The following is a 57,671-nucleotide window of genomic DNA, read 5'->3' as shown; positions in this document are numbered from 1 at the left end:
CGCGTCAACCAGCTCATCCACAGAGAGTCGGTTCTTGTCAGGATCGAGCGCGAAAGGATAGTCATCTCGCCACTCACCGACCAATTTTTCAAAGGCCGCAACCAGCATGTCATTACGTGTTGGGAACTGGTGGGTGAGCGCGCCCCGAGACACTTCCGCCCGTTGGGCGATAAGGGGAGTCGAGATCTGCGCATAGCCAACGTCTACTAATGCCTGAAGCGTGGCCTCGCAAACCTTACTGCGGGTTTCTTGAGATCGCTCTGCTTGCGTACGCCGCGTCTGTGCGGAGGGGAGTGACGTGGTATCGGCGCTCATATTCTGTCCCCAGTCGTAAAGATACAAACGACCCTACCTGTTTTTATGCTCCTTGCAAAGGATCGAACCATAGTTGTCCTGGATCGATAAGTTTTGTGACCATTAAAGATGTGCTCTAAGCGCTGCGGTTATGCGCACTCATGTCCAATTAGGTCAGTTGGTGGGACACCGTAAAGTTAACCGGCCATGCACAAAAAATGGACGGGCTTCGGTGTTCATGCGGCTTCGAGTTGAGCGATGTCGCGCCACGCAACCATGGCGGCGGCGCGGAGTTCGCGAAGTCTTCGGATGTTATTTCGTGGCGTGGCAGATGAAACAAGTTGGCAATCGGGGCATGGATTGAAACGAAGCGCTGCAATTGCCGAGGCGAATTGTAGCGTTTCATGATGCGCTCACGCCTTCGGATAGGTTGGTGTGAATTTTCAGCGCGGTTATTCAAGTCTTTGTGCGAGCGATGCTCGATCCCCGGCATGATCTCGAGTTTTGCCGCCGAATATGAACGAAGTTTGTAAGTGATCAAACCCGCAAGAGGCGGTTGTGCCGTGACAATAGCTACCGCATCAGCCGAAGGGCAGCCTGCCGGTCGCGGCGGGCTTGAACCAGAACATCCAGTACGAACCCCTCCTGATCGACAGCCCGCCAACGCCAGTGCTTGCGGCCGCCGATCGAGAGAGCAACATCACCCAGATGCCACTTATTGTCGAGTTTGCCAGCCAATCGGCGACGGATGGTTTTCGAGAATTCCCGCCCGAATTTTTCGGCCGACGTGCGCACCGTATGGTGCGACGCGATGAAGCCGCGCTCTGGTAGGAGGTCTTCAACCATCCGCAGGCTCAGGGGAAACCGGAAATACAGCCAGACGGTATGGGCAATCACATCGGCCGGAAAACGGTGGCGGCGATAAAGGGTAGCGTCGATCATACCGCCATATCGCATTTTATGCGAGCGGCCGCATTAAGTTTACAGTGCCAACCTAGACGCTCAATTCCTGCTTTGCCAACCAATTCATGATCAGCTCTGCGACCTTATCTGAGGTGCGATCCATCATCAGCATGTGGCTGTTTCCCTCCAATCCGTGTTCGGGAAGTTGCAGCAGTTCTGCATGATCATTGCACGAAACAAATCTGGTGATGTCGCGCTGCATCTTCATCCACCGTTTGCTGCGCTCGATGAAGTCGCCCAGCATCACCAGCATGGGCAGATCGGCGGCTATGAAGGACGCAGGTAACTCCGGTATTGCTGCTGGTTCGAGAAGGACGAGAGCAGCCACGAGATCGGGGCGCCGTGCAGCTGCTTCGAGCGCAAAGACGCAACCTTGCGAATGCGCCAAGATGACCGCCGGACCGGTGGCCTCGAGTTCTTCAAGGTATGCGTCCAAGATGTAACCGTTGGTATTGGTCCAGCGTGGCACCATCTGCGCGGCGAAGCGGTCCAGGGCTTCGACCGGAAAAGCGGTGCCGGGGTAAACATGCTGGCTCGCCCGGGCGAGTTCACCTTTCGGCAGATAAGCACCGATACGGAAGCGTTCGAACACAGTTTCGATGGTTTGCGAAATCGGCGGCCCCCACACATCGGGCACCGGGGCGAAGCCGGAGCGGCCGCGCTCGACCGCATCGCTCACGAAAACATCCCAGCCGCCGGCGAGAAAAATATCACGAAATCCGGGCCGCCCGTCGGGCGTGGTTTCCCAGCAGGCGCCAGTGAGCCCGCCGCCGTGCCACATCAGCAGCGGCAGGTTGTGCTGGTGCGGATCGGGCAGAAAGTACTGCACATACATTTGGCCGATCATATAAGTGCCATTGGGGTCAAACAACGCCGGATGCCCGGTTTGGGTGAGCTGCACCATGCGCGGTTCACCGTGGGTGATGCTGTGCCGATATCCGCCGACATGGAATGACCCCATGCCGCGCAGCCGCATCCCGATGTCGTTTCGGGGGAGGGGTCGCTGGGCGTGCATCTGTTTGGCAAGACTGGTAATCGTCTGCATATCACCCACAGCTCAGTAGGCGCCAGCACCGAGGAAGAGCACGGCAATGAGCGCCGTGGAGAAGGCGACTCCGCCCACCCAGGGCCACAGGCCATAGGGTTGATGAAAGGTTATCTTGCCGGCTGCGCTCATGGTGCGTTCCTTGTCTTGCATGGGTTAGTTTGTGATGAGATTCGGCAGCCAGAGCACAAATTTGGGCTTGGCAATGAACAGGCAAAGCACCGCAATTTGGATGCCGATGAAAGGCAGGACCGCGACGAAGATTTCCTGAAGGGTCACTTCTTTTGGGGCCACCGACTTGAGCCAAAAGCAGGCCGGTCCAAAGGGAGGTGAGAGAAAATAGATCTGGATGTTAAGCACGAAGAGGATGCCGAACCAGAGTTTTGCATCCGCCGGCGTCATACCCAGTTCTGGCGCGAGGGCGACCACCACCGGCGCAAAAACCGGGACTGTTATCAGCACTATGGCGATCCACTCCATAAATGTGCCGAGCACAAGCAGTACGCCCATCATCGCAATGACAATGCCGATAGCGGGCAAGCCGAGATCAAGGAATAGCTCGCGCAGATAGTTGCCGCCGCCCACGAGGTTGAAGATCCCGACAAAGGAGATTGCCCCGAGAATGAGCCACATGATCGTGCCAACCATCGACATGGTTGAAATCATAGTTGTGCTCAGCAGATCGCCGCACAGGAGGCGCCCGCGTACCAATGCGATGATGAGCGCCCCTACCACGCCGACCGCTGCGCTCTCCGTCACCGAAGCCACGCCGCCATATATAGAACCCATGACACAGAAGATAAGGCCGACTGCCATGCTGACAGAGAGCAGCTTTGCCCTGTCGAGTCGCACCGTCGTGGACCGGCCCGCCTCGGCGGCTTCACGGGCAGTAGGCGCGAGGGTGGGATTGAGGTTTACACGTAGCAGAACATAGCCAGCATAGCAGAAAGCCAGCAGCGTGCCGGGGACGATCCCGCCGATGAAGAGTTGGCCTATACCGACCTCGGCGGAGAGGCCATAGACGATCATGATGATCGAGGGCGGAATCAGCGTGGCGAGCGCGCCAGAGGCACAGATCAGCCCGATCGAGAGCTTGCGATCATAGCCTAGCCGCATCATCTGCGGCAGCGCGACGAGGCCGAGCATAACGATTTCGCCACCCATGACGCCGGACATGGCTGCGAGGATCACGGCCACGACCACGGTTTGCACCGCCACGCCGCCGCGCAGGTTGCCGGCCAGCACCGACATTGCATCGAACAGGTCTTCGGCCACCCCGGCGCGCTCCAAGATCGCGGCCATCAGCACGAAGAACGGCACGGCGACTAGGGTGTAATGCTCGAGCAGCCCCGCGGCATTAGCGGAGACTAGATAAAGCCCGCGAGGACCGAAGAAGGCGATGGCGACGATAACCGACACGGAGAGCGTAACGATGCCGAGCGGCATGCCGGTCATCATTAAGCCAATCAACATCAGTACCATAATAATTGAGAGCGTTCCGAGATCAATCTGGCGCAGGACCAAGGTCTTGGAGGGATCGAGGGCTTGGCTAATCTGACTTGCCATCTGCATGATTGAGCCAAAGACGCTAGCTTCACCAAAGATGGCGGCGCCAAGACCGGCGCAAAAATAAAGTGTGATTGTTACCGACGCAGCCAGGACGAGCACGCGGGCGGCGCGCGAGGACACCGAATTGTACAAGTTCACCAGCAATTGCGCAAGATATAGCGCGGCTCCAGCCGCGAGAAAGGCCCGCGTGAGGGAGGGCAGGGGAGAATTGAAGGCGCTGCCAGTGCGTTCGAGATGCGCGATCCCAGCATAGGCGCGGACCGAGGCGTCGCTGAGCAGTAAAAACAGGGCGATGATGCCGACGATAATGCCGAACAACTCCAACCCATGGCGCACCTGTGGCGGCGCAATATCGCTCAGCACCGTAATGCTGATGTGGCCTTTATTCAGCGTAATGTAGCCAGCCGAGAACATCCATGATGCTGCGATCAGCATCATAACTACTTCGAAGGCCCACTCGGTCGGCGCGTTAAACGCATAACGCGACACTACCTCCCAGACCGTGGCGAAGGCGGCTAGCAGGATGGGCACGGAGAAGGCGATGCCGAGAAAGCGGCTCAAATGGCTGACCGGATCTTTTAGATGTCGGGGCGCATTATTATCGTCATACGCGGTGGGTGCATCAAAGGGGGTTCCTGCGAAGGAAACATTGGTGTCGCTCATAACGGAAGTATCCTGCGGTCAGGGGAAGGCGTTAATTGGGCGGGGGCACGGTGCAGCATCCCTGCGCCATGCCTTACCGGATCACTCATCGGCCAGCAGGCCGATGCTTTTCAAGAAAGCGACATGGGTATCGTACGCTTCTCGGGCCAGCTCGGAGCCCTGAGAAAATTTTTCCCACTCGCCTATAGCGATTTCGCGGAAGGCGTCGCGGTCCTCCTGCGTCCAGTCGATCACCTCGATGTCGTCGCCCGCACGGTCAGCGGCCACAAGCTCGCGGTCTTGCTTGTCAACGGCGCGGCGCAGATCGTTGGTAGCAGCTTCATACCAGACGGTCAGGATCTGTTGATCGGCTTCGGACAGCGCGTTCCAGACTGATTTCGATACGGTGAATTGCTGGAACGGGGTCGAGTGGATCCCTGGGAAGATCGGGTATTTGGCGATGTCGTGCATGCCATTCGCCTTGTCGTTGGAATAAGCTGAGTTGTCCGCCGCGTCGATGACGCCCTTTTCTAGCGACGTGTAGACTTCCGAGCCGGGGATCGCGACGGGGGTGGCTCCGGCGGCCTTGAACACGGCAGAGGCAAGGCCTTCGGGCGCGCGAATCTTCCTGCCTTTCAGGTCTTCGACGCCGCGAATAGGCTCCTTGGAGACAAAAGCCTCGCGTGAATAGGCGCCGCAGCCAATGACATGCACATCAAGGTTCTTTGCGTCATAGATCTTTTGCAGCATTTCGCGCCCACCGCCGATCGAGCAGAAGGCCTGCGTCTGATCTGCAGTGTCATATCCAGCTGTGAGATCGCCCATCAAGGCAAAGGCGGGATCGCGCCCGGCGAAATACATTACCGAAGTATAATCGCCATCGAGAATGCCCATCGAAACGGTGTCCGGAGTCTCGCGGTGCGGAACCACGGCACTGTTGGGCAATAATTCAATAGTGATCCTACCACCTGTCATGGATTCGAGCTTAGGCACCCAGGTTTCGCTGAGGTAACGCAGGCTGAAGTGGCTGGCGGTTGAGGCTGACTGTACCTTGAGATTCAGGGTTTCCTGTGCCTGCGTGACACCGGGTGTAAAGAGCAGAACCGCGGCGGCAAGGCCGGCTGCGGTGGTTGTTAAACTGATGGTCATTTTTCCTCCCATGGGATGGAGAGGCCAGAGCCTCGTCATCCGCGTCCCTATAAATATCTCTTGTGCATGGACACTCGCAGTCCGGGCCTGGTATAGCGAATAAATATTCCAAATACAGTCTATACCAAAATTGATATTTTAGGGCTCATGAGTACTTATCTTTTATCGTTTCTACGCCGGATGGACCTGAACCTTCTGGTTACTTTCGATGCCTTAATGCGTACAAGATCCGCTACTGACTCTGCGCGCATTCTTAACAAGACCCAGCCCGGCGTGAGCCGCGATCTAGCGCGGATGCGTCAGGTAGTGAGCGATCCTCTACTGGTTTGGACACGCGGCGGCTTTCAACCAACCGAACGCGCTCTGGAGCTACATGCCACGGTTCAGGAGGCACTTGGTTCGCTGGAGGCGGCCTTTCGCGAGCCGGAAAGATTTGAGCCCTTGCAAGCGACCGGGGTCCTCAACATCGGCCTTGGCGCCCATCTTGAAACTGTAATTGGCGGGCCTCTGTTGCGAGAACTAGCGCAGACGGCGCCCGAAGTGGTTCCGCGGCTACATCCTGTTCACGGCGCCTTCGATTCCGAGCAGATCGACAACAGCCAGCTTGATATCGCCATCGGCCTGTTCCGTGAGGTGCCTAAGCGGATGAATTCAGAAAAGCTGTTCGACGATACGAGGGTTGCTGTTATGGGCAGAAACAATTCGCTCGCCTGGCGTGAGCAGATCGATCTTGAGCATCTAATTGAATACCGTTTCTTCGCCTTTTCCAATATGTTCCAGAAACAAACAAATTTTGATGTGGAACTGAAACGAACCGGCTATCAGTTACCTTTTGACGCTTATCTATCGGGCTTTGGGATCACCGGCTTCGCGCTGGAACAAAGTGACTACGTTACGACGATGCCGCGCTGCGCTGCCGATGCCCACGCCCGCCATTTCGATCTTGTATGCAGGCAGTTGCCGACTGAGTTAAACCAGGTGACATTCTACATGGTCTGGCCCAAGCGGATGGAAAGCGATCCCTTGATCAACTGGACTCTGAACCTTCTACGCCACATCATTTCCACGATACCGCAAAAAATGTGACAGGGTAACGCCGATGCTAACGTGGCAGTTGTGTCACTTTGGCATGCAGATTCACAACCTGATCAAGAAGAGTTCACAAAATCTCCACTCCTGGGCACCTAAAACCATGGCGCCACGACGCCAGGCATCAAGATATCGACGCACTGTCATCCCGCCCTCTCTCCAGCATATATGTAACGAGCGAGGCACCGGCGCGTGGGGGCCTCAGCCAAACCAGAGCTTGGCTTTCATTTTAGGCAAAATGGACAGCGCCTTGTAAATCCCGAGGATAGCAAAAACCCGCAGCAGTGTATCAAGAGGCAGAGTCAGGGAGTGGCACTCACTGGCTCTTTTCATCCATCGATAATTGTAGATCGGCTCCCCAAGGACCGCGATGCGTTCAGCCTCACAGAGGCCAAATCGATCAGCAATTGACCAAAGGCTAGCTGGCCTGCCGCTTGTTCGCTCCCGGTTTTATTGGGATATTGCATGACAAATCTTAGCATTCAACAATTCTTCTATCGTGCGCCGTTCACGCAGGTTAAGCTCTGTATGGACCATCTTTCATTCTCCTTGCTTTCCAGCAAGATAGGGGAAATTTCGCAACCCACGTGTGGATGCCCCGGTTTATGTGGGTGATTGTTTCGACGTTTAGATAGCATGATCGGGTGCAGTCACGTGTCCGGCCTGTTTGTGCAGCACACTTGGCTGCTGGCCCTTATGGAGATGCGCGATCTTGGCTCCAAATCAGTTTATCGGGCTCGAAGCCGCGAAGGGTTGCACTGGTTTTTCCATGTTCGTTCTCGTCGATCCGCATTCCTTAGTCGATCCTTTCGTCCTCACATACCTGCCGGTATCCGTGGGTCTGCCGCTAAGCGACGGCCCCGCGAATGCGATAAATCTGGCCCGTCATCAACATGGCCCAAAGCCTCCGAGCCATGCGGTTTGCCAAAGCAACAGCAACAACCATCCGGGGGCGTGTTTCAAGCATACGCGCTAACCATGGTTCGGCACAACGCTTCCATCGTTCGATGGAATTGATGACGGACATTGCACCGATGATCAGCAACCGCCTGACATCTTTCTGGCCCATTTTTGTGATGCGCCCCAACCGTTCCTTACCACCTGTCGAATGCTGTCGAGGTACAACACCAAGCCATGCTGCAAAATCCCGCCCCGTGCGAAAGTTTTTGGCGGGAGGACAGAAGGCCGAAATTGCGATCGCGGACATCGGGCCGACGCCAGGCATCGTTTGCATAAGCCGCGTTTCCTCTGACGTTTTGGCACGCACCTCGATGGAATGATCCAGACCTTCGACTTCTGCGCTGATAGTCTCGATCGGCGCTAGGAGCCGTTCCGCCAAGCCTTTGGCCTCGTTGGGCAGTTTATGTGCCTGTTCCTCTACTTCTCGTTTGAGAATATCAGCGTTCCGAATGCGTAGCCGCAGCACAATCCCAAACTCCGCCAAGTATCCGCGAAGCGAATTGATAAGCTGGGTGCGCTGCCGCACGAACAATTCCCGCGTCCGAAACAACATCGCCTGTGCTTGCTGTTCCGGGGCTTTCACTGGGACGAAGCGCATTGAGGGACGCATCGCGGCTTCTGTAATGGCCTCTGCATCGACAACATCACTCTTGTGGCGTTTGACAAACGGTTTCACATATCGCGCCGGTACCAATCGAACCTCGTGACCTGCAGCAAGCGCTTCACGCCCCCAATGATGGGCGGACGCGCACGCTTCCATCGCAAAAATGCAATTTGGGTGCTCATTTAGAAACTTATTGAACTGAGGCCGGCTCAGCTTTCTACGGTATAAAATTTTACCTGCGGCATCAGCGCCGTGTATTTGAAAAACGCGCTTCGCCAGGTCGATACCGATGATAAATACTTCTGACATTTGTTCCTCCTGCAAGACGTCCGCACCACCATGGCTCGGACGATTCTATAATGAACCAGCAGGAGGGGCATCCAATCCATCAGTTTAGAATGTGCCGCGGCTACAACCGCTGTAAACACCATTCAGAAATGTCACCGAGGAGGTGCGGACAAAAACTTGGACTGTTTTTAAGGCATAAGGCCGAGGCTTTTACGGTACTCGATTGGGCTTCTGCCACCAAGGGACATCTTGATGCGTGTTTCGTTATACCAACAGATGTAGGCGTCAACCTCGTCAATAAATTGGGCCACGGTGAAGGCTCGCCAATCGCGAGGATAGAAGAACTCAGTCTTCAGGCGTCCGAAGAAGCCTTCACATGCGGCATTGTCCTGCGAACTCGCCTTTCGCGACATCGAACGAACGAGCTTTGCTGCATCGATACGTTCCAGCCAGGCCAGCGATAGTGGCCTCCGCGATCGCTGTGGACTACCTGTTGGGCCTTCATCGGCGCCAAGTCGCGGCTGATCCTTTTCGGCCTCTATCCGCCGGAATACCAGTGGCGCGCCACGATCGTAGTCTTTCTGATCATCGGGACGGTTCTCGCATCGCTTTCCCCGCGCATGTGGGGCGGTCGGCTGGCACTGTTGTGGGGCGGATGCATCGTGGTCGTGTTGTGGCTGATGGGCGGCGGCGCCTTGGGCCTTGATCCCGTGCCGACATCAAAATGGGGCGGGCTTCCCGTCATGCTAATGCTTGCGGTCCTCTTCCTTGGCATAGGCTTTCCGATTGCGATTCTCCTTGCCCTCGGGCGGCGCGGATCCTTGCCGGTTGCCCGCGCGATCTGCACCTTCATTATTGAACTGGTACGCGGGCTTCCCCTTGTGGGCCTGCTGTTCGTCGCAGCCATCCTTCTGCCCTTGTTCCTCCCGCCGGACTGGACAATCGACAAGCTTTTCAGAACGCTTGTCGCCCTGACGATCTTCTCCTCGGCTTATCTGGCGGAAGTTGTGCGTGGGGGCCTGCAAGGTCTGGATAAAGGCCAAGGCGAAGCCGCCCGCGCCCTTGGCATTCCCTATTGGAAAATGGTCGGGCACATCATCCTGCCACAGGCGATCCAGAACGTGATCCCCCCGCTGACGAACACCGCGATCGTCATGGTCAAGAATACCTCGCTGGTGCTGATTGTGGGGATATTCGACATGCTGAGTGCCGCGCGCGGCGCCGCGACTGACCCGACGTGGCCCGCGCCCTCGACGGAAGGCTACCTTTTTGTCGCAGCACTGTACTTTGCCATTTGTTTTTCAATCTCGATCTACGCACGCCACCTCGAAAATGGCGTCCGCGCTAGGAGCCACTCATGACCGATACACAAAACGCGATTACCGTAAACGCACTGAATAAATTCTACGGCGATTTTCATGCGCTCAAGGATATAGATTTTCATGTTTCGAAAGGGGAGCGCGTCGTCATCTGCGGCCCCTCGGGGTCTGGGAAATCCACGCTGATCCGCTGCTTGAACCGACTTCAAGAACATCAGGGTGGTCAGGTGATAGTCCAGGGCATCGAGCTTGGCGACAACATTCGCAAACTCAACGCGGTGCGCCGCGAGGCGGGAATGGTGTTTCAACACTTCAACCTGTTCCCGCATATATCCGTGTTGGAAAACTGCGTGATGCCGCAAATATTGTCGCGCGGCACCAAGCGTCCAGAGGCCGAAGCCAAGGCGCGTGAACTCCTTGATCGTGTGCGTATCCTCAATCAGGCGGATAAATATCCTGGTCAGCTGTCAGGCGGTCAGCAACAACGGGTCGCCATCGCCCGCGCGCTGTGCATGGAGCCGAAGATCATGCTGTTCGATGAGCCTACTTCGGCCTTGGACCCTGAGATGATCAGAGAGGTTCTCGACACCATGGTGGATCTTGCCAACGGCGGCATGACGATGGTCGTCGTGACCCATGAAATGGGCTTTGCCAAAGAAGTCGCTGACCGGGTTGTATACATAGAGGCGGGCGAAATCGTGGAGATGGCCCCTCCGGAAATCTTTTTCACGACCCAGAAAGATGAACGCATAAAGCGGTTCCTGTCTCGGATTTTGACTTAAAGCCGCTGTTCTGGACCTGACATTCCTGTGACCCTGAACGACGCTCTCTGGTTTGCCGAGTGCGTCGGATACGACCAATCAACATCATCCATCGCTCCGCCGAACTACGATGAAATCCCGACCGTGAGCGTCAGAGCCCACAAACCAACCCGATCCCACAGAAGGAATTTCTGTCATGCACGCGATCGCGGCAACGCTAGCCAAGATCGAAGCGGCGCATATGATCCGCAAGGGTCAGCTTGCTCAAAAAGGCAGTCCGGCATTTAAGCAGTTTGCTGATCTCGCAGCATAGGTGCGTCCAGCGAAGGCCGTTCTTCAACCAAATGGAAACTTTGCGACAGAACCCTATGCAGACGGTCAGTTCAGGGAGGATACAATCCTTGATCACGCCGGATTTGTGCTGCTCCGCGAAGATTAATCAGCATTCAGGGAATGCACGTGCGGGGTCTGCCAGTGTTGCGTGGTGAAAGTCGGCTCGCCTGCGCGTTTGCGGAGTGAGCGCAAAAAAGGTTGGTTCCCGCCCGCTACAATCGTGTTCAAAACCCGAGCAAATGTTGAAGGTTTCCCCTCCGCCTGCCAGAGCAGCCATTCGAACGCCACGCAGCATCAGTAAAAGTAGGCTCGGACCCGACCTTCGCTGCGTCATGAACGAGGCTCCGCTTCATCTACGGAAAACCGATTTCTGGGTATCATTCACCAGTCATTTGCCAAGAATCTCCGATATCCGTTCCCGCGCATGTCGCGGCACTGCATCCGGTAGCGGCGCTTCATCATCGACGTCCCCTACGTCGATGATCATCACCATGCCCATGGCGTAATGCGGTGAGCACTTGATGCCGTTGCGCCCCTCGATCTCGAAGTTGACTGAGATCTGTTCGTCGATTTTTCCAATGAAGCGTTCGGCACCTTCGGGCAACATCTCGGGAATGGACGCAGCGTTGTGGCCGCGCTGCGTGGCCAGGAAGCGGACCGTGTCACCGGGGCGATCTTCAGGTGGGCGGGCTCGTAGATCTTCGCCCCGGTGTCTCCGCGCGTGAGCATTTTCACATCATGGGTTTCGGCGTATCCGATGGAAGGTAGCAGGGCGATCAGTGCGGTCAGAAGGCGCATGGGCGATCCTTTAAAGGGCATGAGAAAAGTGGAGGCGTGGCGAGCCGTCCGGAGCGGCATGGCGCATGGCCGCCACGCCGAAAACTTCGGCAAGCAGCGGCTCGCTCAAAACCTCGGTCGGAGTGCCGGTGGCGAAAAGGCGACCACCGCTGAGCACCCCGATACGGTCGCAGGCCGTGGCCTGGTTCAGATCGTGCAGCGCGACGACGCGGGTTATCGGCAGGCTCCCGACCAGATCCAAGAGCGAAAGCTGATGGCGGATGTCGAGGTGGTTGGTGGGCTCGTCGAGTAGGAGGAGATCGGGTGTCTGCGCAAGCGCGCGGGCTATGTGGACGCGCTGCCGTTCGCCGCCCGAGAGGGTATGCCAGAGACGATCGGCGAACGTGGTCATCTCCACCGCGCCAAGGGCGTCCGACACCGCAGCATCGTCGACCCCGCTCCACCCGCGCAGAGGCGAGAGGTAGGGCGTCCGCCCCAGTTCAACTGCTTCGCGGACAGTCAGGCGATCCGTTGTGTCGGCCTGCTGCTCAACGAAGGCGATGCGCTGCGCGCGCGTTCGCGTCGGTATTTTCACAAGATCGGCACCTTCAGCCAGCACGCGCCCGACAGAAGCCCGTTGCAACCCGGCGAGACAGCGCATCAGCGTCGATTTGCCCGATCCGTTGGGGCCGATCAGGCCGAACATCTCACCAGGCTCGATCCGGAGAGTGATATCTTGAAGGAGCGGCGTGCGGTGCACGCGCGCTGACAGGGCCTGCACCTCGATCCTCATCGCCGCGCACCTCTAACGAGGATCAGCGCAAAGGCCGGCGCGCCGACGAGCGCGGTCACCACTCCGATGGGCAGGACCTGACCCGGGACTATGACGCGGCTGATCACATCGGCTGCGACAAGGAACACTGCCCCGGCAAGGGCAGATGCGGGCACCAGGCGATCGTGGCGCGTGCCTACGAGAAAACGCATGGCATGGGGGACGACCAGCCCGACAAAGCCTATAGCCCCCACCTTCGAGACGAGAACGCCGACCATGATCGCGGTCGCGGTGAACAGGCTACCGCGCAGGGCTGGCACGTTGATCCCGAGCGACGCCGCGCCGTCCGCCCCGAAGGTGAAGGCATCAAGCCCGCGCCGGTGCCAGAGGCAAAGGCCCACCCCAGCAAAGGAGACCAGCGTGCAGGCTGTGACATCTTCCCATCGAATGCCAGAGAGGTTGCCCATCAACCAAAACATGATGCCGCGCGCCTGCTCTGCGTTGGCCGAGCGGGCAATGGTGAAGGCCGTCAGCGCATTGAACATCTGCGATCCGGCAATGCCCGCAAGGATGATCGCGGCCGCAGCCTGTGTGGCGCGGCCGCCACCGGCGCCTCCGCTCACGGCATGGGCCAGGACCACGACGCACCCGAATGCCAGAAGCGCCCCGGTCAGTGCCCCCAACGACATGGAAATCACGCCGCCGCCGACGCCCGCAACCGTTACCAGAACCGCGCCGGTCGAGGCTCCCGCCGAAAGGCCCATAAGGTAGGGGTCGGCCAGCGGGTTTCGCAGGAGCGCCTGAAGCACAACGCCTGTCAGCGCCAGCCCCGCCCCGCAACAGGCGGCGACTATGGCCCGAGGGAGGCGATAACTCCAGATGATCCCCGCCTCAATTCCGTCCACGGGATAGCTTGCGCCCCAAAGGTGGTTCGCCAGCGTTTGAAGGACGGTGACGAACGACAGCCGTGTCTCGCCGATAGCCGTCCCGGCGAGAATGGTGAGACCGAGGATCAGGGGCGCCGCCCACAGGCCGCGCCCCGGCGCGACCCGTGGCGGCGCGGCCACCATCGTCATTCGAACGACATCTCCGAGAGCGCCTCGGACAGCGTCTCCAGCCCGTAGATCGAGCGCATCGTCGCGCTCATCGCATGGGCGTCGATCTGCACGATCCGCCCCTCCTGAACAGCCGTCATTTGGCTTGCCACTGGATCGTTGCGTAGGAACTCCAGCTTTTTCTCGACATCATCGGCCGGAAAGCGGCGGCGATCCATATAGGCGATGACGATGATGTCCGGATTAGCGCGGGCGATGCTCTCCCAGCCGACCGTCGGCCACTCCTCGTCCGAGTCGATAACGTTCGTGATGCCGAGAGCGCCCATCATGTAGCCCGGCGCGCCGAGCTGACCGGCGACATAGGGATCGATCTCCAGATCGGCCGAGGAAAACCAGAATACCGCCGACAGTTCGTCCGGCAAATCGGCCCCTTCGGCCCGGGCGATCGCTTCGGCCTCGACGGCCTCGAGCTCTGCGACCCGCGTTTTGCCCGCGTCCTGCACGTCAAAGATCGCCGACAACTCTCGGATGCCTTTGTAGACGGACGCCGTCTCGAAGGCGCCCGTCCGCGTGCCGTCCCCGCCGGTGGAATTGTCCTTGGTGTCACAATCGGCCGGCATGATGTAGGTGGGGATGCCGATGTCGTGGAACATCTCGCGCGTTCCCACGATCCCGCTTTCGCCGACGTGCCATTCGTATTGCACGGCGATCAGACCGGGTTCCTTCGCGACTACGCTTTCAAAGCTGGGATCGTTGTCCACCAGCCGCTCAATCTCCGCGTTCACTTTGGCGAATTCAGGCAGAACCGGGTTGAACCAGACTGAAGTGCCCGCGACCTTTGGCGCGAGGCCAAGAGAATAGAAGATCTCCGTCGCAGACTGGCCAATGGTCACGGCACTGTCTGGAGCGGCATCGAAGGATATTTCGACACCACAATTCGTGAGATTGAGGGGGTAGTTTGTTTCCTGCGCTTGCAGGGGAAGTGCAGCGCTGGCCACCAAGGTGGCTGCAATCAAGGTCTGTCTCATCCGATCCGTCCCGTCAGATAGGGCCGTCAGGGGCAAGACGTGAAACAGAATAGGCCAAGACGACCACGTCGAGTTTCCCGCCCCGGCACACCCCGTCCGGTCGTGGTTTCATGTCCGTCGGCAGGTCTCCTGACTGGCGGGTTACGGCACCTCTCGCCTTCCCGGGATATTCCCAGTGGCATTCGAGAGGCACTCGCCGCCTACAGTTGCGGGGGCAGTTCCGTTTACCGGCCTAGGCCGGAACGGATTCCCTTTCAATTCCCGAAGGAAACCGACGCCGAGATCAGTTGCAGAATCTCCGGCCCGCCGCAAGCGCATTATGAGTGGGCCTGCTGCCAGTCGTATGTTGATCGCCATAGCTGCCGTTCGGCCTTTCCGCAGCATATGGAAATACGGGCTCAATCCTGACCTTAGCTGCGCAATACCCCAAGATCGGCTTAAGACTGGTAGAAGCCTAAGCGTTCCAACTCAGTGTCGGCCGCAGCATTTCTTGTATTTGCGCCCCGACCCACAGGCGCATGGATCGTTCTGCCTTGGCCGGGGGCCTGCCTTGAACGGCATACCGAGACCCATTTTGGAATCCAGAGGTGAAAGCTCAGGGCGAGATTGATGGAGTATTGTAGCGACGCAGTTTGGGATCAGATCTGGTGCCTCCAGGTCGATCTCGTCGATCTCCTCATTGGTGAACTTACTTTGGCCGGTATAGATATCTTGAAGCGCCATCAGGAAGATCATCGTCTCCCGCGTCTCTTCGTCGGCTTGATCGAGAAGTTGGTTCCAAGCTTCCGGCCGTAGCCGCATGGCGGGGACTGTTGCATTGTTTACGTGAGGCCGGGTTGGGGCGATGTAGGTTTCCCGGATCATGCGTCGGCAAACAACTGGCTGATGAATTTTATCTTCCCTTGAACGCCTGGTTGCTTGTGATGGATGTTGTCGCGTTTGATAGTTCTGATCGTCTCATTCCCGCTCAGGGTCGCTTTGGCTGATCGCAAGGATCGAAAGCTTTGTCGGTAGCCGAGAAGCCGTTTCATGGCTGCGTGATCGCTCTCGATGAGATTGTTGCACCACTTTCTGTCAATGTGTCGGATGCTGTCAAAATGTGGATCATAGCGATGATTGATTTCGCGAATGACGCGTCGATAGGTCTGCGCTTTGTCGGTCACGATTGTCACAGGCCGGTGCGGGACTGTCCTGAATTTTGTGCTCTGGCGTGGTAACTGCTCTATACGGAGACCCACGTATGAGCATCGACAAAGAACTATTAGACCAACTGATGGAAGGCCGGTCATCTGGCGACCTATTCGGCAAGGAGGGCATTCTTGCTGAGTTGACCAAAGCATTGGCAGAACGCGCTTTAACGGCTGAGATGGAGGAACATCTTGGGGAAGAACGCGCCGAAGGTGTCGCGGAGGGTCAGAACCATCCGCCCAATCGTTGTAATGGCAGCAGTCAGAAGACTGTGACCACCGACAGTGGGAAAGTCATCTTGGACATTCCGCGCGACCGCAACGGCACCTTTGATCCGCTGTTGTTCGCCAAGTATCAGCGTCGTTTTCCCGAGTTCGACCGCAAGATCGTCAGCATGTATGCACGCGGTATGACGACCCGTGAGTTCCAAGGGCACATCGAGGAGATTTACGGCTTTGAGGCATCACCCAGCTTGATATCGGCGATCACTGAGGCCGTGATGGACGAGGTCACCGCCTGGCAGAGCCGGCCACTGGAACCCTGCTATCCCGTGGTGTTCATGCCCTCTCGGCAGCATCCTGCGGATGCGCCTGCCGGGTAATAGACGCGATCCGCGTCAACATCCGCAGTGATGGAGCGGTCTCAAACAAGGCGGTCTTCGTGGCCTTGGCGATCCGTCCAGACGGCACCCGGGACGTTCTGGGGCTGTGGTTCCAGGCCAACGAGGGTGCCAAATTCTGGGCAAAGGTTCTGAATGATCTACGCCACAGGGGCGTTCAGGACATTCTGATTGCCGTCGTCGACTGCCTCAAAGGCTTCCCCCAGGCCATTGAGGCGGCTTTCCCGGAAGCCCAGGTTCAAACGTGCATCGTTCATTTGCTGCGCCACTCTATGAGCTTTGCCAGCTACAAGGACCGAAAGGCCGCGGCGACAGGCCTGAAGGCGGTCTACACCGCCTTGGACGTCGAAGCAGCAGAGGCTGCGCTGGCCGAGTTCGAGGAGAGTGATCTGGCCAAGCGCTATCCGGCCATTGCACCGAGCTGGCGCAGAGCCTGGAACGAGGTGATCCCGCTTCTCGACTACCCGCCCGAAGTGCGCCGACTGATTTACACGACGAATGCCATAGAAGCCCTGAACTCGAAAATCCGGCGTGCGGTGCGAACCCGCGGCCACTTCCCGAGCGATGAGGCGGCGGCGAAGTTGATCTACTCGGCCCTCAATGCTACTTCCGTCGAGTGGAAGCGATCTGTGCGTGAATGGCACCGCGTTAAAAGCCAACTCGCCATTATGTTCGAAGAACGCTTTCCCATGGCGTAACTAAAGGCGCCAGGGCACAAAATTACGCACACTCCCCTCACCGCTCGCAGAAACGCCAACGCAGCAAGGGCATTCATGCGCCAGGCAAGTGAAACAGCGCGGTGCTACTATCCCATGACAATAGTCACGGACAAGGCGCACAGCTATGCAAAAGTGATTGAGGAAATGAACTTCGGTAACGGGCCGGATGAAAGGATCCGGCACGTTGACCGGAAATACCTCAATAACCGGATCGAAGCTGATCATGCCGCGCTGAAACAGCTCCTGAGGCCGAAACGGAGCTTTAGAAAACTCACCGCCGCCGAGAACACGCTGAAAGGCATCGAAACCCATCGCGCAATCAAGAAAGGTCATTTTGCGAACAATGAGCCTGGCATCTTGAACGAGATCGCCTTCGTTGCAAACCTGTTTGATGCGGCAGCTTGATAGGCGGCCGGTTCAAATTTCTTGCACAACGCGGACTAATGCAACAGAGCCCTTAGGGTGCATTTGCAAACGGGCTGGCAGGGAAACCAAGTCCCAAGTGGAGTGTCCACGACCTCCTAAACAAATCCGTCTCCGTAATCAAACCCGCAATACATTACATAAGTATGATTATAAGTTTACATATTGTAGCCGGGTGGATTCACAAATGAAGTGCGAATTTTGTATTGAAACAAAACCTTGCATGGAGTTGACCAATGGGACGCTGCTACCCTCGCCTGAAACTTGAAAAACACCTCAGCTGGCCAAATGGCTTGAGGCGAAGATGCCTGTTGAAGAGATCGCTGACAATCTGCCATGCGCACCCTCGACAATCTATCGCGAGTTCAGACGAAATTACTTTTCTGATACCGAGCTTCCTTAGTTGAATGGCTATCACGCGGTGAATGCTGCCATAGCCTGAATGGCATCCACGCTTCTGCCTGATCGATTGCCGCGGTTATGCGAATTGCTCGGGCGCGTGTGTCATCCGCCAATAGCGTTTCTTCACATCTGAAAAAAACTTTAATCCAGCTTTAAACACCTTTTAGTACGTTCAGATTAGAGAAGAGCAAATACATTTAGTCTTTGCCTCTTCTTCGAAAATTTGAAACTCAAAGGATTACTAGAATGTATATATTTATAACTGCGCCAAGTTTGACAAAAAGATATGTGCGCTGAACACACGTATGAAAAGTTTGCGAGCCGAATTGGAGCGGGAGCAAGCAGCAGAACGCGCTTTGGCCCTTGAAGCGCAGAAACGGGCAATCCCTGGTTTCTTAGAATGCAGGGGTCTCGATGCCAAATGGGTAAAAATCGCAAAGCTTCAACACAGTCTGATGTTACTGGAGGATCAAAAAAACCACCTAGAGGATTCATTTATGTCGAACTTAGCAGCAGCACTTAAGCGGGTAAATAGAACCGCGGTTAGGCATACTATTAACCCTGCCCGGCTGATCGCCGCTGCACATGAGAACGAGCGTGAATTGGTTTCAAGTGGTATCCGGGTCAAAAACAGAGCAGGAACGCAAGTTGAATATCGGCCACCCGGTAAAACCAGTCAATATTTTCAAATCGGACGGCACATCACCACATCTATTGGGCTCTGTTGCATTAGTCCGCGTTGTACAAGAAATTTGAACCGGCCGCCTATCAAGCTGCCGCATCAAACAGGTTTGCGACGAAGGCGATCTCGTTCAAGAAGCCAGGCTCATTGTTCGCAAAATGACCTTTCTTGATTGCGCGATGGGTTTCGATGCCTTTCAGCATGTTCTTGGCGGCGGTGAGTTTTCTAAAGCTCCGTTTCGGCCTCAGGAGCTGTTTCAGCGCGGCATGATCAGCTTCGATCCGGTTATTGAGGTATTTCCGGTCAACGTGCCGGATCCTTTCATCCGGCCCGTTACCGAAGTTCATTTCCTCAATCACTATTGCATAGCTGTGCGCCTTGTCCGTGACGATTGTCATGGGATAGTAGCACCGCACTGTTTCACTTGCCTGACGCATGAATGCCCTTGCTGCGTTGGCGTTTCTGCGAGCGGTGAGCCGAAAATCGATCAGCTGCCCGTGTTGATCGACAGCCCGCCACAGGTAGCACCAACGGCCATTCACCCGGACGTAGGTCTCGTCCACATGCCACTGCAGCCCGCGCCAGGAACGATGCGCACCGTAGGCTCGTTTCCGGATCTCCGGTCCAAATTTCTGAACCCACCGGTAGATCGTCGCCGCATCAGCCGTGATCCCGCGTTCGGCCAAAAGATCCCGCACATCACGGTACGACAGTGGGTATCGGCAGTACCAGCGAACCGCCAGAAGGATCACATCTCTAGGAAAGCGGTGTTGTTTAAACGGATCTCGGCGCGACATGTGGCCTCCTCCTACATCAGTGCGGAACAGTGTTGCGCTTCGTAGAAGCTAATGCAACACAGCCGGAACGGACACCTAAGGGCTTATCGAACAGCGATTTCTGCCTGAGCAGCGATAGGGACAGCCGCTGCGATACTGACTGGCGTGTATAAATCAACCCCGTCACTTTGAATGCTCATGATGAGAGCATAACGCGCAGGCGTCTCAAGCTTTTTTAATCCTGGTCGCGTGCGCCACCAACCGGTTACAGGGTAGACACATAATTGATCACGTGCGGCTAATTCAACTGCGGGCCCTTCCCACAAGTCAACGTGCAATGAACCAGCTGAAACAGCGTCAGGGCCAAACATCCAACCGCTGTCAGACTCGCGGCGCACTGTTGCGCGCTCAAATTCAGCATTGGTATGAGATTGGAACTCTCTTAGGCTTTCACCGCGCCGTTTGAGATCGAACCTGAGGCCATGTGATCGATATCGAGCAGGGTCAATTCTAGCATCAAAGCTTGGGTTTGGTTCGATGAAATATGAGAGTGCCACCTTGAGGCGCAGCATGCGATTATCAAGATTTTCGAGAATGGATTTCGGCCAAGGCAGTGGATAGTAATGCGCGTCCCCGAACCTGACACCGCTTGCGCCAGAACGTGCAAAGGGCTGGATTGTATCCTGCGCAATCATGGCGAAATCGTCTTCTGCTGATCGCATCGCACGATAGAGTTTGGGCACACCATATCCAAACCGGCGTCGGGGAAAACGGCGCTCTCGCAAACCTTCAACGTTGTCGAGCTGCGCTCGCATGCGCGGTGTCCATTCTCCGCTATGAGCCATCAAGGCGCGGACGGTTTCGGGCCAATAGGTGGGAAATGCCGCTGTCAATTGAGCGGCCATACGCGCAGCGGCGGCCGTGGCAGCACTTGTGGCATTGAAGGGTGTCAAAGCTTGCCTGCCGCCCTTTCCCGTCGTCAAAACAGACAAAGAAGGAAGCTTGTCCATAACGGGTTCATCGTAAGGACTAAGCGCGCGGTTTCCAGCTTCAAAAACAACGTCAGGCTTTACAGGCGACCGACTTTCCGACCACGACACACTATTACGCGCAATTGGGGAAGGGTCGCCAGCGGCACCGATAACAGTCCAGTCTTGATAACCTGCCTCGGCTATCTGATCAAAATTAGTATAGCCGCCGACGGTGATCGCGTTCCAAGCTTGGGATGGATCTTCGCCTGCGAAGTCATCCGGGTTCCTATTATCACCCTTTGCCACCCCCATTTGCAGGTTTCCTATGGCCTGTATGATCAAGCGGCGTGGGGCACCATCGCTGTCACCATCCTGTGTTGCAGATGATATTTGATCTAGGGCTGCGCTCCACCGGGATGGTCCGTCCCCGGGTCGATCCTCGTTTGTGACAGCGCAACAGATTACGCGGTTTCTGTCTGGAGCCCTACCTTCTGCCAAACTAACAGCAGATGACGTTACAGCGCCGTAATTGACAGGATCGTGCCCGGGCCATCCGGCAGGGGGAAGGACCTTCACAGTTTCAAGTCGATGACTGAGGATTGGCTCAATAAGATCCGCCATGGGCGTAGTGAGATCCCCGAGTAAGGCTAGACCCGCCATCCCGGTGCCGTGACCACCGGGATGGCTGTCATCGACTCCCCATCGTTCATCAAGCGTTTGCGTGTCGATAGCAGAAAGAGCTGGTTCGAGTAACGGGTGCGCGCGATTTGCTCCGGTATCAAGAATGCAGACGGCCGGCACATTTGCTCCTGGCCATGTGATGCGCCTGGCGAGATCGTCGATAAGATCGTCTTGATAGTCTCTCATATCGTCCATGATGACTGATGGATTATCGCGCGCCACGCCGATCTCTCCGATTTCACCACGTCCGCCCCAGATCATCATTTCGATCTGCAGCCGTGTTGCCAGAACCGGCACAACGATCGCCTCGGGAAACCGTGCCCACCTGTCATCATTTGCAACTGTGGCCCCGAGTGACTGTGTGAGTTGGGCAGCAGACGCCTCAAATCCTCGGGCACACCAGAGCGCCCACCAAATTGCGGCATCACCGGAAGTGGGAAGAAGCTCTTGATCATCTCGCCATAGCTCTTCGAGCCGCGTTGCTCGAATGGACTCAATGGGCTCTGCCAGAGAAGCTCTAGGAGGATTCCCTTTAGGCGTTCGTTCGCCGTTTACATATTCATCAAGCAGCTGACTCAAGATCTCACGGCCACGGGGCGATACATGAAAAGTAATTGTGCGCGCATCGTTTGCCGCGACTTGTACTGTGCCTTGTCGCACTTCAGGTCCGAGAGCCGCTGGTGCCTTGAGCTCGCGATGGGAGCGTGCCAGCTCAACGGTCAAGTATTCACCCTCAGGTGCAGGCAAATTGTCCGGCAAGGGAGGGCTCTGGGCACGCATTTGAGCAATCTGCGAATAAGCCGCGTCCATTTGCTGTTGGAGTCGTTGGCCGTGTTCACGGCGTTCACGAGCTGGCTTCGTTGATCTGGCCGAGCTGTTTGACTTATAGTCAAACTTAACGCGTCGACCAGATATGTCGATATGAGGCTTGTTGTAATCCGCCATGGTTACTTTGCCTTCGCAAACACGGCTTGAGCAGCACGGCGTGCGTCAAGATGTGTCTTCAGCTCCGACGTATCAACCGTCATTTGCTCGGCCAAAATCGCCTCTTTAGCAGCTTCTTCCGACGCGCGTGCAATTTCAGCTTGGCTGAGACCATTCGCGGCTCTCCCGATGGACCGCCAATCGACCTTCGAAGGCTTTAGTGGTCTTAAGTGCCGGAGAACCAAAGCGCGAACTTGCTTTTGACTTGGCATATCAAACGGCAAAATCTCATCAAAACGTCGAACAAGTGCGGCATCAAGCAAGCTGGGGTGGTTGGTAGCACCAACTATGAGGCTATCGGTGCTAGTCGGTTCTTCCATAAACTGGAGGAAGCTGTTGAGAACACGCCGCATTTCGGCAACGTCATTGTCTGTATCACGATGCCCACCAACGGCATCAAATTCATCAAACAAATAGAGACCGCGGCGCTTCAAGGTTTCATCAAAAACCATACGAAGTTTGGTCGCGGTTTCTCCGAGATACCGTGTGATCAGACCTTCTAGCCGTACCACAAAAAATGGCAACTTCAGTTCTCCAGCGAGCGCTTCTGCTGTCATAGTTTTTCCAGACCCTGGAGGACCCGCAAACAATACTTTACGAGACGGTGAGCGGTCGTGCGCCCGCAGACGTTCACGGCTGTTTTGCTGTCTCACGACAACATTGAGGCGGTCTTCTAAATCAGATGCTAGGACGACGTCGCAAAGGCGATATCTTGGCTCGCGCATGTCCAAAAGTCCGTCCAAGTCTCCGCGCGGTTTGGAAAAAGAGATTGGAACATGTGGCTTGTCTGCCCCGCCACGAATCTTCTGAACAGCATCGCGTATTGCATCGGCTGATGATTGACGCCCCTGACGCGCTTCGCCTGCAGCAACCTGCAGGGCTACCGATAAAAAATGCTCTTCATCACCGACAGCGCGGCTGTTTAGCATGGAAAGAATTTGGCGGGCGTTGGACATTGTTTGCTGCTCATTCTGCTGTAAAATCTTAGACCAGACTTCGCGTAAGGGCCAGTCAAAACAGTAGGGCGTGATGGTGCCGATATCTGACGGAGCCGTAAGTCCTAAGGCACAGCTTTCTGCGGCACCACAAGATACAGGTGGCTCAAGGCTGTGCCCGATGGAAAACGCAATATCTTTAGAGTACCTGAATGTGCAAACATGACCCAGCCGGGCATCCGAGATAGCGTTCCAGGTGGCTCTGTTGCATTAGTCCGCGTCGTACAAGAAATTTGAACCGGCCGCCTATCAAGCTGCCGCATCAAACAGGTTTGCAACGAAGGCGATCTCGTTCAAGATGCCAGGCTCATTGTTCGCAAAATGACCTTTCTTGATTACGCGATGGGTTTCGATGCCTTTCAGCGTGTTCTTGGCGGCGGTGAGTTTTCTAAAGCTCCGTTTCGGCCTCAGGAGCTGTTTCAGCGCGGCATGATCAGCTTCGATCCGGTTGTTGAGGTATTTCCGGTCAACGTGCCGGATCCTTTCATCCGGCCCGTTAACGAAGTTCATTTCCTCAATCACTTTTGCATAGCTGTGCGCCTTGTCCGTGACTATTGTCATTGGATAGTAACACCGCGCTGTTTCACTTGCCTGGCGCATGAATGCCCTTGCTGCGTTGGTGTTTCTGCGAGCGGTGAGCGAAAATCGATCAGCTGCCCGCGTTGATCGACAGCCCGCCACAGGTAGCACCAACGGCCATTCACCCGCACGTAGGTCTCGTCCACATGCCACTGCAGCACGCGCCAGGAACGATGCGCACCGTAGGCTCGTTTCCGGATCTCTGGCCCAAATTTCTGAACCCACCGGTAGATCGTCGCCGCATCAGCCGTGATCCCGCGTTCGGCCAAAAGATCCCGCACATCACGGTACGTCAGTGGGTATCGGCAGTACCAGCGAACCGCCAGGAGGATCACATCTCTAGGAAAGCGTTGTTGTTTAAATGGATCTCGGCGCGACATGTGGCCTCCTCCTACATCAGTGCGGAACAGTGTTGCGCTTCGTAGAAGCTAATGCAACAGAGCCGCGGCAATTGTTTCCAGCCGGTTTGGCAACAGAAGCATATGGTAAATCGATCCACTCTACGCACAGTATCCATTTTCTGATCCTCCGTGGGCAGCATGCAATATCATTACCCCTTAGGCCTCCTGGATTTGTCATACCGCTAGCTAAAATTGATATAACTCACAGGCCCAATGTATTATTCCTCGTGCTTTCATCATTCTTTAAACAGCTTCATGTATATCTTTTTGTGAGAGTTCCAGAAAAGAATAACGCAATTATTGGATACTTCTCATAAGGAATTTATTATGGAGATAATTTTATATGACGACCTACCCAATTATAACAAGCCGTAAAGCCGACAATAAAATACTCAAACTCGAATTTGAGATCGAGCTGGGAGAAAAAGTACTGGCAGCGGCCCAAGAAAAAAAGCGCTGGCTGGATAATTGGCAACCCGAACATGTTGCGAACCTCCAGGCTGAATTAGAACAGAAAAAACTCGAAAAGCATCAGATCAACACGGCCGGTAGAGCAGAAATGACGGCAGTTCTGAACCATGTGAACGGAAAAGCCAGGGCCTGGACGATCTGCCCCAACAGGCTCATTAGCATTGCTCATGACTGCGAGGAATTGCTCGATACTCGCGGTATCAGGGTCAAGAATCGGGCTGGAACTTTGGTGCGATTTCGCCCGGCGGGAAAGTCTTCTGCGCGCTTACAGATCGGCAGAAGCATCACAACTTACGTTGTTCTGCGCCGCGTGCGCGACGGCTGGCGACTGATGCACGCTCAACGCGATTATTGTTTCATAAATCAACGGGCGTTTAGAGAAGTGATTGTGCGGCCTGCGGCACATGATGATATAATCCGCCATGCGACACGAGGCTTCAGAGTCTGAGATGTGCCTCCAATAGAAACGCCACCCGAGCGCCCGACGGCATGAGTGTTATGCCTATCCACATCAGAAGAGGCACGGTCGAAAAGCACCCCTCTCGTTGCGTTGGATCGGCCACCTCCGGGACGCTCTCAAGGATCAGCCGGAGACGCTTCAAGTATTGGGTTGCACAGAGGAGCCCCACAAATTGGTGGACAGCGGGAGCCCAAAGGGCTCCCGCCAGCCAGTCGGAAAGTTGCAATTACGAGGTGTTGTGCAGGCATTCTGGCTGGCGTGTCGTGCCTACGGAACGAAATAAATCTCTGGAAAGTTCATCCAAATCCCTCCCTGTCAGCTCTCTTCTGGAAATCAGCTCAGCTGCGATCCGCTTCAGACTATGTAGGTTTTCCTCAAGCAAACTGCTGACAGCCACTTCTGCATCCTGCAGCGTCGCCCGGAGCCGCCGCTGCGTCCTGATGGGGAGCCTGTCAAAATCCACTTGGCTCGCATCCCGCCAAACTAAGTCAGCGCCGCCGAACGACCAGTTCAAGTCCATCTCCAGCGCAAGCCTGGTTGCCTGCGCAAGATCGCTAGCCGCCCCAAGCCCGGCTCCATTGGCCGCCTCGCCCAACACCAAAGTCTCGGCCGCGCGGCCTGCAAGACACATTTTGAGTTTGGCCTCTGCCAACCGAGGAGTGATCGTAGGCAAAGGAGCTGGCTCAACATGTCCACCCCGAGCCGTCATCCAAGCCCTAACAGGAGTCGGCAAGGGAGACAGTAATGCCGCGAGAAGATGCCCTGCTTCGTGGATGGCAACACGGTGCATCAAGGCCGGTTCAAGAGGTGGCGCGACTTGGTATATGGCCGCTTCCAGATGTCGCTGGAGCAACCGCGTCCGATCCATGCGCGCGCGGCTAAGCGCATCACGCGCGATTGCCTCCGCGGTGGCGCCGGGCTCGCCGAGGAGGCGGTCTGCAATTGAGCCCAGATTCAAATCAGAGCCATCCTCGACCTTCAATTTTGCAGCGAGAATTCCCACAAGTCCGGCGCGGTTTGGCAGCGGGATCTCCAGCTTCACATCGAACCGCCCACTACGGATGACTGCCGGATCCACGATGTCCAGATGGTTGGTCGCACCGAGCAGGATCAGACCCTCAATATCTGCTGCACGATTGATTTGTTCCAGCAATCCATTAACCACTCCCCGCAGGTACCCGTCGTTCTGCCCACCAGAAGAGCGATCGGAAAAGCTGTCGATTTCATCGATAAACAGCACCGCAGGTGCTTGTTGAGCGGCGCGCTCGAAGGCGGCTGAAAGGGCCGCAAGCATATCGCCCTGATGCCCGTGTCGCTGGCAGTCGGAATATGATGTTGCGATAATTGGAATCCCGGCAGAACCAGCGAATGCATGCGCGAGCATCGTTTTTCCCGTGCCCGGAGGACCGTACAATAGCACGCTCCGTGTCATTTCGGACCACGTCGCCCTGCCCGCGCGCCACTCGTTCAGATCAGCCAGCATTTGCTCTAAAGGTCTTGCTGCACCCCCAAGTCCTTGGACATCCTTCAGGGTAGTAGAGGACCCTGACCTTTGCGCTGCTGTGATCTGCGAAAGGCGATCCGCCACACGTAGAGTCGTCGCTTCCTCGAAAGCCGCACAAATTTGCAGGGGCTCTAACCGCCGAAGCGCGGCCGCATCTGGCAGCCGTTTCAGCAACTCATCATCAGCGAGCTGCCGGGTATTGCTATGTGTGCAACGCAGTGTCTCCACAATTACTGCGGGAGAAATCCCCCCCCATCGAAATTCCTGGTGAACAAGGCTTTCTTGCTCTGCCGAGAGCTGGTTTTTCGCGCTACAGATCGCCAGAACGGGGACATGCCGCATCAGACTTTTATCGATTGCCTGTCGGAATTTCGGAACCGAGCGTTTCTGATCTCCGGCTACGATGCTTGAGCCGCTATCATAGATATGGTGGGCCGCCTGCTGGCTTGACGGACCGGGCGGCCTCCTTTGCCAGTGCGTCAGAACTTCGGAAGCAATGCTTTCAAGCTGTGACCGCATCATGTTCGATGGACAGAGGATTAAGGTAAGGCCCCCCGGTCGAAAAACCTGTGCCAGCGCCTGTTCGTCCTTAATCATGGCGCACATCGAAATAGCCGCCAAAAGAGCGGCAGGACGAGGTTTGATCTGCCAAAGAGGCGAAACCTCCATGTCGGCACAGGCAAAAGGATCTTCACCGTCTGCCAACAACCGCTCGATTTCAGCGAGTGTCATGGCTTCTGCCGCAGGTGGCCCCTCAATACCATTGGGGCTACGCCTCACATCATTTTCAAAAACTTGGCGCACAGGCTGCTGAAGTAGATCAACAGATGCTTCTCCGTCAGCCTCCTCGTCTCCATAATCATAAAAACGTTCTGCATTCGATTTCCACTCCGACAAAGCGCTTTCGCGCAGCGCAGCGACGGTAGAGCGCGCGAGGTCAGCAGAAAATTTGCTCGGGAACAGTGGCGATTGGCTTAAAAGTTCAGTCATAGCACTCTCCGCTCAATAGCAAAACGGCACAGGGCCGACGGGGGCTGGGGCCATCTGGTCGACCCCAAGATCTGCCAACGCACTCTCGAAGCTCGATCCCGGCCTCCGTCTCAGCACCTCGATTTCGTCGATTCCAATGATCTGCGACCGCCGGCGATCCGCGGTAAATTTCACCACATTCTCTGACAAGCAAACGAGCGCCAGTAGATCATAGTCATCCTCCGCATAGCCACGAACGCCGCCCGGGGAGCGGTGGTATCCGCGCGAAATGTTGAAATTAAAGCAGTTCGCGCGCGGTCTTGTCGCCGTTTTGACTTGAACACGAAGAACACCTTGGCTGAGAAATACCAGACAGTCGAAAGGTAGATGCTCCGCCACGCTTACGCTTTGTACGCCGACGCTCAACAGGACGCTTTCAACGAGCAGCTCGCCTGCGCGGCCAAACTGCTTGCCATGGTATCGCAGGGCATCAGTATCAATCTGAGGAAACTGAAGTAGGTCTTGAGGTGGCTCGCTCAAAGGGGCGTGAAACACCTCTTCGAACCCAGCCAAAAGCGGTTGATGTGTCATTTTATTCATCCTTTAGTGGCAATAGATCACCCGCCCGGCCGCCGCTGCGGCGCCGGTCAGGGACATAAATTTGAGAAGGGTGAAGGCTTATGCGTCGGGCGTGAGACCGAGATCGGATCCAGCGCTATCTGCGTCTGCGCGGTCGGCCATTTGCACTAAACAGAGTTCTGCTTCCTCAAGCATAAAATGAATGCGAGGCTCCGCAGGTTTCTGCATAATTTTTGCGAGTTTAATGCGTGCCGCCTCAAGTTCGGCTGGCGATCCGGCACGAATGGCGCGGTGGATCACCCCCGCGGCGCGACACAGCAGCCGATCGGCGGGCCTGCGTGTCCGGAAGGTCGCCAGCATGGTGGCATCCTCCGCAAGGCCTTGCCAGACCGCATCGGTCTCGCTGCGCCAGTCGAACCCACCTGGCCAGTCTGAATCGTCAAAAAAGACTTCCTCATCGAGCGTGGACTGCAAGTTGCTGACCAAGCGCTCGAACATGAGAGAGTGTGGGGAGGCCGCAAAACTTTCGCCTGTCGCTCGCTCAATCGGATCGTTAAAATAGTCTTTAGGCATAATGATCTCCTAATTAGATCGTTGTGATTAGAGCGGGGTGAGGGCTGCAACCCTTGCCTCGCTTGCTTTATTATGATATCATTATATTAATAAGTCAACCCTTAATTCGAGGAACTATTGCAAAATGGTAAAAAAAGGCCGCCCTCCTGTCGATTCATCTGGAATTATGCTCAGACTTCATAACGATATCATAAAAAAAATAGACGACTTTCGGAAAGAGGAAGACGACTTGCCGACACGACCGGAAATGATCCGCCGAATGATAAAAGATTGGATCGAAGATAAAGAAAATATGAAATAGAGAATATGATCTCGCAAAAATATGAAATTGAGCCTCCGCTTGGAGCTACAATCGATGTTCGAAATGCTCTGGGCTCCTTACTCTGACTGCTTCTCGATACAGCGGGGGTGGGAAGCACGGCGCCTTGAGGAGCCGCTAGGTGACATCCGGAAATTCATCGTCCGGTTCCGGTCCCGATCCATCATCAGGACCGGGCGGCGCATTCTTAGTGATGTTACGAGCGCGATAACGCTCAATGGCCTGATGTGCCTCTCGCCCGAATTCCCTCACGCGCCGAACCGCCTCTTCATGGTTGCCAGCAAGCCTTAGCTCTTTGCTTTCCGGCCCCTGATCGATAGCCCACGGGGGGCGTGGCACGTGAGCGAACGCGCCCTGAGGACCGCTAAGCTGCAAGCCTTTTTTCGCCAAATTGGTCAAACTATAGCCCTGCCCCAAGCTGCGCTGCCCATATTGGCGGCCACGAAACCAAAAATGAACATAGGTTGTGCCATCTGCTGCCTGTTCGATCATCATGTCGATGCCTGCCTCGGCCAAGACCGTCCTCAATTGCGCCTCGTCGGGCGTCTTAGCCAGCGCCTCATCAATCGACGTGCGTATCAAGTCTTTATGAGAAATGCCGTCTCTCCTGACAGCGTGGAGCTCCTTCAGCGATCGAGCCCGCTGATGTGTCAACTGCCTGGCCTTATCCACCACATGGGAAGACGGGGTGGGCGCGAGACCAAATTGAGTTTCGATTTTACGCAGCAGCAGCTCGCTGCGCCGGTAGTCAAAAGTGTCAGAGACTGCTGTACCGTCGAGGCGGATACGGGAACCGATGATATGGATATGAGCGTCATGAAGTACGATCATATAATTCTCGATCTGCATCCCCTCGCACCAAGCCCGGCCAATCGCAGCCCACTCAGTACGCGACAGTTCTCGGTCGTTTAAGGACACGGAAATCGACACATGGTAAAGATGGCGCTTAAGTCTCGGTCGCAGTTTGGCAACCTCGCCGAGGAACTTAATCGCCGTGTCGGGCCGCTTGCCGATCGTGCTACCAACGACCGCAACCTGGCCCCGTTCGCGCCCGGCGTGATCAAGAGGCCTCAGTAGATAGCGAACTGTTGATGCCGCCCGACGCGGGCGAGAAATCTTAGCAATCCCCATCGCCGGTCCCGCCTCTGAGAATGGCAAGCCGAAGGGCATGTAGATCATCCTCAACTTCGCCGAGAAACTTCATGACTTCCCCGCGCTTAAGCGTGCCATGCGTCGCGACGTGCTGGATATAGTCACCGACAATATCAGCAATCCGGCTCAGCTGTGCGAGGGTTTGTTTCTCAGCAGACTGCAATGGCGCACGTGATGTTTTACCCAGTATATGCCTCCGGATGTAATCGGAAAGCGACCGGCCAGCCGCGCGCCTCGTGAGCGCGTCTCGTTCATCTTGCGTGACACGCGCCGTTATCGTTCTTATTTTATTACTACTCTTTTTACTCATCTCTGCCTCCCGTTGAGAGGCGCAATCAGAGCGAGCGTATTACATCGACATTGCTTGCCCGCCAAGATCGGCCTCAAAAAGGCAAGTGGTTGGGAAACCTTAAAATCGTGGAAAAGAACTCAGTAAAGAGCCACAGCAAGCCAAGCAGCTACAAAACAGGGCCCAACACATCAGCGCCGCGCCCGAACATTTGTCCTACATTTATTGGTCAGAAACATCTGAGAGCCAACCTCAGGCTATGGCACCATATCATATATAGATAAGCGCGCGACTGGCTTTAAGCGTGACGGACACTGGGTCATTTTAGGCGCCCTACTTTATGAACAACCGCGACCATGCACGCCAAAAAAAAGGACCGCACGCGCATTGCGGTGTAGCAGACCCGGCAGACCCGGCAGACCGTCCGCACTGTTGGCACAGAGATGAAGCCCTCCTTCCAACGGTAGGCGCGTCAACGGTGACATCCTGGCAGGCTTCCAAAAGCAGGACAGCGTTCTTCAGCCTTCGTCCTTGCTGAGGCCATTCTGCAAAAGAAGCAAACATGAATGTTAAAAATAATAGGTCTGAACCGCCATGCCTATTTCGGAAGCAATCCGGTTCAACTGGAGGTCATACAGCGATGCTCCAGTCAGAGATTTTGCAAAAAAGGGTCTCCAAAAAGAATATCTCTGGTTATTTAACCAGCCTTTAATCGACTCCTGGTACACCTTTACTCGAGCTGTTCAGCAGTGCCCACCGGCGCTTTGCAGGCTCACTGAATGATTATATCAAAGGAGTTTTTTAATCATGAACATCAAGATCACAAGCGCAGAAATAGACAGAAAAATCGCGCGTCTTAAAGCGGATATCTCCAGAATCCAAAACCGGTTCCCCGTGCTAGAATCAAATTTGAGCACGCGCGACAGTCAGGCTGTTCCTGCCGGCGCCGTCAAACCTGATACCGTCGGTGCCAAAAAGTTCGCAAAACTCACGGTCGAACTCAATCAAAAGACCCAGCTCCTGAAAGAGCTCGAGGAAGCCTTGCGCGCCCCACTGGTTGCCCATCTTAAGCTGATCAACGGCAAGGCCAAAACTTACACGATGGATGCTGACGATGTGATCTACTACGCCTTCGAGAAAGAAGAGAATTTGAAAGCGAGCGGGGTCACTGTAAAGAACCTCGTTGGAGCGGAGGCGTGGCATCGGCCCGCAGGCAAGTCGGGCTGCAATGCCCATGCAAAAGCATCTGGTCCGAGCATTACCACTTACATCGAAATACGCCGTGTGGCCGACGGGTGGAGGTTGGTTCACGCTGAGCGCAGTAAGTGCTATGTCAACCAAAATGCCTTTGAGAAAGTTATCGTATCGCCCGCAGCAAACGATAATATCATCCAAAAAGCCACAAAAAATATCACCGTTCGAACCTCCTAACGGGTCAGAAAAAACGGCAATTCCTAAGACCAAAGATGCGTCCATTCTCTCCCTGCAGGGGCGCATCTGCTTAAGCAACATTGTTTGAAGGCATCAAGGTGAAATTCTATAAAAAGGCGCCATGCTCAAACTGCTGCATGTAGATGAGCATGCTGATCTTCTGGAAATGGCGAAGATGCCGGTCGCCCATGGTTGTACGGTTCGCAATACCATACCCTTAGCAAAGACCTCATCAGGATGGGATGAGATCACGCATCATAAAACTACTATCTTCTAACAAGTGCCGCACTTGTGGGTAACGCGTGCCCATCAATCTCTGAGACAACTTTTAGGGTTAATTATGTAATGAATTTCTAGCCGGCCTCGTTGCATACGGCACGTGCAAGCGTATCTATGGTGTATAGAGCAGCAAAATGTACGCTCCTCCGTCAAGGTGTAAAACTTAGAAAATATGAGAAATACTCGCACCGCCGTCCTGCGAAATAACCTGTCCTGAAACAAAACTAGCGTCGTCGCAGGTCAATAACATTGCCATCCCCGCAACTTCTTTCGGGGTCACTTTACGTTTCGCCGGGGTGACACTTACCCAATCAGATACAAGTGTGACGTCTGAGGGAACCATTCCTGCTGAGACCGCCCCAGGTGCGAGCGCGTTCACCCGAATCCCGTATTCGGATAGCTCAGTTGCCATCACTCGCGTCATGGCCTCGATCCCAGCTTTTGACGCGCCATATGCCAGACGCCCCCGCACGGCGTATTTCGCATGAATCGAAGACATCAGGAGAATACGCCCGCCCCCGCTGACCATTCGGGAAGCGACCTGCTGAGCAATCCGAAAGCTGCCCAACAGATTGATGTCGAGAACCTCGGAAAACTCGACATCAGACATTGTTAGAAACCCATTTGCACGAAAAACTCCGCCCGAGTGGATCAATACATCGATACCGCCCAAAATCTCCGTCGCCTTGTCGACCGCTTGGGCCACCGAACCGGGATCCGCAAAATCAACGGCAATCCAGGGCGCGCTGTCACTCTTCACCTGATCGAGGTTCACTACCTTGTCCCCGCGGGCCAATGCCGCCGATACGATGGCCGCCCCCAAGGCGCCGCTGCCACCGGTTACAACAGTGCGCAACGCAGGTTTAGTCAATTTTCACATCCGTTTGCAGTTGAAACCTATTGGGGTCGAATGTCGCGACTGAGATCTCCATCAGAATGCCTTTCCGATCATATAGCTGGGCAACGATCTGCAGCGCTGGCGCACCGGGCTCAAGCCCAATTACCTCAGCCACATCGCCTGGACAGTGGATGGCCTGCGCGGATTGGCTCACACGCCCGACAGCAAGGTCAAATCGTTCTTCTATGATGCGAAATATAGAAGGCTCGCTTTGCTTCAGTACGTGTTCGATTCCAGCGTAGCGCGCAGGAACATAGATCCGCGTGCTGTTGAACGGTTTTGCCTCTCCCGGCAATGTACGGGTGCCATTGATTTCTAGCCAATGACCGGTCTCGCTGTCGTATCCATGCAACTGGGGAACTGCGTCTGTCTGCACGGTGGTGGTTCCGCTAAGAGCAAGATCGGTGTCCCGCCCTAGGCTTAGAAGCTCGTGCAGACCGGTTGTGCTCATGTTGAATAGCGACTTGGGCCGATCGGCGATGATGGTCGTACCCGCGCGCTTTTTGCGCTGCAAAACGCCCACCCGTTCAAGCTCCGCAAACGCCAGTCTAAGGGTGGAACGGCTGACGCCCAGTTCTGAAGCATAGTCAGCTTCGGGCGGCAGTTTTGCGCCCACGCGCAGCTTGCCTGACTGGACCTCCATCAGGATCGCCTCGACCAGCTGTTGGTGCAGGATTGTCATTGCAATGTCCTAGGCAACCACAGCGCCAGATCGGGGAACACAGCAAGCAGCAGCGCAAAGCCGAGCAAGATGCCAAAAAACGGCAGCGCGGCCCGTGCGATGGTGCCGATGCTCTCGCCTGTCTGGGATTGAATAACAAACAGATTGAAGCCGATTGGCGGAGTGATCTGGCTGATCTCGACGGCAACGACGACGAAGATACCAAACCAGATCGCATCAAAGCCAGCTGCGGTAATGAGCGGCAATGTGATCGGCAAGGTCATCACAATGATAGATGTGCCATCAAGAAACATACCCAGAACTGCGTAAAAGATCAGCAACACCACAATCAACGCCATCGGTGACAGTCCAAAACTTCCGATTTGACCTGCTATGGCCTTGGGTATCCCCAGAAAGCCAAAAGCAGAATTCAAAAGAGCCGCCCCGATCACGATCAATCCGATCATAGCAGATGTGCGCACGGCGCGCCGACCTGCGCCAAGCATCGCACGCCAACTGAACCGTCCCATCAAAACGGAAATCAAGACAGCACCGAGAACCCCCAGTGCAGCCAATTCGCTCACACTGGCAAATCCCAGATAAAGCGCACTCATAATCGTCCCGATCAGTATGACGATTGGACCAATATCACGCAGACCGCGCAACAGATCGCGCCCGCTGGGACGATCAACAGCAGGTTGGGTTCCCGTGATGGTCTGATGTGCCGCGATATAGAACATATAAAGGGCCGCAAGCGTCAGACCCGGAACCACGCCTGCGATGAACAGCTCTAGGATAGATTGCTCGGCCACTACGCCATATATGATCATGATGATTGAGGGCGGGATCAAGAACCCCAGCGTGCCGGCTCCTGCAAGTGAGCCCATTGCAAGTTGCCGGTCATATCCACGCGCTTGCAACTGAGGCAGGCTGACGTTGCCAACAATGGCCGTCGTCGCAGCGGACGACCCCGAAACCGCAGCGAAGAGTGTGGAGCCAACGACGTTGACGTGAAGCAAGCCTCCCGGCAACCGTCCAACCCACGGTGCCAGGCCCGAAAAGAGGGACCTGCCCAGTCCCGCGCTCACCAGAACTTCACTCATCAAGATGAACAGCGGCAGCGACAAAAGCGGGGTTGGGATCAAAGCGCCCCAAATCACACCGCTGCTGAAAATCTCCATTGGAATATTCGGCTTAAAGATCGACAGCAACAGATACCCCGTCGCGAACAGGGACAGACCGATCCAAACGGAACCCGCCAGCAGGGCAACAAAAAGCAGACAGGTAACTATTGCGATTTCAAACATCTGCTTGTTCCTTGTCAGCGTCGCGCCATTCATATGTGCGGTCGGTTGAACGCCGGATCAGCCGCGCCAAAAGATCAAGCCAAAGCTGGGCAAAGCCCCACAGTACAAACAACTGGGGTATCCAGAGCGGCGTCTTAGAAACCGACGTGGCTAATATGTTGCGCTCGAAAGAGGCTGAGGTTTTAGTCCACATCGCAAAAACAACTACTGCCACAATGAGCAAAGCAGCCAGATTGGCCAGCACATCCAACCACTTGGTGGCCCCTGCAGGCAGCTTTTCGGTAACAACCGTGATCCGTACATGCACCGCCGTGCGGATTGCAGGTCCTGAGGCCAGCGCAAAAATCGCGGCCATCGCGTATTGGCTGTATTCCCATGTGAACGAAAAGCTTTGCGCCTGCGCACGGGCAACGACCTCGGTCAGCATCAAAATGCAATAGCCGAAAATCAAAGCAACGGCAGCAAGCTCGGCCAGTCGCGACATACGGTCGATGAGGAGCAGGAAACGGGTCATGACAATAGAGACACGGTGGGGCGGACGTATGGTCCGCCCCGTTGCATCTGCTTACTTACCCGTCTTCTTAGTATAGGCTTCGACAACGGCCTGCGCTTCAGGCGCGGTTTTGAAAAAGTCCGCCCACATCGCCTTCCCTGCTTCGGCCATCTTTGCCTTGAGACTTTCATCAGCGGTAGAAATCACCATGCCGTTTTCGACCAGAACGGCGGTTTGCGCTTCGTCCTCGGCTGCCGAAGCGGCCCAGAAATCCGCTTCCATATCCTCCGCCAGCCCCTCGATTGTCGCGCGTTCTTCATCGGTCAATGCGTTCCATGCATCAAGGTTGACGGTCACAGCATCAGGTGACATGGACCAGTTCAGCGGATTGAAGTTCTCCGTAAACTGGTAAAGCTTCGAGTTGGCGCCGGTCGAGGTCGAGGTGGCGGCTCCATCAACGGTGCCCGCAGCCACGGCTGTCGCCAGTTCTTCAAAGGGCAACTCGACAGGAGCGGCTCCCATCTTTTCGAGGAAAGTGAAGGAGGTCGCGTTGAACGCACGGATGCGCTGACCGGCCATATCATCGGCGCTGACAATCGGCTCTTTGGAGTACACACCCGGCGACGGCCACGGCACGTAGTAAAGAACCTTCTGATTGCGGCGTTCAAAAATTGCGTCATAAGTGGGGCCCGCCACGTCCAGCCAGACCTTCATCTCGTCCTGGCCCTGGATCAGATAAGGCAGAGTATCGACTCCCAAAAACGGCTCTTCACCCGCTTGAAGAAATAGCAGCATGTCGGCCATCTGGACGATTCCGGTTTCCACTGCCACCAGCTTTTCAGTGATTTTCACACCGGTCTCGCCAGACAAATGCACAGTGATATCCACCGAGCCATCTGTCGCCTCGCGCACAGCGTCCGCAAAAGCAATCGCGCTTTCGCCGTGAAAGTTATTGGCTGCCCAAGCGGTCGACATGTCCCATTTGGCTTCCGCGAAGACAGCAGAACTCGTTAGGGTCAACGCGGTCGTTGCCGCAATAATTTTTGTCATCGTTGTCATTGGAGGTTTCTCCTGTTGGATGGGAAGAAGCTTGTTATTCTTTTACTTTATAGAACGTTTGGGCGGCCTCACCTGAGACCAAACCGTCGGACAGATCCTTTTCCAGAATCTTTTTGTTTCGGTGAGCCGGCTCGCCATATCCGCCGCCGCCAGGCGTTTGCAGGATCACGCGTTCCCCTGCCGGAATTCTGTACATGCCCTTGTCGGTCACCTGAGTGCCATCACTGATGGCTACCTTACCGTTTGCACCGCGCTGACCGCCTTGGCGACCTTCGGGCCCGGAATTCAGGCGCTCGAACGCGGCCGCTGACATGAACATATCTTCATTGATGCGAGACCCGATTTCGATGCGTTGACCTAAGCCACCACGATAGCGTCCTGCCCCGCCGCTGTCGCAGATGAATTCCTTGGCGTGATAGATCACAGGAGCTGCAACCTCGGCGGCCTCGACAGGAACCGAGCCGACACCTGAAGGAAAGGCCGTGGTCGACAGACCGTCTGTGCCGGGCCTTGCGCCCATGCCGCCAAGGGCGACATTCAGTGACGAAAATGCGGTCCTTCCCGCGCCCGAAAGCGATAACGTCCACAGAGCACCGGCACTTTCGGCCAAAACCTCGCCAGGCAGAGCCTGTTCAAGGCATCCCAGCATCAAATCAGGCAAGGCCTGCCCGATGACATGGCGCGCCGACACGGGACTGGGCCGTTCAGCACTAACTACTAGGCCTGGCTCGGCGGTAATTGTAATTGCATCAAGTGACGCTTGATTGTTCGGCACTTCGGGCGTCAACAAAGCACGGATGCCGAAGGATGCATAAGCTGCGCTGTAGTTCAGCGGACAGTTGATGCCGCGGACAACGGCAGGCGTAGAACCGGTGAGGTCCACGGAAATGGTGCCATCTCCGATTGTCATACGAGCTTTCAACATGATCGGCGCATCGTAGCCATCAAGCATCATGGTGTTTTCGTAAATACCTTGCGGCGCGCGCGCCAAAGCTTTTTTTGTGCCCATGGCAGAGCGCTCGAAGATGAACGCGGCGATCGATGTCAGATCACCCAGTGCGTATTCTCTCATCAGATTCAGGAGCCGCGCAACACCAGTGTCATTGCACGACAACAGCGACAGGATATCGCCTCTCGCCTCGTGCGGCACGCGCGAGTTTGTTGTGACAATCGCCAGCAGGTCCTCGTTCAGATCTGCACCACGGCGCAAATGCATTACGGGGAAGGTTACGCCTTCTTCATATACCGACGCCGCCTCGGCCGACCAACCGCGCCCGCCAATATCCACGATATGACTGGTCGACGCGAGATAGCCGACAATCTTACCATTCAAAAACGCGGGCGTGACCACGACAAAGTCGAAGACATGCCCTGCTCCCAGCCACGGGTCATTCGTGACCAACGCGTCGCCTGGTTTCAAGCTGTCAGCCTGCACGTGGGCCAGCATCGCCCGTACAGACGCCGCCATCGTGTTCACATGCCCTGGCGTCCCGGTTATGGCCTGAGCGAGCATGTCACCGTTGGCGTCGAACACACCTGCGGACAGATCGCCTGCCTCGCGCACGATTGCGCCAAACGCCGCCCGCATCAGAGCATTGGCTTGCTCCTCACACACTGAAATGAGGCGGTTCCAAAGGACGTTCTGTGCAACGATGTCCAGATTATCGCTCATGCTTCACTCCGGTCCAGAATAAGGTGACCTTCACTGGAGGCGCGCACCGACCATCCGGGGCGGACCAAAGTGGTGGTTTGATCTTCCGCAACAACCGCCGGGCCGTTTACGACATCCGCCCCAAGCGTTGCCCGTTTTACGATTTGATAGCTGACTTGCCTTTGTGCCGCCAGATCGAACACCATACGTGTGGTTTCCGCAGCTTCGGACGGCTGGGGCGTGAAAGGATGCGTGTCCAGGGCCCGTTTCTCACGGGCGGTCAAACTTACAGAGACCAGTTCCACGGGGATGTTTTTCAGCGTAAAGCCGACCAGCACGTTGTACCGCTCGATAAACTCAGCTTCTAACTGATCCACATCTATTCTAAAACTGTCATCGGCGGGATGTTCTAGCACCACCTCAAGACCCTGACCCTGATAGCGCAGCTCGACTTTAACAGTAGTCGTCACCTGGTCCGCAGGCGCAGCTTCACCTACGATGGAGCGGACATAGGACAGCTGGGCCGCAACGCGCTGTGTCAATTCAACTGCGTCAACATCGTGCAACAGCTCCATCACCGAAATTGCACTCTCGAACGCCACAGGAGAGCGCAAGAACCCCACCGCAGAACCGACGCCCGCGTTTTGGGGAACGATGATCCGCCTGATACCTAGCTTTTCTGCGATGCGCGCTGCATGAAGCGCGCCGCCCCCCCCCGTGACCAGCAGATCAAAGGAGGCGATGTCGTGGCCCAGTTCGATCCCGTGAACTCGTGCTGCATTAGCCATTGCCTCGTCGGCCAATTCGATGATCCCGGCGGCTGCGGTTTCGACATCTTCGATGCCCATCGGGGTTTGCACATGACGGGCAATGGAGTTTGGCGCATTGGCTGGCGTTAGCGAAATCATCCCACCTGCGAACCCTTCAGCTGCAATGTTGCCGACGGTTAGATGCGCGTCGGTGATCGTCGCATCTTTGCCCCCCCTACCATATGCTGCCGGTCCTGGGTCTGACCCTGCACTGCGCGGTCCAACCTTGAGGCGTCCCAGCGTATCTACAGCGGCGATAGAGCCGCCACCAGCGCCGATCTCGACCAGCTCAACCGTGGGAACACGCACTGGCAAACCGCTGCCCTTTACATCGCGCCATGCGCGGGCCACTTCGAACCGGCGTGTGGTTTGCGGATTGCCGTTGCGGATAAAACAGATTTTTGCAGTGGTGCCCCCGATGTCCAGCGACAAGGTCTTGGTTGAGCCGACCTCGCGCGCCACATGCGCCGCCAGCGCAACACCACCTGCCGGACCACTTTCTACCAATCGGATCGGAAAACGCATGGCCTGTTCCAGCGTGGTCAGGCCGCCACCGGAAAGCATCATGAGGAACGATCCGCCAAAACCCAAACCGTTTAGCTCGTATTTGAGCGCACCGAGATACTGAGACATCAATGGGCGCACGTAAGCATTGGCGCAGACAGTAGAAAACCTTTCATATTCGCGGATTTCGCAAGCAACATCTGCACTTCGACAGATCGTTACGGTACCACCCAACGTCTGCTGCAAACGATCCGCAACATATTCTTCATGAGCAGGGTTGCGATAGGAATGCAGGAATCCGATGGCCACCGCCTCGACGTCTTGGCTTTTGATCTTTGCGGCAAGTGCGTCAATCTCTGTGTCCTGCGGTGCTTGAAGGACGGAACCGTCTGCCAGGATCCGCTCTTGCAGACCTAGGCGGAGCGGCCGGTCAACCAGCGAGGTCGGCATTTCGATATTCAGGTCGTACTGCTCGAACCGCTTTTCGTAACGCATGTCCAGCACGTCGCGGAACCCGGCCGTTGTGATGAATGCCGTCTTTGCACCACGACGTTCGATCAGCGCATTTGTAGCCAATGTGGTGCCATGAATAACGACAGAGATATCAGCATGGGATTTACCAAGATCCGACAGTAGGCGCCCTACACCTTCCAGCGCTCCACGATCAGGCGCATCCGGGGTGGTTAATACTTTAACAGAGCTGAGCCCTGTTGCAGTCTCAGCCACGACATCTGTGAACGTGCCGCCAATATCTATCGAAATCTTTACCATTCGAAAATAAGTACGTACTTATGATTTTAAGTCAACCTAATTTTCACGTCAAAGGCTCTTACTTTGTGAGGGAACGCATCTGGTTCTGTCGCAAAGTTTTCGCGGTTGGTTGGACTGGCTCGCGCGTGGTAGGAGCGCACTTTTGGGTTTTGAAAGCGAGCACCCAACCGTGACGATTGATTTCAAAGGTAACCATTTCCCAAAGAGCGTGATCCTTTATGCTGTGTTTTTCTATGTCCGCTATGGTGTCTCGTATCGGGATCTTGAGGAGATCATGGCCGAACGCGGAGTTGAAGTCGATCATGCGACGCTGAACCGCTGGGTGGTAAAATTCTCGCCGCTGATCGCTGCAAGGGCGCAGGCCAGAAAGAAGCCGACAGCCATCTCTTGGCGGATGGACGAGACCTACATCAAGGTTCGCGGCAAGTGGACCTATCTGTACCGTGCTGTAGATCGGGACGGTCAAACCCTTGATTTTATGCTGTCTGAGCGCCGCGATACAGCTGCCGCGCGAAGGTTCTTCAAGCGAGCTGTTGGCACCAACGGTGTCCCAGACCGTATTGCCATCGACAAGAGCAACGCCAACTTAGCTGGTCTGCAAAGTCTAAACGTCATCCTCAAATTCACGGGGGTTGGTCGGATCATCAACATCGTTCAATCCAAATACATCAACAATATCATCGAGCAGGATCATCGCTTCATCAAACGGATCACACGGTCGATGCTCGGCTTCAAAGCGTTCCATTCTGCGGCAGCAACGCTAGCTGGGATCGAAACCGCGCATATGATCCGTAAGGGCCAGCTAGCACAAACAGGTATCACGGCATTCAAGCAGTTCGCGGCCCTCGCAGCATAATTGTGTCCACGGAAGACTCCTCTTCTGCCAGGCGAAATCTTTGCGACAGAACCGGAAATATGGCCACAGAGAACGAGAAGTTGAGCTCAGCACGCCCTAGTACCTCCGAAGATGCTCAGGGTGACGCGAGAGATCATGAGAAAAGTGATGGCATCACCCTGCCCTCGCATGTGGCTGGCTCAGGCACCCTCGATCAGCTGGTAGAAACCGCACGCGGCTATGCAGAGCAGGCGGCCTCTGAGAACACCCTGAAGGCCTATGCGAAAGACTGGGCGCACTTTGCCCGCTGGTGCAGACTTAAGGGAACAGACCCTTTGCCGCCGTCGTCTGAGATGATCGGGCTCTACCTTGCCAACTTGGCGGCACCCACGGGAAAGGCCCCTGCCCTCTCAGTCTCGACCATCGAGCGCCGTCTTTCTGGTCTGAGCTGGAACTACAAGCAACGCGGCTTCAACCTCGAACGCAAGAACCGCCATATCGCCTCCGTGCTGGCCGGCATCAAACGCAAACACGCCCGTCCGCCGGTGCAGAAGGAGGCGATCCTGGCCGAGGACATTCTCGCGATGGTTGCCACCTTGCCCTACGACCTGCGCGGTCTGCGAGACCGGGACATCCTACTGATCGGCTATGCGGGCGGTCTGCGTCGGTCCGAGATCGTCAGCTTGGATGTCCACAAAGACGACACACCAGATTCAGGCGGTTGGATCGAGATCCTAGAAGAGGGTGCCCTGCTCACGCTGAACGCCAAGACCGGCTGGCGTGAGGTTGAGATTGGTCGCGGGTCTAGCGACCAGACCTGCCCCGTGCACGCACTCGAACAATGGCTGCACTTCGCCAAGATCGACTTCGGTCCGGTCTTTGTCGGCACCTCGCGGGATGGCAAGCGTGCCACGGAGACAAGACTGAACGACAAGCATGTCGTGCGGCTGATCAAGCGCACGGTCCTGGACGCCGGCATCCGGGCGGACCTGCCTGAGAAAGACCGGCTCGCGCTGTTTGCAGGCCATTCGCTGCGTGCCGGCCTCGCCAGTTCGGCAGAGGTTGATGAACGCTATGTCCAGAAGCAGCTCGGCCACGCTTCGGCCGAAATGACCCGCCGCTATCAACGCCGGCGCGACCGGTTCCGCGTGAACCTGACAAAGGCAGCCGGGTTGTGACGTGGATCAGCAGGCTTCGGACTTCAAAGGCGAAAGTGAGGCAACATGGCGAGGGAGATCGCTCCGGGACTGGAAGATACCCACGATGGTGACCTCGTCCGATCGATCTAGAAAAACCAAGAAATGCTCCCCTGCCCTCATGAACCGTAGGTCTTCGACATCATCAACAAGAACTGCGCAACTCCGACTCTGGGCTTGGCCATTCAGAATACGTTCACAGCAGTTGAGCAATTCGGCCTCGTAAAGCTCCGCTTCGCGCTGGCCGAAAGTTTTGATCGTCCAACTGACGATTTCAGTGAGGCTGTCTTCCGCACGTCGGGACAGCCGGAAGGATCGGCTCATGAACGCGCGCGCGCAGCCGCAAAGGCCCTACAGATCGCATCTTTGTCCCTGCCCTCCGCATAATCATCCACCTTGGCTTGCGCCAGACCTTCGAGAAGCCCCTGACGGATCCCCATGATCTGCGCCTCCTCCTGCTCGAGCAGCCTCAGGCCAGCGCGCATGGCTTCACTCACATTCTGGTAGCGCCCGGACGCCACCAGTGCTTGAACCAGATGGTCTTGGGTTTTGGTCAGGACAACGTTGCGTGTCACCATGGGTCAGATCTCCTTTATTGGCAATATATGCCAACGCCAGTTAATGATCAATCCGTCAGGCCGCCTGCCCACTGTGCCTACCATAGAAGCTATCCTAGAGATGCAGCTTCCCCGCCCCGATCGTGATCGGATCATCCGGGATGCCACCGTGATCTGACACTTCAGGCGCTGGCAGAGCTCGCGCTTGGCCAGCAAGTTGGCATGAAGTCCTTGGAACAGTTCCGTCGCAAAGTTCGCATTGTCACGCTGTAGCTGGCTGCCTGCCTGCCTCTCACGCAGCAAGGCTGGAATAGAACGCGGACGGGAAGCCTTCGCCGAGTTTCCTTTTCCGGGTCATGTGCGCTGTTTCTATCTGGTCCAAAGTTGAACTTTCCGATTCGGGGTGACTTGAAACCCACCATCGGCTGAATGGTTCTTGTCACGCCGCGATTGTCCTGCTTGACGACATTGTGTGGGGCTTCTGCCGCCATCGCATAGTTCACGACCCAGCGGTTCAATGTCGCATGGTCGACCACGACGTCGCGTCCAGCTGAAAGAACATCACACCAGAGTTTCCGACAGAGCCGGCCTCGTCTCGTGTTAGGGCGCCATCCACGCGTTTTAGCACGACAACAGCTACCCTTCGATCGTATGCTGGGCGACTGGTAGTCCGCTGGAGCCTTCAAGGCAGAAGCACCTTACCTAGGCACGTCGGGAGCATAAGCAGGCGTTTCATGCGCGGGTTTCCTAGACTGATGGCCTTGACGATTGAGGGTGGATTGCCCGACCTTATACGCAACTACGCCCGCCTCAGACCACGCCCAAACACAAAGACCAGCTTACGACTTGGTCACATGTTGGACCTTTGATTGCGGTGCATCGCGTAAATCTGATCGTTGTTTGCTCTCCTAGTGAGAGAAGCAGCGCTGAAGGTGTGCTCTTAGAAATTCCGTCATTTTTTGCTAGAAACCAGAAAATTTAGAGGCTCAGGGTTGCTCTGTTCACAGCTGTGAACAGCAATAGGGGAGGGGGACAGTTCAGCAAAATTTCACAGCTGTGAACTTACCCCTGCCGCACCTGCAATGCGCGGATCATAGCGCCGCAGGAAAATAAACCGTTCTCGGCCTTTCGTGTAAGCGAACGCAGATAGGCCGATGGGCTTTTGATCTCGCCAAATCTTTCGAGCATCGCAGCAAGTGTCGTTGCAGCTTGCGCTGTGCCCATTCGAGATTGAGCTTCCTTCCAAACCTGTCTGGTAATTCCCATCATTGGGCTAACAGCATCAGAAAGTCTTACAAGATCATCCCAATGCCGTACGGAGCTTGGAGCGAATGTTTGTATCTCTTTGCAGGTGCTCAACACTAGTTTTATTGGAGGCGCTTGGTGCGATGATCTATGGTTTACCGTCGGAGCTTCATTTGCGCCGTTTTCTGCTTCTTCTCTATTATCTATATATTCTTTATTTGAACTATGATGGTGCTGCTCAATATTAGCGCCGCTGGTGCTAATATTGTCTGATTGTGGCGCGTCGATACAGGTTTTGACTTCTTCCAGTGCTGCCATCATTTTTGCTTCGAGAACATTTAAATCTTCGAAGCTTAGTCTTCTGCGCAGGTCACGGGCCGTGAGCAGGGAGAGGTCGCTCATACGGTCCCACAAGGCCAGGTCGGGCTTCAATGACAGCCCATAGGCGACGAAACCTGCAAGGTCGCGGCGCATTAGGCTGACGGTCTCGCGCAGGCGTTTGCAGCGAGCCTCTGCATGGGCAAGTTTTTCCGCGATTTCCCTGAACTCATCAAAGCGCGCGGCAAGTGGAGTAAGGTCAAACCCGTAGGCTAGCTTTGCGCCACAATGATAACGCACGTAGCGTTTGCCGTTTGGGCTGTCGCGGCGAACGATAATGCCAGCGTCTACTAGGCGGGCAATGTGCCGCCTCATGGTAGAGCTAGGCATACCGTTCAATCGTTCGCAGATCGCAGCATTAGAAGGATAAACAATTGCAGGCTGGGAGCCCGATCCAATTGCTGTTTCGGGGTGGAACCCGAGCAGCGTTTGCAAAACGGTGAGGTCACGGTCGGATAGGCCAAAGTGTTGGCGCGCGGCGGCGAGATTGCGCAGGGCGTGCCATTTGTTGACTTCTGCGGCGGGTCGGTCCGCCAGTGCATGGCGTTCCAATTGGACAGCAGTTATCGGTCGCCGGAATGACGATACGGGTGTGTATTCCATTTTCATGTACACGAAGACAAAAATATAGCGGTCCGCGAATCACTTTGGACTTGCGAATTAGGGCTCCGACCACTAGCTTGAAGGTGCTAGAAACAAGTCTGGGTCTCGTGGAGCGTCGTCTTTGCGGGACCTTTTCTTTTAGTCTTTCTCGTGTCTCCCTTTCATTGTTGCTCTATTCCTCAGTCGTCGCGGTGTTGAATCCAACGCGCGTGAAGTTCTTCGATCAGATCCTGCCCGTGAGACTCGATCCAATCGGCAAATGGGCCTTTTCCCAAGTCGAGCGATACCCCCTTATCGGATCGCACTAGCTTGGCTGCTGATCTGCCATCAACGGACAGATCAACACTAAGTTTGGGTTTGCGAGCAGGGGCCTGTTTCACCTTTGTCGCAGGGCTGTCGGGCATGGCTGCGGCCTTAAAGACGGCTTCGAAGGCGCGTATGGATGCGTCGTTGGGTTCGTTCTGAGCCAGGCTGTCGCCTACTACGATCGACGCCTCGGCTTCATTGCGAACGGTTTCGGCAATCTTGATCAACCGATCCGGGTTGGTCCGACCTGCCTCAATGGCTTTGCCAAGAGCCTCCCATCGAGGGCGGCCGATACCATGAGCAGGGCCGATAGCGCGGATCAGGTCGCGGCCTATCAGTTCCGCAATGGATATGGCCATCGAGACAGAAGACTTTGTAACCGTAAGCACCTCGGCGACTTGCGTTTGGTTGCCAAAGCCGGTTTCAACAAGTTCTTGTGCGAACAGAGCCCGTTCGATGAATGACAGGTCACGGCGCGCCATGTTCTCGGAAATTTGTGCACGAACGGCGGCATCTTCGCCCATACTGGCGATCAATGCGCGGACGGTCTCTATTTTGCTTGAATTGCGGATCGCCTGAAGTCTGCGCCGCCCGTAAACCAGCAGGTAGCGGTCGGGAGTCGTGGGGTGCCGGCGCACAAGAATTGGCACCGTTTGGCCATTAGTCTCTATAGCGTCACGCAAATCAGCCATGTCGCCGACGTCGAGGCGGTCCGCGATTCTGTCATCTTCGATCGTGTCAGGGTCGAGATCCCACACCTGATGCGAATCTACGGCATCGCGTGCAGAGCGCAGCGCGCGGTTCGTGGACATCATCGAGGATCCGGGGGCAGGGGGGGTATGCCCTGCCGCTGATAGCCCGTCGAGCATTGTCATGCGTTTTTTCTTGGTCGTCATGGACGTCCCCACGTCTGCTGGATTAGTTCAGCGATTTCATCGTTGACGGCATTGAGGCTTTCGACTGCACGGTCATAGGTGGAGCGGGTGAAGGCGCTGCGCTCGACTTCGTATAGGGTCTGCTTAGTGAGCCCCGCGTCTGAAATTGCTGTCGACTTAAGTTGCGGCGCGTTCAGCACTTTGTCGCCGTACATGGTCCGCAGAAAGGCAACGATCCGATTCTGCGGCGCGTCTGCGGGTTCGTAGCGGGTGAGCAGGTAGCGCATCCAGTCATGGCTCATGTCGGCGCCGGATTCAGCGATCACGTCCATCAGGTCGGCAGTCATACGCAGGAACTGCGACATCGACATCACGTCAAGCATTTCGGGGTGGATCGTGACCATCACGCCAGTTGCGGCCGACAGGGCAGACATGGTTAGGAAACCAAGTTGGGGCGGACAGTCGATTACGACCACATCGTACTCGGAATCCACCTGCATTAGAGCCTCTTTTACGCGGAAAAAGAATAGTCCTGCCTTGCCCTGCGACAAGGCGCGTGGGGTTTCGTGTTCGAACTCCATCAGCTCAAGGTTGCCTGGGATCAGATCAAGATTGGGAATGTAGGTCTTGCGGATTACATCGGCGATGGGCACGGGGGATTCGTACCTGATGGCGTCGTATAAAGTGCCACCGTCTTGTAGGTCGAATTCAGGCTGCACACCGTGCAGAGCGGTCAGGGACGCCTGAGGGTCAAGGTCAATGGCAAGCACCCGATACCCCTTAAGCGCAAGGCGTTGAGCAAGGTGGGCGGAGCTCGTCGTTTTGCCGGATCCCCCCTTAAAATTCATTACACCAATGACTTGAAGCTTGTCACCTTCGCGTCGTCCGGGCAGGTAATCTCCCGGTTTGCGCGCAGTTTTTTCGAGCAGGATGCGTAGGTCCTGAATATCATACACTGAATAGTGTCGCCGGTTGCCCGGTGTAAGGGCAGGGGAGGGTCCGCGCCCTTCAAGGTGAAGTTTGCGTAAGTAGCTGTCGTTCACGCCAAGCAACGCCGCAGCCTCACCAGAGGTGAAGGTACGCATGGTTTTCTGCGCATTCGGGGGAAACAGGTTCTCGCGCTGCGAATGCAATTGGCCGGACAGCCATTCCGCATGTTGCCTGATGATGGAATTCAGGTCATCCGTTTGTTCTATACTGCTCATCTACCCTCGATCCCCGTCCCGTGTTCACGGAACATGGCGTTTATCGCCTTGTTTCCGTGACTATTGACGAAAGGCTGAGAGTCGCGCAAGTATTTTCTACATGTAATGCTCCTAACAGGGAAATTGCCACGCTTGAGACTGCGAGCCGGCAGAAAAGGGCGGCCTCAGGCGAAAACAGCCGGGCGTAGGGATTTAGATAGCATTTCGCCTGACTGCTGATCCAATAATGTAAACTTATTGGACGTAATAATGCGCCTTAATGTGAGGCGGTTTGAGCTTTATTTTCTATATAAAAGCGCCGCCGTGGGAATGTGCTGTGCCCAGCTAAAAGCCGGTCACAGAAGGCTGACTAGAGTTTCTGTCAACGCACGCTAATGCCCAAAAAAACCGATGCTTGTCGCGCGCAGTCGATTAATGCAACAGTGCCGTCCATAGATTGTTGCCCTATCGGCCTCTGGAAAGCCATGATTGTAGACCCAAACGAGCCTATTGCATTGATCCCAATTGAGGATGCCTGTCCTGAAAGCTTTGCTCAGTTTGGTGATCTCGTAGAACCACCAGTTGGTGGCGGCCGGGTAACTATCCCCACCTCCCTAACACCGGCCATCACCGATGGGGGGCCAACATTGACGTTCATTACTTTAAGTCCGGCCACCTTAGAGATTGAGCGCTCGGCAAAACTCGAGCGACACCCATTTTCAGTGCAAGTTTTCATTCCACTCGGTGATGCACCGATGGTCTGCATTGTTGCGAACGATGGCTCGCCGACCGAACGGGGAGGTAGTAGCCTACGGGCGTTTCGAACCCGACAGGGTCAAGCGGTTGTATTACGAGAGGGGACTTGGCACTTAGGTATGATGTGCGAAGGCGAGGAAATGGTCGCTGCCACCTTCATCTATCGTCTTGCCAATGGAGAGGATACCGAAACGCTTCCGCTGAAAACTCAACTTCGTTTGTTTTCCTCCTCCACGGACTAATGTGATCCTAGCGAATATGAAGCTTATCGAGGAAATTTCTTGCTGTGATCGATAGAACGTGGCCTCGGCGATGGGTGACGATCCACGGGATACGCCTTTCTGTTGCGATCGGTAGGAAATCAATTTCCTTAACGTTTCCGGCTGTAGCGCTGACCTGATCAGTAAGAGTTGCGCCGACCCCGGCTTCGACGAAACGTAGCGCGTTCCAGACATATCTGACTTCGATCCAGGGCTGTGGTTCTAAGCCGTGATCGTGAAAGACAGAGTGCATGATTTTCCCGATCCCCTCGCTACTAGGATATAGAATCAACCGGTCTTGAGGAACACGTTCGACCTCCATGGTTTCGTGGCCGTGATTAACATCCCAACTTTTCGGCCAAGCGTAACAGATAGATGAAGATTCAAGGGTGACTGCTTCAAGAAATGGGTTGTTTAAGGGTGCGATCGTCAGCCCAAATTCCGCGCTTTCACTTAGGATCATAGAGGCTATCCGTTCGTTGGATGGGGTATCGAATGATATTGGCACTTTAGGAAATGCGTGCTCGAACTCGTCCAGCGCCTTAGGCAGCGGGCCGTAGGCAATAGTGGGGCTACATGCGAAATTAAGTCGGCCCGCCGTGCCCTGTCGTAGACCTTCACCAAAACGCTCTACAGCCTGAAATCCATCGAAGGCCACGCATGCCTTCTTATAGAGCTGATGTGCCTCTTCCGTGGGCACGAGGCGACCGCCTTTGCGTTGGAATAGTTCGATTCCTAGTTGATCTTCGAATTGCCGCAACTGGCCTGATACCGCTGGTTGCGACACTACTAGCAACTTTGCAGCACTCGACGTCGTTCCAGTTTCCATTACCGCCTTGAAGATCTCGAGATGGCGAAGGCGCATGTATAATCCAAACTTATAGATACATGGCTTCTTTGTAATTGGTGTTAATAGATGTGTCACCCCATAAATACCGCGGATGAAAGCTTTCGGAGTAAATGACTTATGAGTCGGATGATTAAAGTAGGCGGCGCCCAACTTGGCCCTATCCAACGTGATGAGAGCAAAAGCTCGGCGGTTTCGCGCATGGTAGCACTCCTTGATCAGGCTCATGCTAAAGGTTGCGGCTTTGTCGTGTTTCCCGAGCTAGCTTTGACTACGTTCTTTCCGCGACACTACATTGAGAATTCGGATGAATTCCGCGCGTTTTATGAGCAGAATATGCCAAATCCGGATGTCAAACCTCTGTTCGAGAAGGCTGCGGAGTATGGTATAGGCTTCTATCTTGGCTATGCTGAAGTTGCTCGGGAAGATGATGAGACCCGCTATTTCAACACGTCTATCTTGGTCGACCAGACGGGGAAAATTGTAGGTAAATATCGCAAAGTTCACCTTCCCGGTCATGCCGAATACGATCCAGAAAGAACCTTTCAGCATCTTGAAAAATACTACTTCGAACCGGGGGATGTTGGGTTCCCGGTTTGGCGCACCATGGACGGCATTTTTGGGATGTGTCTTTGCAATGATCGACGTTGGCCCGAAACTTATAGGGTTATGGGATTGCAGGGGGTGGAATTTGTTGCGCTCGGTTACAATACACCAGCAACCAACTCCCAAAAACCTGAAGAAGGCCCTGAAGAACGTTTGTTTCATAGCGACTTGTCGGTGCAAGCGGGCGCATATCAAAATGCGACCTTCGTTGCCGCCATCGCCAAAGCGGGCGTTGAAGATGGCAACCACCTGATCGGCGGTTCAATTATCGTTCATCCAAATGGTCAGATCATGGCTCGTGCGGAAACTGAGGATGATGAGTTGATCGTCGCCGAATGCGATCTTGATGATACCGTTTTTTATAAAAAGACAATCTTTGATTTCGCCCGTCATCGCCGTCCTGAGCATTATGGTCGCATCGTTGACCAAACCGGTGTGATCCTTCCCGAATGACACGCCGGCTAATAGTCATAAACCCCAACTCAACTGAACGGGTAACAGAGGATATTTCGGTTGCTGTCGAGCCTTTGCGGAACAACAATTTAGACATTGACTGCCAGACCCTGGCGGCAGGGCCAGGAGGGATACTCACCCAACGCGATGCAGATCTCGTGATCGGCCCGCTCATCGATTGGGCGGAGGGTGAAAAGGGAAGCTGTGATGGCATTGTCGTGGCCTGTTACTCCGATCCCGGCGTTCACTCTCTACGAGAGATGCTTGATGTGCCGGTATTTGGTGCTGCTCAAGCGACGTTGGGTTACGTTGGCGCTATGGGGTGTAAAGCGGGGGTGATCTCTTTAAGAAGCGCCTCAGTAGCCCGTCATAATGCTGCCGCGGGAGCGGCAGGATTAACCGGCATACTGGCAGGGGATAGGGCCGCAGATGTTTCAGTGGCTGATCTTGGCGATGATGGAGCTATCGACAAGCTTCTGCGTGCTGCGCATGAGCTGATTGATAAGGACGGAGCTGAGGTCTTAATCTTGGGCTGTTGTGGGATGTCTCGCTTCAGTCAGGCAGTCGCGTCTGAAACGGGGATTCCAGTTCTCGATCCTTCGCTTGTCGCAACGAGTATGGCCTACACCGCAATTTTGGGGAATTACGATACTCCGCCTCGCGGGGGCCGGACGTGACCGATCTCGCTACATTAGGTTATCTGGGCGTTCTCGGCGGAATGGGGCCGGGGGCGACGGCAGATTTCTACCTCAAACTCATTTCAGCGACGGCAGCGTCTAATGATCAAGAGCACGTAGCGACAATAATTCGATCGGTGCCCCAAATTCCTGATCGCTCTGCTGCGATCTCCAAGAAAGCGGAGTCCCCTTTACCGGCCCTATCCAGCGGAATCCGTGAGCTAATATCGAGCGGAGCGAAAGCAATCGCGATACCGTGTAACACCGCCCATTTTTGGTATGAAGATCTTGTGGCGATTAGCACGGTCCCTGTTTTCCATATCGTGGACACAGTGAGAGAGCGCTTAGAAACAACCGCGCGCACTGGTCCCGTTGGGCTTTTAGCAACAGCTGGAACGATCGAAGGAAAAATTTACCAAAATCGCCTTGGAGACCAAAGCGGTTATCAAGTCCTTGTCCCGGAGGAAGAGGATCAGAAAAAGCTAGTCTCGCCCGGCATCGCTGCAGTTAAAGCTGGCGATTTGATCGCGGGGGCTGACCTATTGTCCAAAGCTGCCCGCCGTCTTCAGGAGCGGGGCGCACGATCTGCAATCATGGCTTGCACGGAAATCCCCATTGTTCTGGGCCCTAAAAGCGATGTCGGAATGCCTCTGATCGATGCCACCGATGCGCTTGCCCGACACTGCGTTGAATGGTGGAGGACTTCGAACTCGGCTCGGGTCGATGACCTTCATTTGTCCGGCGCAACAGACAGCAATAGTTGAGGAGAAGAAGCATGGAATTCGATTTGGTGGTAAGAAATGGGACCGTTGTCACTGCTTCGGACCGAACTGATTGTGATGTTGGGATCCGCGATGGTAAGATCGTGGCATTGATGAAAGGCCTGCCTAAAGCTCCCCGAGAGATTGACGCGGCGGGACGCCTCGTATTGCCTGGGGGCGTTGAGGCGCACTGCCACATTGAGCAATCTTCATCTCTGGGAATTCAGACCTCTGATGACTTCGAGAGCGGCTCGATCTCAGCTGCCTTTGGTGGGAACACTACGATTATGCCCTTTGCTGCGCAGCATAAGGGGCAGTCTTTGCTTGATGTCGTCGCTGACTATGAAGGCCGTGCTGCGGCGAAGTCGGTCATTGATTATTCTTATCATCTAATTGTTTCAGACGCGAATGAAGATGTGCTGCACAATCAGCTGCCAAAGCTGATCAAGAAGGGCCTGACATCGTTCAAGGTGTATACCACCTACGAACTCTTGAAGTTGGACGACTATCAAATCCTTGAGGTGTTGAGTGTTGCCCGCCGCGAAGGTGCCTTGGTCATGGTCCATGCGGAAAACCACGATATGATCCGCTGGCTTACCAAGCGATTGCTGGATGCTGGCCATAAAGAGCCAAAGTATCATGGTATTAGCCATTCACGTATCGCCGAAGGCGAGGCCACCAATCGCGCCATCAGTCTTTCGGAACTAGTGGACCAGCCGCTATTGGTTGTTCATGTCTCGTGCCAACAGGCCACAGAAGCAATCCGAGATGCCCAAAGTAAAGGTCTAAAAATCTACGGGGAGACGTGCCCGCAATACTTATTCCTGACGGTAGACGATCTTGATCGGCAAGGTATGGAAGGCGCTATGTTCTGCTGCAGTCCACCGCCACGTGACGCCTCTTCGCAAGAGGCAATATGGACAGGCATTCAGAACGGAACTTTTCAAATTGTCTCCTCAGATCACGCCCCCTATCGATTTGACGAAACTGCTAAGCTCCAAGCTGGACCGGATGCTCCGTTCAATAAGATCGCCAACGGCATTCCCGGGATCGAGTTGCGCATGCCTCTTTTGTTTTCTGAGGGGGTGTGTAAGGGGCGGATCGATCTTCATCGCTTTGTCGAACTGACTTCGACCAACGCGGCGCGGCTTTATGGTCTTTTCCCCCGTAAAGGCACGATCTCGGTGGGAGCCGACGCGGACCTAGCGATCTGGGACCCGGACGTAAAATACACGGTAAGTTGGGACGACCTGCATGACAATGTTGGATACACCCCTTACGCCGGCATGGAACTAACTGGCTGGCCAACAACGGTTATTAATCGCGGCCGGGTCGTTGTGGATCAGGGTCAGTTGAACGCACGTCCGGGAGACGGGACATTTGTTCCACGCGAGCACTCAGACCTAGCAAAGCCACGCGGCACCTTGGTGCGCGAGGTCGATCCTGCCCGAAACTTCGGTGCAGAAATCCTTTAAAATATAAACCAACAGAAGAGGGCGAAATAATGAAAAATATGATGATCGCGAGTTGTGTTGCCACGATGGCAATAACTGGCACGCTGCATGCGGCGGAAGACGTTAAAATTCGTGTGTTGGGCTTCTGGGGCAACCAACCTCAAGTCGACGATGTCGACAGGAAAGTGTGGGAAGGGCTGGCAGAGCAAACAGGTGGAAGAATCCAAACTCAGTATTTGACACTCAATGAAGCGGGTATCAAAGGCGACCAAGCTCTTCGGTTTCTCAAACGAGGAACCTTTGACATCATGACGATTTCAGTCAGCTATGTCAGCGGCGACGAGCCATCGTTGGTAGCCGTCGATCTACCAGCTATCGCATATGATTTTGACACTCTCCGGCAGATTTCAGACTCATATCGCGGTGTGATAGCCGAACGCGTTAAGCCTTATAACGGTGTCTTCCTGACACATTGGCCGTTCAACCCGCAAATCCTGTTCTGTAAGGAGCAAACGGAAAGCTTGGAGGCTTTAGGCGGCGAAAAAGTGCGCGTTAGTGGTGCTCCAGCAGCAGATACGCTGGAAGAACTTGACGCTACGGCAGTCGATCTCACCGGCGGGGAAGTTTACCAAGCGCTTCAGCGCGGGTTGGTTGATTGCGGCACGACAGGCAGCACCTTCGGCTATCGAAACAAATGGCACGAAGTCACTAGCTCGCTCTACGATTTGCCGTTGGGCGGTTATTCTCAAGTGATCCAGGTTGCTAATAAAGATTTCTGGGAGTCACTGAGCGACGAAGACCAGAAGCTTATCAGCAGCAAATTGAGCGAAGCAGAAGAAACGCTTTGGGAGATGGCCCCTGTGGTCCATGAGCAAGGCATTCGCTGCTCTACGGGCGAAGGCGAGTGCGAACTCGGCGGGGAAGCCGGCGGCATGACTTATGCCGATGTGTCCGAAGAGGATCGCGCGAAGTTAGATGGCATTCTGAAATCAGTTATCATTCCGCGTTGGAAAGAAAGCTGCAACGCGTCGTTCCCTGAATGCGGTGAAACCTTTGACGAGACCATAGGTCAAGTGATTGGTATCGCCGACTGATGCCCCTGGATATGAGACACATCGTAAACAAAGTAGAGACTGCTATGGGGGCGGTCTCTACAGCCTTCTGCCTCATAGGTGGCTGGCTTTTAATCGCGCTGTCATTTGCAATCTGCCTTGAAGTGATCCTGCGCAAAGTGTTCAGCATGTCGTTGCAAGGTATCGACGAATATGGTGGTTACGCTCTAGCCGTTACTTCCGCGTTGGGTATGGCTTTCTGCTTTTATGACCATGCTCATATCCGCATCGATCTTTTGGTCCGGCGTTTGCCAAGTCCACTGTTCCGCGCTTCATCTTTCATCGCCATTGCTACTCTAGGCGCAACTGCTTGGTATCTAACCTCGGGCGCTTGGTCGGTGACGCTAGAATCTTGGGAGTTCGGCGCTTTCGCAAATACGCCCTTGCGGACACCTCTTTATATCCCACAGGGAATTTGGGCAGCGGGCTTGACCATTTTCTTTGTCGCTATCGTCGTGAGGCTAATACGCATTGTCATCGCCGTCATGTCCCGAGATTACAAAACCTTGACAGAAACACTGGATCATCAACCTGAAGATGAGGTGGTCGAAGGCGTCCGCGGAGTAGAATAATAACATGTTAATTGCGCTTTTCTTCATTAGTGGGCTTCTGATCCTGCTGTTTTTTGGACTCCATGTAGCCAGCGCGATCGTGCTCTTGGCCGTTGGAGCCGATCTAATCGTTGGCAACGGCATTTTGATCGACTCTCTTGGTTCCATTGCATGGGATCGGATGAATGAATTTTCTCTGGTTGCCATTCCGCTTTTTGTGTTGCTGGGCGAGATTCTGTTGCGCGGGGGGGTTGCCGATAAACTCTATTCTTCCCTAGCGGTCTGGATGGAACGCTGGCCTGGCGGACTGTTGCATACCAATACCGTTGCCAGCACACTTTTCGCCGCCACATCCGGGTCGAGTGTCGCTACGGCCGCAACCATTGGCACAGTCGCGATCCCGACTTTGGAAGAGCGCGGCTACAACAAACGTATGACTTTCGGATCCCTAGCTGCGGGTGGCACGCTAGGCGTGCTCATTCCGCCCAGTATCCTAATGATTGTCTATGGCACGCTTGCTGATATTTCAGTAAGCGAGTTGTTTGTCGCAGCCGTCATACCAGGCTTGATCTTAGCTGGGTTCATGTCTCTAGCTATCGTAGTTGTTTCATTTTTCGTCCCGTCTCCGAAAGCTGCAGAAACACGGGTGCCGTTGCGGGAGAAAATCCGTGCGCTGCGTGAGATCATTCCTACGTTTGTTGTTTTCTTCGTCATTATGGGTAGCATTTATGGCGGTATTGCTACACCGACCGAGGCGGCGGCACTTGGGATCATTTGTGCCCTAGTCCTCGTCGCGATGAATGGGCGACTCTCCGTCGCAATGCTTCATGAAGCATTCCAGGGGGCGTTCCGCACCACTTCCATGATCATTCTGATTATTGTGTCGGCCTTCTGCCTGAACTTTGTGATTTCCATCTTGGGCCTGCCTCAATCGGCGTCCCGGGCGATCTCTGAAGCCGGTTTGTCGCCCTATGTCCTGATCTGGTTGCTCGTTTTGTTCTATCTGCTGCTGGGTTGCTTCCTTGAAGCTGTGGCTATGATGGTCACTACTATCGGTATTGTCGTGCCGATCGTAGTCGCAGCCGGATTCGATCCCTTGTGGTTCGGTATTTTTCTTACAACGATGATGGAGTTGTCTTTGATTACACCTCCTGTGGGGCTAAATCTCTATGTCATCCAGAACCTCCGTCCACGGGGCAGCGACATCAACGATGTGTTCATCGGAGCGGTTCCCTTTATGGGCGCATTCTTTGCGTTCATCGCTTTGATCATCTATTTTCCAGAAATTGTGCTTTGGTTACCTGGTCTTATGGAGAACTAATCCATGTCCTGGCTTTCCTTTTCGCACGACGAGCTTGAAGCTCGTGATCGCTATAAATTGCTCAGCGGAGCGATTGTTCCGAGACCGATCGCATTGATCACGACCATGTCAAAAGATGGAAGTATCAATGCGGCGCCGTTCTCTTTTTTCAACGTTCTGTCAGCCGATCCTGGCATTGTAGCGATAGGCTTAGAAAGCAATGAAGATGGTAGCCTGAAGGACACGTCGCAGAATATCCGCGAGAGCGGAGAGTTTGTGATTAACATGGTTGACCGCCCAATGGCGGACGCGATGAAAATTTGTGCCGAACCTCTTGCGCCCGGAGTTGAAGAGCCTTCTCGGGCTGGCCTTACGACTATCCCTTCGAAGGTTGTGAGGCCGCCGCGACTTGAGGCGAGCCCAGCGTCATTCGAATGCACTAGGCATACCACCTTGGAAATCTCCGCGTCGCGGCAGATTGTTTTAGGTTTGGTTCGGCATCTTCATTTCCGGGAAGGAATTGTTGATCCAACGCGCATGCGGATTGACGTTCATGAGCTCAACCTCATCGGCCGTTTGGCTGGAACGAGTTATGTGGGCATGATGGACGTATTTAGTCTTTGAACTGCTAGAAAGTTTACCTGTAGCTTTAGACTGAAGGACACAGGGGCGGAAATGCAGTCGAAGCAAGTGAAACATCGCCATCTCGAGGTATTTCGCGCAGTCATGCGCACAGGAAACATGGCCGCCGCCCGGCTTCTGGGCTGTAGATTTCCACGCAGAAGTGAGCCGGGTAAGCAGATAATTTCCACTGAGATTTGAGCCATGTGACCTGAGGCTGTTGCATTAACTGGAATCTGGAATTTCTTGAGCTCAATCTAATCTATATCTAGTGGTAAAGTGATATATTTTATGGATATCTGCCTCGGATATGGAATCTTCTAGCGCCAAGTTTTAGCTTGATTGGATTAATGCAACAGTCCCTTTTGTGGACACCGCGCCCCCGCACCTTTTACACGGCCTCACCGAGACCTCTGAGCCTCTGCCAGATCACCCTGAGGGGTTCACATGTAAACACCATTCAGAAATGTCACCGATTGCGCAAAGCAGAAGTGTCACCACAGGTGCTGGCGTGAGCAAGGCTTAGCAGCCCGGAGAGCTAAATATCGGAGGGCTGAAAAGCCTTGCGGGGGTCAGTGAAAGAGCTGGCGTTTCTCTTTCTTTGAAAGGAACGCAGTAAGGCCTTCTTCCTTCACAGTCTTCTCGAACTGTTGCCAGGCGAGGCCATCCGCGATGAACGGATTATCAAACACCGTTGAGGTGCCAAACTCGTTGACGACCTCTAGGATCCAGCCTGGATCGATGTCTGTCTTGTAAATTTCGACCGTCAGAATGTGCCCGTCGATTTCTACGTCGGCGCACAGGTCTGAGAAGATCACTTCAACGTCGTCATCAGCATTCATAAGTT

50 protein-coding genes, 7 pseudogenes and 1 riboswitch (1 of these 58 running past the window's edge) are annotated in these 57,671 nt (G+C 55.1%); of the genes and pseudogenes, 21 read left to right on the top strand and 36 right to left on the bottom strand.

What is annotated here, in order from left to right; genetic code table 11:
- From J3456_RS16095 to J3456_RS16075, 5 genes and pseudogenes are all read right to left on the bottom strand, one after another.
- Window positions 1-315: the 5' portion of a TetR/AcrR family transcriptional regulator gene (locus J3456_RS16095; RefSeq protein WP_349581154.1), read on the bottom strand. It extends 303 nt beyond the left edge of the window; only the first 315 of its 618 coding nucleotides appear in the window; the start codon lies at window positions 313-315; its stop codon lies beyond the left edge, outside the window.
- 215 nt (window positions 316-530) lie between these two features.
- Window positions 531-1,236: pseudogene (locus J3456_RS16090) on the bottom strand (IS6 family transposase).
- A 52-nt stretch (window positions 1,237-1,288) separates the two neighbouring features.
- Complete coding sequence (locus J3456_RS16085; RefSeq protein WP_349581153.1) at window positions 1,289-2,302, bottom strand: alpha/beta fold hydrolase; 1,014 nt, start codon at window positions 2,300-2,302, stop codon at window positions 1,289-1,291.
- 156 nt (window positions 2,303-2,458) lie between these two features.
- Window positions 2,459-4,534: a TRAP transporter large permease subunit gene (locus J3456_RS16080; RefSeq protein ID WP_349581152.1), complete on the bottom strand. Its 2,076-nt coding sequence runs from the start codon at window positions 4,532-4,534 to the stop codon at window positions 2,459-2,461.
- An 81-nt stretch (window positions 4,535-4,615) separates the two neighbouring features.
- Window positions 4,616-5,662 carry a TRAP transporter substrate-binding protein gene (locus tag J3456_RS16075; RefSeq protein WP_349581151.1) on the bottom strand — a complete coding sequence of 349 codons (1,047 nt, stop codon included), beginning with the start codon at window positions 5,660-5,662 and terminating at the stop codon, window positions 4,616-4,618.
- Window positions 5,663-5,809: 147 nt separating this feature from the next.
- On the opposite strand from J3456_RS16075, the gene J3456_RS16070 reads away from it, so the two are divergent.
- Window positions 5,810-6,748 carry a LysR family transcriptional regulator gene (locus J3456_RS16070; RefSeq protein ID WP_349581150.1) on the top strand — a complete coding sequence of 313 codons (939 nt, stop codon included), beginning with the start codon at window positions 5,810-5,812 and terminating at the stop codon, window positions 6,746-6,748.
- An 850-nt stretch (window positions 6,749-7,598) separates the two neighbouring features.
- Here J3456_RS16070 and J3456_RS16065 read toward each other — a convergent pair.
- The gene (locus J3456_RS16065) at window positions 7,599-8,624 is read right to left on the bottom strand and encodes an IS110 family RNA-guided transposase (protein ID WP_349581149.1); all 1,026 of its coding nucleotides are present in this window, start codon (window positions 8,622-8,624) and stop codon (window positions 7,599-7,601) included.
- 167 nt (window positions 8,625-8,791) lie between these two features.
- Window positions 8,792-9,093, bottom strand: a pseudogene (locus tag J3456_RS16060) (transposase); the annotation flags it as partial.
- A gap of 172 nt (window positions 9,094-9,265) precedes the next feature.
- Between J3456_RS16060 and J3456_RS16055 the strand changes: the two are divergent.
- From J3456_RS16055 to J3456_RS19450, 3 genes and pseudogenes are all read left to right on the top strand, one after another.
- Entirely contained in the window at window positions 9,266-9,964 is a 699-nt protein-coding gene (locus J3456_RS16055) for an amino acid ABC transporter permease (RefSeq protein WP_349581148.1), read from the top strand.
- Window positions 9,961-10,704: an amino acid ABC transporter ATP-binding protein gene (locus J3456_RS16050; protein ID WP_349581147.1), complete on the top strand. Its 744-nt coding sequence runs from the start codon at window positions 9,961-9,963 to the stop codon at window positions 10,702-10,704. The genes J3456_RS16055 and J3456_RS16050 overlap by 4 nt, the downstream gene beginning before the upstream one ends.
- Before the next feature lie 184 nt (window positions 10,705-10,888).
- A pseudogene (locus tag J3456_RS19450) lies at window positions 10,889-10,996 on the top strand (IS6 family transposase); the annotation flags it as partial.
- A 408-nt stretch (window positions 10,997-11,404) separates the two neighbouring features.
- Here J3456_RS19450 and J3456_RS16045 read toward each other — a convergent pair.
- The 6 genes and pseudogenes from J3456_RS16045 to J3456_RS16020 all read right to left on the bottom strand — a co-directional run.
- Entirely contained in the window at window positions 11,405-11,632 is a 228-nt protein-coding gene (locus tag J3456_RS16045; RefSeq protein WP_349581256.1) for a plastocyanin/azurin family copper-binding protein, read from the bottom strand.
- Window positions 11,633-11,824: 192 nt separating this feature from the next.
- The gene (locus J3456_RS16040; protein ID WP_349581146.1) at window positions 11,825-12,586 is read right to left on the bottom strand and encodes an ABC transporter ATP-binding protein; all 762 of its coding nucleotides are present in this window, start codon (window positions 12,584-12,586) and stop codon (window positions 11,825-11,827) included.
- Window positions 12,583-13,641, bottom strand: a complete 1,059-nt coding sequence (locus J3456_RS16035; RefSeq protein WP_349581145.1) for a FecCD family ABC transporter permease — start codon at window positions 13,639-13,641, stop codon at window positions 12,583-12,585. The genes J3456_RS16040 and J3456_RS16035 overlap by 4 nt, the downstream gene beginning before the upstream one ends.
- Window positions 13,638-14,648 (bottom strand): ABC transporter substrate-binding protein, encoded by a 1,011-nt coding sequence (locus tag J3456_RS16030; protein WP_349581144.1) that lies wholly within the window; start codon window positions 14,646-14,648, stop codon window positions 13,638-13,640. Before J3456_RS16030 ends, J3456_RS16035 begins: the two co-directional genes overlap by 4 nt.
- A 102-nt stretch (window positions 14,649-14,750) precedes the next feature.
- A riboswitch (cobalamin riboswitch) is annotated at window positions 14,751-14,939 on the bottom strand.
- A gap of 177 nt (window positions 14,940-15,116) precedes the next feature.
- A complete protein-coding gene (locus tag J3456_RS16025; protein ID WP_349581142.1) occupies window positions 15,117-15,512 on the bottom strand; it encodes an SEC-C metal-binding domain-containing protein in 396 nt (131 codons plus the stop codon).
- Window positions 15,509-15,829, bottom strand: a pseudogene (locus J3456_RS16020) (DDE-type integrase/transposase/recombinase); the annotation flags it as partial. The gene J3456_RS16025 and the pseudogene J3456_RS16020, both read right to left, overlap by 4 nt.
- Window positions 15,830-15,888: 59 nt before the next feature.
- Here J3456_RS16020 and J3456_RS16015 point away from each other — a divergent pair.
- From J3456_RS16015 to J3456_RS19445, 3 genes and pseudogenes are all read left to right on the top strand, one after another.
- A pseudogene (locus J3456_RS16015) lies at window positions 15,889-17,153 on the top strand (IS256 family transposase).
- A gap of 21 nt (window positions 17,154-17,174) precedes the next feature.
- A complete protein-coding gene (locus J3456_RS16010) occupies window positions 17,175-17,579 on the top strand; it encodes a DDE-type integrase/transposase/recombinase (protein ID WP_349581255.1) in 405 nt (134 codons plus the stop codon).
- 254 nt (window positions 17,580-17,833) lie between these two features.
- Window positions 17,834-17,997 (top strand): annotated as a pseudogene (locus J3456_RS19445) (helix-turn-helix domain-containing protein); the annotation flags it as partial.
- Window positions 17,998-18,767: 770 nt separating this feature from the next.
- Here J3456_RS19445 and J3456_RS16000 read toward each other — a convergent pair.
- The 4 genes and pseudogenes from J3456_RS16000 to J3456_RS15985 all read right to left on the bottom strand — a co-directional run bounded on the left by J3456_RS16000 (window position 18,768) and on the right by J3456_RS15985 (window position 24,047).
- A complete protein-coding gene (locus J3456_RS16000; RefSeq protein ID WP_349581139.1) occupies window positions 18,768-19,478 on the bottom strand; it encodes an IS6 family transposase in 711 nt (236 codons plus the stop codon).
- Between the two features lie 83 nt (window positions 19,479-19,561).
- Window positions 19,562-22,054 carry a S8 family peptidase gene (locus tag J3456_RS15995; protein ID WP_349581138.1) on the bottom strand — a complete coding sequence of 831 codons (2,493 nt, stop codon included), beginning with the start codon at window positions 22,052-22,054 and terminating at the stop codon, window positions 19,562-19,564.
- A 2-nt stretch (window positions 22,055-22,056) separates the two neighbouring features.
- Window positions 22,057-23,049, bottom strand: coding sequence for an AAA family ATPase (locus J3456_RS15990; RefSeq protein WP_349581137.1), 993 nt, complete (start codon window positions 23,047-23,049; stop codon window positions 22,057-22,059).
- A 288-nt stretch (window positions 23,050-23,337) separates the two neighbouring features.
- A pseudogene (locus J3456_RS15985) lies at window positions 23,338-24,047 on the bottom strand (IS6 family transposase).
- Window positions 24,048-24,411: 364 nt separating this feature from the next.
- Here J3456_RS15985 and J3456_RS15980 point away from each other — a divergent pair.
- Complete coding sequence (locus tag J3456_RS15980) at window positions 24,412-24,987, top strand: hypothetical protein (RefSeq protein ID WP_349581136.1); 576 nt, start codon at window positions 24,412-24,414, stop codon at window positions 24,985-24,987.
- 238 nt (window positions 24,988-25,225) lie between these two features.
- On the opposite strand, the gene J3456_RS15975 is transcribed toward J3456_RS15980, so the two are convergent.
- The 5 genes from J3456_RS15975 to J3456_RS19440 form a co-directional block, all read right to left on the bottom strand.
- Window positions 25,226-27,493 (bottom strand): AAA family ATPase, encoded by a 2,268-nt coding sequence (locus tag J3456_RS15975; protein WP_349581135.1) that lies wholly within the window; start codon window positions 27,491-27,493, stop codon window positions 25,226-25,228.
- Window positions 27,494-27,505: 12 nt separating this feature from the next.
- Window positions 27,506-28,063: a PDDEXK-like family protein gene (locus tag J3456_RS15970; protein WP_349581134.1), complete on the bottom strand. Its 558-nt coding sequence runs from the start codon at window positions 28,061-28,063 to the stop codon at window positions 27,506-27,508.
- Window positions 28,064-28,150: 87 nt separating this feature from the next.
- Window positions 28,151-28,624: a hypothetical protein gene (locus tag J3456_RS15965; RefSeq protein ID WP_349581133.1), complete on the bottom strand. Its 474-nt coding sequence runs from the start codon at window positions 28,622-28,624 to the stop codon at window positions 28,151-28,153.
- A 436-nt stretch (window positions 28,625-29,060) separates the two neighbouring features.
- Window positions 29,061-30,122 (bottom strand): relaxase/mobilization nuclease domain-containing protein, encoded by a 1,062-nt coding sequence (locus J3456_RS15960; protein WP_349581131.1) that lies wholly within the window; start codon window positions 30,120-30,122, stop codon window positions 29,061-29,063.
- Window positions 30,061-30,405 (bottom strand): plasmid mobilization protein, encoded by a 345-nt coding sequence (locus J3456_RS19440; RefSeq protein WP_502989517.1) that lies wholly within the window; start codon window positions 30,403-30,405, stop codon window positions 30,061-30,063. Before J3456_RS19440 ends, J3456_RS15960 begins: the two co-directional genes overlap by 62 nt.
- Before the next feature lie 786 nt (window positions 30,406-31,191).
- Here J3456_RS19440 and J3456_RS15955 point away from each other — a divergent pair.
- Window positions 31,192-31,815 (top strand): hypothetical protein, encoded by a 624-nt coding sequence (locus J3456_RS15955; RefSeq protein WP_349581130.1) that lies wholly within the window; start codon window positions 31,192-31,194, stop codon window positions 31,813-31,815.
- 121 nt (window positions 31,816-31,936) lie between these two features.
- On the top strand, window positions 31,937-32,092 hold the full coding sequence (locus J3456_RS15950; RefSeq protein ID WP_349581128.1) for a hypothetical protein: 156 nt from the start codon (window positions 31,937-31,939) through the stop codon (window positions 32,090-32,092).
- A 165-nt stretch (window positions 32,093-32,257) separates the two neighbouring features.
- Here the strand turns inward: J3456_RS15950 and J3456_RS15945 are convergent, their stop codons facing one another.
- From J3456_RS15945 to J3456_RS15915, 7 genes are read right to left on the bottom strand one after another with little or no spacing between them, the layout of a single operon-like run.
- Window positions 32,258-32,965 (bottom strand): SDR family NAD(P)-dependent oxidoreductase, encoded by a 708-nt coding sequence (locus tag J3456_RS15945; protein ID WP_349581127.1) that lies wholly within the window; start codon window positions 32,963-32,965, stop codon window positions 32,258-32,260.
- Entirely contained in the window at window positions 32,958-33,674 is a 717-nt protein-coding gene (locus tag J3456_RS15940; protein WP_349581126.1) for a GntR family transcriptional regulator, read from the bottom strand. The genes J3456_RS15945 and J3456_RS15940 overlap by 8 nt, the downstream gene beginning before the upstream one ends.
- On the bottom strand, window positions 33,671-34,960 hold the full coding sequence (locus J3456_RS15935) for a TRAP transporter large permease (RefSeq protein WP_349581125.1): 1,290 nt from the start codon (window positions 34,958-34,960) through the stop codon (window positions 33,671-33,673). The genes J3456_RS15940 and J3456_RS15935 overlap by 4 nt, the downstream gene beginning before the upstream one ends.
- Window positions 34,953-35,474 carry a TRAP transporter small permease subunit gene (locus tag J3456_RS15930; RefSeq protein ID WP_349581124.1) on the bottom strand — a complete coding sequence of 174 codons (522 nt, stop codon included), beginning with the start codon at window positions 35,472-35,474 and terminating at the stop codon, window positions 34,953-34,955. The genes J3456_RS15935 and J3456_RS15930 overlap by 8 nt, the downstream gene beginning before the upstream one ends.
- A gap of 51 nt (window positions 35,475-35,525) precedes the next feature.
- The gene (locus tag J3456_RS15925) at window positions 35,526-36,512 is read right to left on the bottom strand and encodes a TRAP transporter substrate-binding protein (RefSeq protein ID WP_349581123.1); all 987 of its coding nucleotides are present in this window, start codon (window positions 36,510-36,512) and stop codon (window positions 35,526-35,528) included.
- 34 nt (window positions 36,513-36,546) lie between these two features.
- On the bottom strand, window positions 36,547-38,184 hold the full coding sequence (locus J3456_RS15920) for a hydantoinase B/oxoprolinase family protein (RefSeq protein WP_349581122.1): 1,638 nt from the start codon (window positions 38,182-38,184) through the stop codon (window positions 36,547-36,549).
- Entirely contained in the window at window positions 38,181-40,247 is a 2,067-nt protein-coding gene (locus tag J3456_RS15915) for a hydantoinase/oxoprolinase family protein (protein WP_349581121.1), read from the bottom strand. The genes J3456_RS15920 and J3456_RS15915 overlap by 4 nt, the downstream gene beginning before the upstream one ends.
- Window positions 40,248-40,416: 169 nt before the next feature.
- Between J3456_RS15915 and J3456_RS15910 the strand changes: the two genes are divergently transcribed.
- Both J3456_RS15910 and J3456_RS15905 read left to right on the top strand, forming a co-directional pair.
- On the top strand, window positions 40,417-41,103 hold the full coding sequence (locus tag J3456_RS15910) for an IS6 family transposase (protein WP_349581254.1): 687 nt from the start codon (window positions 40,417-40,419) through the stop codon (window positions 41,101-41,103).
- A 59-nt stretch (window positions 41,104-41,162) separates the two neighbouring features.
- A complete protein-coding gene (locus J3456_RS15905; protein WP_349581119.1) occupies window positions 41,163-42,260 on the top strand; it encodes a tyrosine-type recombinase/integrase in 1,098 nt (365 codons plus the stop codon).
- Between the two features lie 6 nt (window positions 42,261-42,266).
- Here the strand turns inward: J3456_RS15905 and J3456_RS15900 are convergent, their stop codons facing one another.
- The 5 genes from J3456_RS15900 to repA all read right to left on the bottom strand — a co-directional run bounded on the left by J3456_RS15900 (window position 42,267) and on the right by repA (window position 47,447).
- Entirely contained in the window at window positions 42,267-42,602 is a 336-nt protein-coding gene (locus J3456_RS15900; RefSeq protein ID WP_349581118.1) for a type II toxin-antitoxin system RelE/ParE family toxin, read from the bottom strand.
- A complete protein-coding gene (locus J3456_RS15895) occupies window positions 42,599-42,856 on the bottom strand; it encodes a type II toxin-antitoxin system ParD family antitoxin (protein WP_349581117.1) in 258 nt (85 codons plus the stop codon). The genes J3456_RS15900 and J3456_RS15895 overlap by 4 nt, the downstream gene beginning before the upstream one ends.
- A gap of 1,041 nt (window positions 42,857-43,897) precedes the next feature.
- Complete coding sequence (repC, locus tag J3456_RS15890) at window positions 43,898-45,061, bottom strand: plasmid replication protein RepC (RefSeq protein ID WP_349581116.1); 1,164 nt, start codon at window positions 45,059-45,061, stop codon at window positions 43,898-43,900.
- Between the two features lie 179 nt (window positions 45,062-45,240).
- Window positions 45,241-46,263 (bottom strand): plasmid partitioning protein RepB, encoded by a 1,023-nt coding sequence (repB, locus tag J3456_RS15885; protein ID WP_349581115.1) that lies wholly within the window; start codon window positions 46,261-46,263, stop codon window positions 45,241-45,243.
- The gene (repA, locus tag J3456_RS15880) at window positions 46,260-47,447 is read right to left on the bottom strand and encodes a plasmid partitioning protein RepA (RefSeq protein ID WP_067941330.1); all 1,188 of its coding nucleotides are present in this window, start codon (window positions 47,445-47,447) and stop codon (window positions 46,260-46,262) included. The genes repB and repA overlap by 4 nt, the downstream gene beginning before the upstream one ends.
- Before the next feature lie 374 nt (window positions 47,448-47,821).
- On the opposite strand from repA, the gene J3456_RS15875 reads away from it, so the two are divergent.
- Window positions 47,822-48,424 carry an ureidoglycolate lyase gene (locus J3456_RS15875; protein WP_349581114.1) on the top strand — a complete coding sequence of 201 codons (603 nt, stop codon included), beginning with the start codon at window positions 47,822-47,824 and terminating at the stop codon, window positions 48,422-48,424.
- Between the two features lie 7 nt (window positions 48,425-48,431).
- Here J3456_RS15875 and J3456_RS15870 read toward each other — a convergent pair whose 3' ends face one another.
- Window positions 48,432-49,517 carry a LysR family transcriptional regulator gene (locus J3456_RS15870; RefSeq protein ID WP_349581113.1) on the bottom strand — a complete coding sequence of 362 codons (1,086 nt, stop codon included), beginning with the start codon at window positions 49,515-49,517 and terminating at the stop codon, window positions 48,432-48,434.
- Here J3456_RS15870 and J3456_RS15865 point away from each other — a divergent pair.
- From J3456_RS15865 to J3456_RS15830, 8 genes are read left to right on the top strand one after another with little or no spacing between them, the layout of a single operon-like run.
- The gene (locus tag J3456_RS15865; protein ID WP_349581112.1) at window positions 49,410-50,348 is read left to right on the top strand and encodes an N-carbamoyl-D-amino-acid hydrolase; all 939 of its coding nucleotides are present in this window, start codon (window positions 49,410-49,412) and stop codon (window positions 50,346-50,348) included. The two genes, J3456_RS15870 and J3456_RS15865, sit on opposite strands and share 108 nt — an antisense overlap.
- Entirely contained in the window at window positions 50,345-51,025 is a 681-nt protein-coding gene (locus J3456_RS15860; RefSeq protein ID WP_259985922.1) for an aspartate/glutamate racemase family protein, read from the top strand. Before J3456_RS15865 ends, J3456_RS15860 begins: the two co-directional genes overlap by 4 nt.
- On the top strand, window positions 51,022-51,789 hold the full coding sequence (gene cuyB / locus J3456_RS15855; protein ID WP_259985923.1) for a cysteate racemase: 768 nt from the start codon (window positions 51,022-51,024) through the stop codon (window positions 51,787-51,789). The genes J3456_RS15860 and cuyB overlap by 4 nt, the downstream gene beginning before the upstream one ends.
- 11 nt (window positions 51,790-51,800) lie before the next feature.
- Window positions 51,801-53,261: a dihydropyrimidinase gene (gene hydA, locus J3456_RS15850; protein ID WP_349581111.1), complete on the top strand. Its 1,461-nt coding sequence runs from the start codon at window positions 51,801-51,803 to the stop codon at window positions 53,259-53,261.
- Window positions 53,262-53,290: 29 nt separating this feature from the next.
- On the top strand, window positions 53,291-54,334 hold the full coding sequence (gene dctP / locus J3456_RS15845) for a TRAP transporter substrate-binding protein DctP (protein ID WP_349581109.1): 1,044 nt from the start codon (window positions 53,291-53,293) through the stop codon (window positions 54,332-54,334).
- A gap of 11 nt (window positions 54,335-54,345) precedes the next feature.
- Window positions 54,346-54,924, top strand: a complete 579-nt coding sequence (locus tag J3456_RS15840) for a TRAP transporter small permease subunit (RefSeq protein ID WP_349581107.1) — start codon at window positions 54,346-54,348, stop codon at window positions 54,922-54,924.
- Between the two features lie 4 nt (window positions 54,925-54,928).
- A complete protein-coding gene (locus J3456_RS15835; RefSeq protein WP_243263773.1) occupies window positions 54,929-56,224 on the top strand; it encodes a TRAP transporter large permease in 1,296 nt (431 codons plus the stop codon).
- A 3-nt stretch (window positions 56,225-56,227) separates the two neighbouring features.
- Window positions 56,228-56,827 (top strand): flavin reductase family protein, encoded by a 600-nt coding sequence (locus J3456_RS15830; RefSeq protein WP_349581106.1) that lies wholly within the window; start codon window positions 56,228-56,230, stop codon window positions 56,825-56,827.
- 569 nt (window positions 56,828-57,396) lie between these two features.
- On the opposite strand, the gene J3456_RS15825 is transcribed toward J3456_RS15830, so the two are convergent.
- A partial coding sequence (locus J3456_RS15825; RefSeq protein ID WP_349581105.1) for a hypothetical protein occupies window positions 57,397-57,671 on the bottom strand: 275 nt, incomplete at its 5' end.

The sequence above is a fragment of the Sulfitobacter sp. NFXS29 genome, assembly GCF_040148765.1.
Classification (GTDB): domain Bacteria; phylum Pseudomonadota; class Alphaproteobacteria; order Rhodobacterales; family Rhodobacteraceae; genus Sulfitobacter.
The sequence above is the reverse complement of the archived record's forward strand: the minus strand, read 5'-3'. Positions and strand labels throughout refer to the sequence as shown.

Excerpts from the sequence above, each read along its gene's own strand:
- J3456_RS16085 (WP_349581153.1), bottom strand. The coding sequence starts at position 2,302 with ATGCAGACGATTACCAGTCTTGCCAAACAGATGCACGCCCAGCGACCC.
- J3456_RS16080 (WP_349581152.1), bottom strand. The coding sequence starts at position 4,534 with ATGAGCGACACCAATGTTTCCTTCGCAGGAACCCCCTTTGATGCACCC.
- J3456_RS16075 (WP_349581151.1), bottom strand. The coding sequence starts at position 5,662 with ATGACCATCAGTTTAACAACCACCGCAGCCGGCCTTGCCGCCGCGGTT.
- J3456_RS16070 (WP_349581150.1), top strand. The coding sequence starts at position 5,810 with ATGAGTACTTATCTTTTATCGTTTCTACGCCGGATGGACCTGAACCTT.
- J3456_RS16065 (WP_349581149.1), bottom strand. The coding sequence starts at position 8,624 with ATGTCAGAAGTATTTATCATCGGTATCGACCTGGCGAAGCGCGTTTTT.
- J3456_RS16050 (WP_349581147.1), top strand. The coding sequence starts at position 9,961 with ATGACCGATACACAAAACGCGATTACCGTAAACGCACTGAATAAATTC.
- J3456_RS16040 (WP_349581146.1), bottom strand. The coding sequence starts at position 12,586 with ATGAGGATCGAGGTGCAGGCCCTGTCAGCGCGCGTGCACCGCACGCCG.
- J3456_RS16035 (WP_349581145.1), bottom strand. The coding sequence starts at position 13,641 with ATGACGATGGTGGCCGCGCCGCCACGGGTCGCGCCGGGGCGCGGCCTG.
- J3456_RS16030 (WP_349581144.1), bottom strand. The coding sequence starts at position 14,648 with ATGAGACAGACCTTGATTGCAGCCACCTTGGTGGCCAGCGCTGCACTT.
- J3456_RS16025 (WP_349581142.1), bottom strand. The coding sequence starts at position 15,512 with ATGATCCGGGAAACCTACATCGCCCCAACCCGGCCTCACGTAAACAAT.
- J3456_RS16000 (WP_349581139.1), bottom strand. The coding sequence starts at position 19,478 with ATGTCGCGCCGAGATCCGTTTAAACAACACCGCTTTCCTAGAGATGTG.
- J3456_RS15995 (WP_349581138.1), bottom strand. The coding sequence starts at position 22,054 with ATGGCGGATTACAACAAGCCTCATATCGACATATCTGGTCGACGCGTT.
- J3456_RS15990 (WP_349581137.1), bottom strand. The coding sequence starts at position 23,049 with ATGTCCAACGCCCGCCAAATTCTTTCCATGCTAAACAGCCGCGCTGTC.
- J3456_RS15980 (WP_349581136.1), top strand. The coding sequence starts at position 24,412 with ATGACGACCTACCCAATTATAACAAGCCGTAAAGCCGACAATAAAATA.
- J3456_RS15975 (WP_349581135.1), bottom strand. The coding sequence starts at position 27,493 with ATGACTGAACTTTTAAGCCAATCGCCACTGTTCCCGAGCAAATTTTCT.
- J3456_RS15970 (WP_349581134.1), bottom strand. The coding sequence starts at position 28,063 with ATGACACATCAACCGCTTTTGGCTGGGTTCGAAGAGGTGTTTCACGCC.
- J3456_RS15965 (WP_349581133.1), bottom strand. The coding sequence starts at position 28,624 with ATGCCTAAAGACTATTTTAACGATCCGATTGAGCGAGCGACAGGCGAA.
- J3456_RS15960 (WP_349581131.1), bottom strand. The coding sequence starts at position 30,122 with ATGATCTACATGCCCTTCGGCTTGCCATTCTCAGAGGCGGGACCGGCG.
- J3456_RS19440 (WP_502989517.1), bottom strand. The coding sequence starts at position 30,405 with ATGAGTAAAAAGAGTAGTAATAAAATAAGAACGATAACGGCGCGTGTC.
- J3456_RS15955 (WP_349581130.1), top strand. The coding sequence starts at position 31,192 with ATGAACATCAAGATCACAAGCGCAGAAATAGACAGAAAAATCGCGCGT.
- J3456_RS15950 (WP_349581128.1), top strand. The coding sequence starts at position 31,937 with ATGCTCAAACTGCTGCATGTAGATGAGCATGCTGATCTTCTGGAAATG.
- J3456_RS15940 (WP_349581126.1), bottom strand. The coding sequence starts at position 33,674 with ATGACAATCCTGCACCAACAGCTGGTCGAGGCGATCCTGATGGAGGTC.
- J3456_RS15935 (WP_349581125.1), bottom strand. The coding sequence starts at position 34,960 with ATGTTTGAAATCGCAATAGTTACCTGTCTGCTTTTTGTTGCCCTGCTG.
- J3456_RS15930 (WP_349581124.1), bottom strand. The coding sequence starts at position 35,474 with ATGACCCGTTTCCTGCTCCTCATCGACCGTATGTCGCGACTGGCCGAG.
- J3456_RS15925 (WP_349581123.1), bottom strand. The coding sequence starts at position 36,512 with ATGACAACGATGACAAAAATTATTGCGGCAACGACCGCGTTGACCCTA.
- J3456_RS15920 (WP_349581122.1), bottom strand. The coding sequence starts at position 38,184 with ATGAGCGATAATCTGGACATCGTTGCACAGAACGTCCTTTGGAACCGC.
- J3456_RS15915 (WP_349581121.1), bottom strand. The coding sequence starts at position 40,247 with ATGGTAAAGATTTCGATAGATATTGGCGGCACGTTCACAGATGTCGTG.
- J3456_RS15905 (WP_349581119.1), top strand. The coding sequence starts at position 41,163 with ATGGCCACAGAGAACGAGAAGTTGAGCTCAGCACGCCCTAGTACCTCC.
- J3456_RS15900 (WP_349581118.1), bottom strand. The coding sequence starts at position 42,602 with ATGAGCCGATCCTTCCGGCTGTCCCGACGTGCGGAAGACAGCCTCACT.
- J3456_RS15895 (WP_349581117.1), bottom strand. The coding sequence starts at position 42,856 with ATGGTGACACGCAACGTTGTCCTGACCAAAACCCAAGACCATCTGGTT.
- repC (WP_349581116.1), bottom strand. The coding sequence starts at position 45,061 with ATGGAATACACACCCGTATCGTCATTCCGGCGACCGATAACTGCTGTC.
- repB (WP_349581115.1), bottom strand. The coding sequence starts at position 46,263 with ATGACGACCAAGAAAAAACGCATGACAATGCTCGACGGGCTATCAGCG.
- repA (WP_067941330.1), bottom strand. The coding sequence starts at position 47,447 with ATGAGCAGTATAGAACAAACGGATGACCTGAATTCCATCATCAGGCAA.
- J3456_RS15875 (WP_349581114.1), top strand. The coding sequence starts at position 47,822 with ATGCCCAAAAAAACCGATGCTTGTCGCGCGCAGTCGATTAATGCAACA.
- J3456_RS15865 (WP_349581112.1), top strand. The coding sequence starts at position 49,410 with ATGAGTCGGATGATTAAAGTAGGCGGCGCCCAACTTGGCCCTATCCAA.
- J3456_RS15870 (WP_349581113.1), bottom strand. The coding sequence starts at position 49,517 with ATGAGCCTGATCAAGGAGTGCTACCATGCGCGAAACCGCCGAGCTTTT.
- J3456_RS15860 (WP_259985922.1), top strand. The coding sequence starts at position 50,345 with ATGACACGCCGGCTAATAGTCATAAACCCCAACTCAACTGAACGGGTA.
- hydA (WP_349581111.1), top strand. The coding sequence starts at position 51,801 with ATGGAATTCGATTTGGTGGTAAGAAATGGGACCGTTGTCACTGCTTCG.
- dctP (WP_349581109.1), top strand. The coding sequence starts at position 53,291 with ATGAAAAATATGATGATCGCGAGTTGTGTTGCCACGATGGCAATAACT.
- J3456_RS15840 (WP_349581107.1), top strand. The coding sequence starts at position 54,346 with ATGAGACACATCGTAAACAAAGTAGAGACTGCTATGGGGGCGGTCTCT.
- J3456_RS15835 (WP_243263773.1), top strand. The coding sequence starts at position 54,929 with ATGTTAATTGCGCTTTTCTTCATTAGTGGGCTTCTGATCCTGCTGTTT.
- J3456_RS15830 (WP_349581106.1), top strand. The coding sequence starts at position 56,228 with ATGTCCTGGCTTTCCTTTTCGCACGACGAGCTTGAAGCTCGTGATCGC.